We start from the raw sequence: 44,522 nt of genomic DNA, 5'->3' as shown, positions 1-44,522 counted from the left end.
GTGCTGATGCGCTGGCAGCACCATCGTCAGGGGTTGATCCGGCCGGATCTCTTCATCCCGCTGGCGGAGGAGAGCGGCCTCATCATACTGATGACCCAGACCCTGATGCAGCAGGTTCGTCTGGAGTTTGCCCCCCATGTGGCGCAACTGCCGCCCCGCTTTCATTTCGGTTTCAACATCTGTGCCCAGCACTGCCAGGAGATGAGCCTGATCGACGACTGCCGCCGATTCCTGGCTGCCTTCGCCAGCAATCCGATCACGCTAGTGCTGGAGCTGACCGAGCGGGAACTGATCACCCCCTGCCAACTGACTGACCAACTGTTCGGCGAACTGCGCCAGATGGGGGTCAAGATAGGGCTGGACGACTTTGGCACCGGCCACTCCAGCCTCACCTATCTGCAACAGTTTCACGTGGACTACCTCAAGATCGACCAGAGCTTCGTCGCCATGATAGGCACCAATGCTCTCTCTCGTCATATTCTTGACAGCACCATCAGTCTGGCCACCCGGCTGGGACTGGAAACCGTCGCCGAAGGGGTCGAAACCCAGGAGCAGGCTGACTTCCTGACCGAGCGCAACGTCAACTACCTGCAAGGCTACCTCTATGGCCGTCCGCTCACCCCGGCGCAGTTTCTGCGACTGCTGCCCGCCGTCACCACAGAACCGGCGGCCCGGCCCGGTAGTGCCTGATCCCTGATACAGCCAGTCGCAGATGCAGCGATATGAAACTTGTCATTAGTCTGTAGACATGGCGTTGCGCAATCTCGCAAACGTTTGTTCGCTTTATTAATGTGCAGTAGCTCAAAGGAATCAGCTCTCTTTATTTCCAATTATTGCTTTTTGCCTAGAATCGCCACACTCCTGTCATGCAGGAACGATATACAGGACAATAACAACAAGAGGATTATTACCGATGAAGAAGACGCTACTGGCCGTCACCGTCTCTATTACCCTGTTCGGGCTGACCGCCTGCAATTCAGAAAACAGCAGCAAGGAACATATTCCGCTGGATCTGACTATTGCCCACATCAATGATACCCACGCCCACCTGGACCCGACCGAAAATGCGCTGGCCATCCAGCCCACCGGCCAGGAGCTGTTCAAATTCAACGCCAAGCTGGGCGGCTATCCCCGCCTGAAGTTCAAGCTGGACGAGCTGCGCAGCCAGGCTGCCAATGAAGGCCGCAACTTCATGGTGCTCAACGGTGGCGATGCCTTCCAGGGCACCCTCTACTTCACCCAGTTCAAGGGGGAAGAGGAGTCTCGCCTGCTCTCCGACATGGGCATAGATGCCATGGTACTGGGCAATCACGAATTCGATCTGGGCAACCAGGCTATTAAAGATTTCGTCTCACGGGTGAATTTCCCTGTATTGGCTTCCAATATGGTGAAATCCAGTAGCGCCACCCTGAAAGACAGTGAAAATATTCATGAATATGTCATTAAGGAAGTAAATGGCGAGAGCGTAGGTATTTTCGGGCTGGTGCTGGAAAATATGCATGACATCTCTTCACCGGATACCGATACCCAATTCCTGCCGATGATTGAGACCGCCCAGAAAATGGTCGACACCCTCAAGTCAAAAGGCGCCAACAAGATCATCATGGTCACCCATATCGGGCTGCAAAATGACCAGGCCGTCGCCAAGGCGGTCAACGGTATCGACCTGATCGTCGGCGGTCACTCCCAAACCTTCCTCGGCGACATCAACGAGATCAACAGCGTCGGTTACACCGCCCACAACCAGAACCCGGCCGACGACAACACCTATGCCCAGCTGATCAACAATCCGGACGGCGGCAAGACCTGTATCGTGCAGGCCGGCGAATGGGCCAAGGGCTATGGCCTGGTCAACGTCTCCCTGAGCAAGGAAGGCCAGATCACCAAGTGCGAGGGTCGCAACACCCTGATGACGGGCGACGACTTCACCAAGGAAGTGGCCAAGAAGAAGGTGCCTCTGACCGGCAGCGAGCAGACCAACGTGGTCGACTTCATCACCAAGTCACCCGTCATCGAAATCGTGCCGGAGAACACCGCCATGCGCGATGTGATCGACACAGAGTACAAGCCGGCCGTGGCCGAGCTCGAGGCCAAGATCATCGCCGATGTGCCGACCAAGCTGCCCCACGTGCGCGTGCCGCTCACCCCGGATGGCGCGGGTCTGATCGATCCCCTGGTGGCCGAATCCCTGTACTGGAAGCTCAACAAGCTCAACACCAAGGTCGACTTCACCATCCAGAACGCTGGTGGTGTGCGCGCCGATGTGAACGCGGGCCCGCTCTCGGTCGGTTACGTGATGGGCACCTTGCTGCCGTTTGGCAACAAGATCGCCGCCTTCAACCTCAAGGGCAAGGACGTGCGCGCCACCCTGGAGTACGCCGTTGACTACTCCATCGGCCTGGAGACCGGGATCGGCGCCTCCAGCGGTGCCTTCCCCTACGTCGGCCACCTGAGCTACAGCTATGACGGCAAACTGGCCAAGGGCTCCCGCATCACCAAGCTGGAGCTGCTGGATGCCAATGGCCAGTGGCTGCCGCTGGACGACGAGAAGGTGTACCGGGTCGGTGCCAACACCTATATCGCCTCCGGCAAGGATGGCTACAACGGCCTGCTCAAGCGCGAAGAGCTGCCCAACAAGGGTGACTACGTCGACTCGGGCGTCGGTGAGAATGAGATGTTCATGGAGTACGCAGAGTCCCAGGGCACCCTCAATCCGCTGCCCTATGCGACCGTGACCTACAACAAGCCCTGATCCGGCTCACAACCTGCTACAACGGCGCCTGAGGGCGCCGTTTTTATGGCATACTCCCCGCCAATCGATGCCGAGGAGACCCTTTGATGGCGAAGTACGACAAGATATCCCCCGAGACCCAGCAGGATGCGCTGAAGATCGCCCGCGCCAACCAGAAGCCGGGACAGACCAAGGAGCAGACCCAGCTGATCGCCCAGGGGATCCAGAAAGGCATAGACGAGTACAAGAAGCAGATGAAGGCGCGGGCCCGGGAGGTCAGTCGCCAGAAGAAGTTGCAGAGCAAGGCGAAGCAGCAACCGCACACCGAACAGGTAGAGGAGAGCGAGATCGAGCTTGTCGAGGTCTCCCGCCAGCATCCCCTGCCCTGGATCCTTTTGCTGCTGAGCTGGCTGGGCTTTGCCACCGCTTGGTTCTGGTTGCGCTGATCCCCCGATGGCAAGGCGTTGCCCGGGATCGCCTTCAACGTTTAAACCCGTGCCACGGCTCATCGCCGGCCTGGGCTGATCCCATCCCGCCAGCGCTGTGCGATGACTGAACCCGACCCCACTTACCCACCGTCTGGAGAACACCCGCCATGAACCCGGCTCCGCTCTATCTGCTGGCACCTCTGGTGCTGTTTATCGTGACTCTGGTGCTCTATCGCATCTCGCCGCTGCGGGCCGTCGCCGCCGGCAGCGCCCGCTGGTTTATCCTGCCCGCCTTCACCCTGTTTATCCTGCTCGTCATCATCAACGGGGCGGCAGATCCAAGCCTGCGCAACCCGGCCTTTCACTGGCTGATGCCGGGGCTCGGCTTCGCACTCAGCCTGTTTCCGGCCCTGCCCAAGGCACTGGTGCCGCGTCTGGCGATCAAGGAGGGGGCCTTTGCCGCCCTCGGCCTGATGCTGATGAGCCTGGCCATGGTCTACTGACCGGCTGGCCGCTGGTGCGAACATGACTCAAGGGGCACTCTGTGACGGGTGCCCCTTGTACAAACAATGGCCTGCAGGCATCTTGGTGAGAGGATAGCCAGCAAGGAGGCCAAATGGACAATCCGCCCGATTTCATGGCGCAGTGGGATTACAAGGATCCCGCCGCCAGCGCCCTGCGTTTCCATGCTCTGTTGCCCGAGGTGCGTGCCGCCGCCGACCTGCAACTCGAACTGGAGCTGCTCACCCAGATAGCCCGCACCCATTCCCTGCAACGCCAGTTTGCCGAGGCGCACCAGCTGCTCGACGAGATAGAACCCCGCCTCACCGATGCCACCCCGCGAGCCCGCCTTCGCGCCCTGCTGGAGCGCGGCCGTACCTTCAACTCCGCCGGCGACAAGGCCAGTGCCAGAACCCTGTTCGAGCAGGCCTGGCAGTGGGGGCTCAAGAGCAAGGAGCTCTATCTGGCCATCGACGCCGCCCACATGGTGGCCATAGCCGCACCACTGGAGGAGCAGAGCCGCTGGCATCAGCTGGCAATGGAGCTGGCGGAACGCAGTCAGGATGAAAAGGTGCGCGGCTGGCTTCCCAGCCTCTACAACAATCAGGGCTGGACCCTGTTCGAACTGGGCCGCCTGGAAGAGGCCCGCCAGTGTCAGCAAAAATGCCTGGCCTGGCACGAACAGCACAACAACCCGGCCAAAGCCTTCATCGCCCGCTGGAGCCTGGCGCGGCTGACCCGGGCACAAGGCTTGCACGAACAGGCGCTGGCCGAACTGACGCAGTTGCAGGCGGAGATGGTAGAGGCCGGCGAGCCGGAGGATGGCTATCTGTTCGAGGAGTTGGGGGAAAATGCACTGGTACTGGCTGATCCGGCCGCGGCCGAATACTTCGCCCGCGCCTGGTTTCTGCTGTCACAGGATCGCTGGCTCAAGGCCAACGAGGCAGAGCGACTGGCCAGACTCAAGCAGCTGGCCAAGCTCTAGCAAACAGCCTCTAACAAAGCAGCAGGGCGGCCAGTTGGCCGCCCTGCGCACAAGCTCATCTGCCCAAGATGACGGATGCCATCCCGACACCGGCCTCAGACCAGGCTCGCCTCTTCCCAGCTCTGCTTCTTGCGATAGATGGGAGGATTGGGGGCTGATCTCCAGCCGCGCCGACTTGGGGATATTGCCATCACAGCTGGCGATGGCCTGCTCTATGGCGAGGCATTGACCATGCCCCGCCATTCAAACCAGGCTAGCCTCTTCCCAGCTCTGTTTCTTGCGATAGATGGTGGAGGGGCTGATCTCCAGCAACGCCGCCGCCTTGGGGATATTGCCGTCACAGCTGGCGATGGCCTGCTCTATGGTCTCCTTCTCCACCAGCCAGAGCGGACGGATTGGCGTATTGAGCAAAGGCTCGGCGCTGCCGCTGGCCGAACTGACCGGCGCCATGGCCGCCGTCATGCCCCTGCGGCCGCTGAGCGGCGGTGGCAATATGTCCGGGCTCACCAGCTCGCGATCGTTGAGCACCACTATGTTGCGCACCACGTTTTGCAGCTCGCGCACGTTGCCGGGCCAGGGGTAATCGAGCAGCACCCGCACCGCCTCGGCATCGAAATCCTTGAAGCGCTTGTTCTCTTCCCTGGCGTAGTTTTGCAGCAGATTGCGGGCCAGCAGCAGTATATCCTCGCCCCGCTCACGCAGCGGTGGCAGGCTGAGGGGGATCACGTGCAGACGGTAGTAGAGATCCTCCCGAAAACGTCCCGCCTTTACCTCCACCAAGGGATCCCGGTTGGTGGCGCAGACGAAGCGCACGTCCACCGTCTCCAGCTTGCCGCTGCCGACCCGCTGCAAGGTGCCAGTCTGGATGAAGCGCAGCAGCTTGCTCTGCAGGTCGAGATCCATCTCGCAGATCTCGTCCAGAAACAGGGTGCCACCGTCCGCCAGACTGGCCGCCCCCTTGCGATCCCCCTGGGCGCCGGTAAAGGAGCCCTTCACGTGACCGAAGATCTCGCTCTCCATCAGATCGTGGGGAATGGCGGCGCAGTTGAGCGCGATGAAGGGCTGTTCGCTGCGGGGGCTGCACTGGTGAATGGCCTCGGCGCACACCTCCTTGCCGGTGCCGCTCTCCCCCGTGATGAACACGGTCGCCTTGCTCGGCGCCGCGCTCTCTATGATGCGATAGACGGCCTGCATCGGCATGGAGGCACCGATGAAACCGGCGAACGAGCTGCGCTCGAAGTTCTCCCGGTACTGGGCCACCAGCGAACTCAGCTGCTGGTGCTTGAGGGCGTTGCGCGCGGTGGCGCACAGCCGTTTGCCGTCAAACGGCTTGGTCAGGAAGTCGAAGGCGCCGAGGCGCATCGCCTCCACCGCCACGTCCACCGAGCCGTGGGCGGTGATCACCACCACCGAGCAGGGCAATTGCTGCTCGGTGATCTGCTGCAAGATGTCCATGCCGGACATGTCGGGCAGCTCGAGGTCGAGCAGCACCACAGGCGGCGGGCTGGTCAGCAGCTGCGCCAACGCCTGCTGACCACAATCGGCCAGCACTACCTCATAGCCATCCTGGGCCAGATACTGTTCATAGACGACCGCCAGACTGCGGGTATCTTCCACCAACAGGACTCGAGGTTTGCTTTCAGCCACGGGAGCCATCCTTGCAATTGATTTTGTTGTCTATTTCGGGTCTTGTACGCCATCTTAGCACAGTTGGCGACTCTCTCTTTTATCCCGCCATTCGCCGGGAGATACAAGTAAAAACGGCTCCCTAAGGAGCCGTTTTTTCAACGATGAGCGCTTACTTCTTGGCATTGTCGCCATCGGCAGCCGGCTTCTCGATCGCCAGCAGCTCAACATCGAACACCAGCACGGCATTGGCCGGGATGGAGCCTGCACCGTGCTCGCCATAGGCCAGCTTGGACGGCAGGAAGAACTTGAACTTGGAACCCACCGGCATCAGCTGCACGCCTTCGGTCCAGCCCGGGATCACCTGGTTGAGCGGGAAGGTAGCCGGCTCGCCGCGATCGACGGAGCTGTCGAACTTGGTGCCGTCGGTCAGGGTGCCAGTGTAGTGAACCTTGACGATGTCAGTGGCCTTCGGCTTGGCGCCGGTACCCATCTTCTCGACCTGGTATTGCAGACCGGATTCGGTGCTCTTCACGCCTTCTTTCTTGGCGTTGGCAGACAGGTACTCTTCACCCTTCTTCTGGTTATCCACGGCATCCTTGTCAGCCTTGGCCTTGGTCAACTCGTTGATCTTGGCGTCGTACTGCTGGAGAACCTTCTGGATCTCCTCGTCAGTCATCTTGGCTTCTTTGCCCAGGCCATCGGTCACACCCTTGAGGATGACGCCGTTGTCCAGTTTGATGCCGAGTTCCTGCTGACGTTCCAGGGTATTGGCGATATAACGACCCATGGAGAGGCCAATTGCATAGCCGGATTGCTCTTCAAAGCTCTTGGCATCAGCCTTGGGGGCCTCTGCCGGCTTGCTGGCTTCTGCCTTGACCTCTGCGGTATTCGCAGCAGTCTTCTCGTCTTTTTGGCAAGCAGTCAGACTCACGGCAACTGCCGCAGCCAACAGGGACACCTTCAGAAAATTGTTCATCAGTTTCTCCAAAACTCTAAATACCGCTCTCGGTTCCTTCGTGAAATGAGAGGTTTATCGTGATAAGCGCCTTATACTAACGCCGTGATCGCAGGTAACGAAAGCATGAGACAGGAAAAATGATAAAAAGTGCCATTTATCTCATCGGTATTTGCCTGATACTGACAGGTTGCGAACAGAGCTCACTACCGGACCGGCAAATCACCCTAGCCAACCAGGGACTGCTGAGCGCCGATCTCGCCAGCGACGGCAAGCAGGCCATCGTCTCCAGCCTGGGTCAGGGCACAGTGGTGTGGGACCTGGAACAGAGCAAGGAACGCTGGCGCTGGCGCCAGTCCGACAATCAGGACAACTTCGTCATCATCACCCGCTTCTCGGCAGACAACAGCCATGCCGTGACTGCCACCCTGGATACCTTCGCCATCTGGCATCTGCAAGATGGCCAATCCCAAGGCTACTACTCGCTTCCTGAATCCAAGCTGAGGGACATAGCCCTGTCAGCCGATGGCCGTCAGGTACTGATCGGCCGGGAAGATGGCAAGGCGGAGGTGGTCGATACCCGCACCGGCCGCAGGCTGCAGTTCCTCGGTCACACCGAGCAGGTCAATACGGTGGACCTCTCCGCCAATGGCCGCTACGCCCTCACCGGCGGCAACGACTACAGCGCCTATCTGTGGGATACCCGCTCCGGCCAAGTGGTATGGCGTTTCAACCACGCCGGCCGGGTGGTGATGGCGAAGCTGGATCCCCAGGGCCGTTTCGCTTTCACCGCCGACAGCCGCCAGGCCAGCATCTGGGATCTGAAAACCGGCAAGGAGGTGAGCCGGCTGCAGTTTGATCACCGCTTCGAGGTTTACACCACGGCACGCTTCGCCAACGACGGCAACTGGCTCATCACGGGCGCCCCTTCCCGCCAGCTCTCCCTGTGGCGGGTGAGCGATGGCAGCCTGCTGCAAAGCTGGCGCGTCTCGCCCCATCCCAGGGTGAAACCGCCGAGCGCAGTGGTCTACGGCGTGGCTTTGCGCGACAATAGCCACCTTGTCAGCGCCAGCTCCAGTGGCCTGGCCGAAATCTGGACTATCAAGTAAGGACCCAAAGGCCCATGAGTCAGCAACTTAACGATCGCCTCGAAACCCTGGAAAGCCGCCTCGCCTTCGCCGAATACACGGTGGAGCAGCTCAACGACGAGGTCACCACCCAGGGCCGCGAGCTGGATCGACTCAAGCATCAGATCCAGCTGCTGGTGGACAAGCTGCAGAGCGTGCAGCCGAGCCAGATCGCCAGCATGGCCGAAGAGACGCCGCCCCCGCACTACTGAGCCGCAACGCGCCTCGTCACCCGGCCATAAAAAAACCCGCGACAGACGCGGGTTTTTTTATCGGGCTATGCCCAAGGCACAAATCAGTGCTGGTGACCCTTGCCACCGCAGCCGCCGCCACCGCAGCAACCGCCATGACCCTGCTCGTCACCGTGGTCATGACCGTGATCGTGACCATGGCCACCACCGCAGCAACCGCCGTGCTCATGGCCGTGATCGTGGTCATGGTCGTGACCATGATCGTGACCGCAACCACCGGCACCGTGAACGTGGCCGTGAGCCAGTTCTTCGGCTGTGGCGGCACGCACGTCCTTGATCTCGACCTTGAAGCCCAGGGTCACGCCAGCCAGCGGATGGTTGCCATCCACCTTGACGAACTCTTCGGACACTTCGATGACGGTCACCGGGCGGTGACCATCGTCAGTCTCGGCCACAAAAGTATCCCCTTCAGACACTTCCATGCCGTCAAACAGCTCGCCAGGTACTTCTTGCACCAGGCTTTCGTCGTATTCGCCATAGGCCTGGGTCGGTGCCAGCGTGACGTCGAACGCCTCGCCCACGCTACGGCCTTCCAGCTCGGCTTCGAGGCCGGAGACCAGATAACGGGTACCGTGCAGATACACCAGAGGCTCTTTACCGACAGTGGTGTCGATGACTTCACCGTGTTCGTCGGTGACTGTGTATTCCAGCGTAACCACGCTCAGGGGAGCTACTTTCATGTCAGGGATCCTGCGGATAGAAAAAAACGGGCCCAGAATACCTCAAAAAGGCGGCCAAGCATATGGCAGGCCCGGCTCAGTCGTGATGAAAAAGTCATCAATGTGAAGCGGCATGGGCCTGACCCGCACCTCACTCCCGGGTATTGCGGCTGGCCCCTCATTTGGGACGAAACACGCCTATCACCTGTTTGGTCTCCCGGGTCACCTTGTCCGCCTCGGCCTGGCTCATTCGGGACGAAACACCCCAATTACCTGTTCCGTCTCCCGGGTCACCTTGTCCACCTCGGGCTGGGTCTGCACCTGGGTATCACCGCAGTCGACACAGGTCACCTTCTCGACTCCATGCTCCATATACAGCATCATGGTGTCCATTTTGCCGCACGCCGGACAAACCGCACCGGCAATGAAGCGTTTTTTACGTCTGGTTTCCATTCTTGTTACCTCCAGGCAGCATCATATCAGGGTTTTTACATGCATCACGCCATCGAATGCCAGCATTTTTCCTCTCCGTACCTGCAAGTCGGCGGCCGCAAACGCACGCCGGTAGGCCAGTTGCTGCGGATAACCCGGGGCGCGGCACTGCTGCGACTCGGCCAGCATGAATTGCTGCTGACGGCAGGCAACAGCTTCTGGCTCTGCGCCGATGCCCTCGCCGCCTTCAGTCCGCTGGCGGGCTGCCACCATGATCTGCTGACCTGCTCCCTGCGGGTTGCCCAGCCAGCCCAGGCTGGCTGGTTGCAACCGACCCCGCTGCTGGATGCCCTGTTCGACAGCCTGGCCCAGTGGCAGCGCCCCCGCGACTGGCAAGGGGCCTATGGTCATCGCCTGCAGGTGATGCTCGACGAGTTGCAGGCCTGCCCCCTGTCGCAACACGCGGATCAGCTGCTGCAAGGCGCCTGGCGTGCATTGATCGGCCAGCAAGCAGGCAGTGACGCCGCCTGGCAGGCCTGCCTCTCCCAGCGCGGGATCACGGATCCTGGCCTCGCGACCGATGCCCTGAGCGCCCAGTGGCAGTTGCTGCAGGCGGTCCGCCTGCTCAAGAGCGGCAGCAAGCGGGCACAGGTGGTGAGCAAGCTCGGCTACCGGGACGAAGAGGCCCTCGCCCAGGCCTGTCAACGCTGGCTTGGCGCCAGCCTGGATGAACAGCAGCCCACCTGACCCGGCGGCCGAAAACCGGGCTGGCCAGGCGAAAAATGGGGGAAATGAGTCCAGTTTTGCGGCAAACGGCCGCTAATAACGGGAGGGTCATTTCTCCTATAATCCTTTATGCTAGGGGCCTGAATTGACTGATACCGTTTTGACTCACAGGACATCTGCCATGAAAAGCAAAGCCAACCAATCCCAGGGCATGTTGCTGTTTCATCTCTCGGCCAAACAATCCTTCGCCATCGGCACCCTCAAGGTGAAGGAGATAGTGCCTTACACCCAGCTCACGGCCATGCCGCACTCGCACCCGACCGTGCTGGGCGCCGCCAGCATGCGGGGCACCACCATTCCGGTGATCGACATGGCCATGGCGGTGGGCTATCGCCCGATCAGCAAGGAGGAGATGCCGAACTGCTTCATCATCATCACCGACTGCCGCCGCACCCTGGTGGGCTTTCTGGTGCGCGGCATCGACAAGATCACCGAGTGCAACTGGCGCGACATCGAATCCCCGCCCGCCGCGCTCGGCCATAACGTGTTCGTGACCGGGGTGACCCGGGTCAACGACCAGCTGATCCAGCTGCTGGACGTGGAGCTGATACTGTCGCGGGTCTACCCGGACGATCCCAGCCACCTCTACCCTGTGCTGACCGACGTGCAGCGTGAGCGGATCAAGCCGATGCGGATCCTGCTGGTGGACGACTCCTCCGTCGCCCGTCGCCAGCTGATGGCAGCGCTGGACTACATCAATATCCCCTACGAGGTGTGCACCAACGGTAAGGATGCGCTGGCCCTGATGCAGGCTCGCGCCAGCCAGAAGACCCCCATAGATATCCTGGTGAGCGACATAGAGATGCCGGGGCTCGACGGCTACGAGCTGGCCTTCGAGGTACAGAGCGACGCGACGCTGGCGGGGGCCTACATCATATTGCACACCTCGCTCTCCAGCGAGATCAGCGTGGAGCGGGCCCACCAGGTGGGTGCACACGAAGCGCTGACCAAGTTTGAGGCCAACGAACTGATCCAGGCCATGCTGCGCGGTGCCGAGCACCACGACAGCCTGCTGGCCTGACAAGCCGGCGAGAAGCCCCCCTTCTCGCCGCATTTTTTGACTGCCCTGATGCCTGTTTCGGACCCCATCATGCTCATAGAGAGTCACTTCCACGCCCCCTGGTGGGCGCGTAATCCCCATCTGCAAACCATATTGCCAAAGTGGCTGCGACGGGCGCCGGCCCGTTTCGTGGCCGAGCGTTTCGAACTGACGGACGGGGATTTCGTCGATCTCGCCTGGAGCGGCGACATCAGCCAGAACACGCGGCCACTGATGGTGCTGTTCCACGGGCTGGAGGGGAGCATCCACTCCCACTATGCCAAGGGGTTGTTCGCCCATCTGCAACGACAGGGGGACGAAGCGGTGCTGATGCATTTTCGTGGCTGCAGCGGCGAACCCAACCGTCACCTGCAGGCTTATCACTCCGGCGCCATCGAGGATGCACAGGCGCTGATCGCCGAGCTGGGCCGGCGCTTTCCCGGCAAGCCACTGATCGCCATCGGTTATTCGCTGGGGGGCAACATGCTGGTCAATCTGCTGGCGCGGGCCTGCCCGCGTGAGCTGCAGGCGGCCGTGGTGATCTCGGCGCCGCTGCGGCTGGACAGCTGCGCCGATCGGGTCAATCAGGGCTTCTCCCGGGTCTATCAGAGCTATCTGCTGCGCACCATGCGCGACAACCTGCAAAGCAAGATCCGGCATCAAGCCGAGGCTGGCAAACGCTGGCAGCCGCAGCAGGTGCAACAGATTGCCACCCTGCGCGACTTCGACGAGCAGGTCACGGCGCCGCTGCACGGTTTTGCCAGCGCCGACCACTACTACCAGCGCTGTTCCGGCCTGGGGCTGCTGGCCCGCATCCCCATTCCCACCCTGGTGATCCATGCCGCCGACGATCCCTTCATGACAGAGGCCGTGATCCCGCGACCGGAGCAGCTCTCACCCATGGTGCGTTACGAGTTGAGCCGACGGGGCGGCCATGTGGGCTTTCTGCACGGCACGCCCTGGCGCCCCCGCTTCTGGCTGGAGGAGCGCATCAGCCAATGGGTGAAGCAGCAGACTCAGGGCGCGAGCCGGTAGCCGTTGCGTCCCGTCCCCTTGACCCGATAGAGCGCCTCGTCGGCCCGCACCAGCATGTCGGCAACCGACTCCTGCCCCCGCCACAGGGCTATGCCCTGACTCACAGTCACACAGGGAGAAACCTCCGACAGGGCATGGGGAATGGCACGCACGGCCAGAGCGGTGGCGATTCGCCTGGCAATCTGCCCGGCGATCCCATCGTCGGCCCCGGGCAGCAGAATCACGAACTCCTCCCCGCCATAGCGAGCCACTACATCGGCCGGCTGCCGCACTGCCTCCCGCAGGCAATCGGCGACCGTGATCAGGCAGTTGTCCCCCTGCAGATGACCGTAGTGGTCGTTGAAACGTTTGAAGAAATCCACATCCAGCAGCAGGATGGCAAACTCGCCATGCCGCTGCTGCGCCTCGGCCAGGATCTGCTCGCTGACCTTGGCAAAGTGACGCCGGTTGGCCAAGCCGGTCAGGGGATCCTGCTTGGCCATGCCATCGAGCTGACGGGCCAGCGCCAGGTTCTCATGCTCGCGAGACACCGCCAGCACGAACCAGTCGTTCAGCATGCGGCGCCCCGTCTCCAGCATGATGATGAGGCAGCCTACCGCCAGCCAGTGCACCGCAGGGAAAGGGACCTTGACGAACAAGGCCTCCAGCAACAAGAAAAGCAGGGGCGGAACACTGAAACAGTAAAACAGCCGCACCTCGCAATAGAGGGCCACCAGCGCCGTCATCAGCAGCAAGCTGATGAGATCGAAGGCAAGACTGAAGCCTCCCCTCAGCTCGATCAGGGCGATGGCGTAGCCGAGCAGCGCCCAGGCTATCCCCCACAGCAGGGCGCCAGCCCGCAGACAGGGCGGCCAGACGGTCAGCGGTTGATGGGACAGCCAGCGCCAGAACAGCGGAAACAGCAGGCAGAGCAGGCAGAGCAGGGTCATCAGGATAACCTGCACCTCGTAACTCCAGGGCAGCACGCGGGCGATCACCAGATGGGCATCCCGATAGACATAGAAGCGGGCAAGCAGGAACAGGATCGCCAGCTGGTTGACGGCCCAGAACCAGTGCAACCCCTTGCTCAGAGCCAGGCGGCGTGACTCGCACAGGTGCTGATCGAAGTGGGTGGAGAGGCGGCGTTGTTCATCAGACAGCATGTGCACACCCGCTGGCAGCCCCATAAATCCCTTGCGCTTGCTGGCAACAGATAGACAATATCCACTCTCTGGTAACTGAAGATGAACCCATGATTATCCCCTGGCAAGACTTGGACTCCGATACCCTCAACAGCCTGCTAGAACACTTCGTACTGCGGGAAGGCACCGAGTACGGTGAGCATGATGTCAGTCTGGCTGACAAGGTCGACGATGTCAGACAACAGTTGCAACAAGGCCTGGCCGTGATCGTCTACAGCGAGCTGCACGAGAGCGTGAACATAGTGTCAAAGGCCACCCTCAGCAGCGCACCGGTGGACGATATACCGGAATAGCCCTGCCATTTCCATCCCAATCTGGGTCTTGCCAGCACGACCAGCAGGATGGCGCCACGAACCCGACAGTTCCCGCCCGGGGTCCGCGCATTTCCCGGATATAAAAATGGCCCGCCGAATCATCGGAGGGCCATTTGGGGCAAAGCATGTGCCTGCGCGGAGGGATCTATTCAGCGATCAAGGCTCAATTCTGAATGAATAAAGCACCAAGCAGGATCACACCGAATAAAGATAGATGTCGTTCACGCTGATATAAGTGAATGCGCATGTTTCCCGCCGAGACGGAAAGTCCTTAGCGGAAATATAATAAATAAAAAGAGAATCTCATCACAATATTACCGCAATATGACAAGACAATTCGCCCATATCAACACAGGACTCATGTCAACGCACCCATCCCTTATTTCGTTACCGACTCGCCACGACCAATGCCGTAGTAGTGAAAACCATGCTCTTTCATACGACCCGGATCAAACAGGTTGCGACCATCCACGATCAGCGGCCATGTCAGCGCCTGCTTGATGGCGGCGAAATTGGGGGCCTTGAAGTGATTCCACTCGGTGCAGATCACCAGGGCATCCGCACCGAACAGGGCAGCCTCTTTGGTGCCCATCAGCCTCAGGTTGTCACAGTTGCCATAGAGGTGCTGGGCCTCCTGCATCGCTTCGGGATCATAGGCTTGGATTGTTGCACCGGCGCGCCAGAGCGCTTCCATCAGGGCTCTGCTCGGCGCCTCGCGCATGTCATCGGTATTGGGTTTGAACGCCAGCCCCCACAAGGCGATGGTCTTGCCCGCCAACGAGTCACCCTGGGCGCAGAAGAAGCCGGACAGCAGCTCGTAGAGCCGTGATTTTTGCTGCTCATTGACCCGCTCCACCGCCCGGATCAGCGGCGTGTCGTATTGCAGTTCCTGGGCCGTTGCCAGCAAGGCTTTGACATCCTTGGGAAAACAGGAGCCGCCATAACCACAGCCAGGGTAGATGAACTGATAGCCGATACGCTGATCCGAGCCTATGCCCTGGCGCACCATCTCGATGTCGGCACCGACTCGCTCGGCCAGCCCGGCCATCTCGTTGATGAAGCTTATTTTGGTAGCCAGCATGCAGTTGGCGGCGTACTTGGTCAGCTCGGCGCTGCGCACATCCATGAACAGGATACGATCATGGTTACGGTTGAACGGTTCGTAAAGCTCGCGCATCAGCTGGCGGGAGGACTCGTTGCTGGTGCCGACCACGATGCGATCCGGCCGCAGACAATCCTGAATGGCGGAACCCTCTTTCAGGAACTCGGGGTTGGAGACCACATCGAAGAAAAAAGAGGCCTCCCGCTGCTGCAAGATGGCTTTCACTCTGGCCGTTACCTTGTCGGCAGTGCCCACAGGGACGGTCGACTTGTTGACTATGATGACGGGGGCATCGCGATGCAAGGCTATGGTTTCGGCCACAGCCAGCACATGGCGCAGATCGGCGGAGCCATCGTCCCCCGGCGGCGTGCCGACCGCCAGAAATTGCACCTCGCCATGTTTGACTGCCAGCACGGCATCCGTGGTAAACACTAGGGCACCGCTCTTGATATTGCGCTGAAGCAGGGCTTCCAGCCCGGGTTCATAGATGGGAACCTGACCAGCCATCAAGTCAGCCACCTTCTGTTCATCGACATCGACACAGATAACCTGGTGGCCGACATCGGCCAGTACTGTGGCTTGGACCAAGCCCACGTAGCCACTTCCAAATACAGTAATATTCATATTGATACAACCAAAGTGTCAGAGATGATGTAATTTGGAGAAACAACAATCTGGGGGTTATAAATATTTACCACACTACTTAAGATGACAGCATGAGTTAATTGTTACCAGCTGTTTCTGGCCCATTGCAGGCCCGCTTTTATATACGATATGTTGAACATCATTTTTAGGGCTGCCCCGCCTGCTGGGCACTGATTAATATTCATTGTTGGATCGCTTATGCAAGATTTTCTGCCATTTTCAAAGCCCGCCATCGGCGACGCTGAGATAAGTGCTGTCTGTGAGGTGCTGAAATCGGGCTGGATCACTACCGGCCCGAAGAATCACGAGCTGGAGCAGCAATTCTGTGACACATTCGGCTGCCAGCATGCGGTCGCGCTCTGCTCCGCCACCGCCGGCATGCACGTCACCCTGATGGCGCTGGGGATAGGTCCTGGGGATGAGGTGATCACCCCCTCCCAGACCTGGGTCTCCACCATCAACATCATCACCCTGCTCGGCGCAGAGCCCGTCTTCGTCGACGTGGACAGGGACACCCTGATGACCAGCGCCGAACTGATAGCGCCGCTCATCACCGCCAGGACCAAAGCCATCATACCGGTCCACTACGCCGGTGCCCCCGTCGATCTGGACCCTATCCTCGACCTGGCACGCCAGCACGGCATCCCCGTCATCGAGGATGCGGCCCACGCGGTCGGCACCCGCTACCGGGAGCGCTGGATTGGCGCCACCGGCACCGCCATCTTCTCCTTCCATGCCATCAAGAACCTGACCTGCGCCGAAGGGGGCATGCTGGTGACCGATGACAAGGAATTGGCGGACAAGGCCCGCATGCTGAAGTTTCACGGGCTGGGGGTGGATGCCTTCGATCGCATGAGCCTGGGCCGCAAGCCGCAGGCGGAAGTGATCACTCCGGGCTTCAAGTACAACCTGGCCGACATCAACGCCGCCATCGCCCTGGTGCAGCTGGCGCGCCTGCCCGAGCTCAATGCCAGGCGAGCCGAGCTGGTGGCCCGCTATCAGGAAAAACTGACCGGCCTGCCGCTGATGCCGCTCGCCGTGCCCGCCTATTCCCATCTGCACGCCTGGCACCTGTTCATGGTACGGGTCGACCCCGAACGCTGTGGTCTGGACCGGGATCGGCTGATGCAGGCGCTACAGGAGCGCGGCATCGGCACAGGGCTGCACTTTAGGGCCGCCCATACCCAGAAATACTACCGCGAGCGCTACCCGACGCTCAGCCTGCCTCATACCGAGTGGAACTCATCGCGCCTGTGCACCCTGCCACTCTTCCCGGACATGACGCTGGCCGACGTTGACCGTGTGGTCGCGGCACTCATCGACATATTGGAGTAACGACACGTGAACAACACAGACATCAAGCTGGTTTCGGTGATCATCCCCGTCTACAACGAGGAGGCCAGCCTGCCCGTGCTGCTGAGCCGGGTCACGGCCGCCTGCGAACTCCTGCCCCAGGATTACGAGGTGATCCTCATCGATGACGGCAGCCACGACGGCTCCACCGAGATCATCAGCGAGGCCGCCGCCAAAGATGGCAGCAAGCTGGTCGGGGTGCTGCTCAATCGCAACTATGGTCAGCATGCCGCCATCATGGCCGGCTTCGAGACCGCCAAAGGGGATCTGGTGATCACCCTGGATGCGGATCTGCAGAACCCGCCGGAGGAGATCCCCCGTCTGGTGGAGGCCGCCATGCAGGGCTATGACGTGGTAGGCACTGTTCGTCGCAACCGCCAGGACTCCTGGTTTCGCAAGACCGCCTCCCGCCTCATCAACAAGTCGGTGCAGAAGGCTACCGGCGTGCACATGAGCGACTACGGCTGCATGCTGCGGGCCTACCGCCGCCACATCATAGACGCCATGCTCTGCTGCCAGGAGCGCAGCACCTTCATCCCCATCCTGGCCAACAGCTTCGCCCGCCGCACCATAGAACTGGAAGTCGGCCATGCCGAGCGGGCCCACGGGGAATCCAAATACGGCCTGATGCACCTCATCAACCTGATGTATGACCTGGTCACCTGCATGACCACCACCCCCCTGCGGCTGCTCAGCATAGTCGGCAGCGTGGTGGCGGGCATCGGCTTTACCTTCTCCATCCTGCTGATCCTGATGCGCCTCATTCTGGGCGCAGACTGGGCCGCCGATGGCGTCTTCACCCTCTTTGCCATTCTCTTCACCTTCGTCGGCGTACAGCTGCTGGGCATGGGGCTGCTGGGGGAATACATAGGCCGCATGTACACAGACGTGCGCGCCCGTCCCCGCTACTTCATCCATCAGGTCGTGCGTACCGCCTCCACTCCTTCGCAACAGGAAGCTGAATAATGAAAGTTGTCGTCTTTGCTTATCACGATATCGGTTGTACCGGTATCGAGGCCCTGCTCGAGGCAGGCTACGAGATCCAGGCCGTCTTCACCCACGCCGATGATCCCGGCGAGAACCGCTTCTTCGGCTCGGTAGCCCAGCTCTGCGCCGAGCACGATCTGCCGGTCTACTCCCCCGAGGATGTCAACCATCCGCTCTGGGTCGAGCGCATCAAGGAGCTGGCGCCCCAGGCCCTCTTCTCCTTCTACTATCGCAACATGCTCAAGCAGGCGATTCTGGACATCCCCTCGGCCGGGGCCTTCAACCTGCATGGCTCCCTGCTGCCCGCCTACCGCGGCCGCGCGCCCATCAACTGGTGCCTGGTCAATGGCGAAACCCAGACCGGCATCACGCTGCACCAGATGACGGCGCGGCCCGATGCCGGCGCCATCGTCGCTCAGCAGGCCGTCGAGATAAAAGACGCCGACACGGCGCTGACCCTGCATGGCAAAGTGCGCCTCGCCGCCAGGACCTTGCTGGAGGCCGAACTGCCGAAACTGCGCGCCGGCGACATCTCGCTCACCCCGCAGGATGAGAGCAAGGCCAGCTACTATGGCCGCCGCACTCCGGCCGACGGCGAGCTGCACTGGGATAACCCGGCCCGGGCGCTCTACAACCTGGTGCGCGCCGTCACCCAGCCCTATCCGGGCGCGTTCAGTTTCGCTGGCGATCGCAAGCTGACGGTGTGGAAGGCAAATCATCTCGAGCAGACCAGTGACAAGCTGCCCGGCACCATCCTCAGCCAGGATCCGCTGCGCATCGCCTGCGGTGAAGGGGTGCTGGAAATCGTGGCCGGCCAGGCAGAAGGTGGTCTCTATGTGCGTGGCGCCCAGCTCGCCCGTGAACTGGGTCTGGTGGCAGGCATGCGGCTCGGCCCCAAGGCCAGCAATGCCCTGCGCAAGGAGCGCCTGACCCGGGTGTTGATCCTCGGGGTCAACGGCTTCATCGGCAACCACCTGACCGAGCGCCTGCTCAAGGATGGCCGTTACGAGGTCTATGGGCTGGATATTGGCGCCAGCGCACTGGAGCGCTTCATCGGCCACCCCAACTTCCATTTCGTGGAAGGGGACATCAGCATCCACACCGAGTGGATCGAGTATCACATCAAGAAGTGCGACGTGATCCTGCCGCTGGTGGCCATTGCCACCCCCATCGAATACACCCGCAACCCGCTGCGCGTGTTCGAGCTCGATTTTGAAGAGAACCTCAAGATCGTCCGCTACTGCGTGAAGTACAACAAGCGCATCATCTTCCCCTCCACCTCCGAGGTGTACGGAATGTGCGACGATCACAGCTTCGATGAAGATGAATCCCGCCTCATCGTCGGCCCCATCAACAAGCAGCGCTGGATCTACTCCGTCTCCAAGCAGCTGCTGGATCGGGTGATCTGGGCCTATGGCAAGAAAGAGGGGCTCAGCTTCACACTGTTCCGTCCCTTCAACTGGATGGGGCCGCGCCTCGACAGCCTGGACTCCGCGCGCATCGGCAGCTCCCGCGCCATCACCCAGCTGATCCTGAACCTGGTGGACGGCACCCCGATCCAGCTGGTGGATGGTGGCGCCCAGAAGCGCTGCTTCACCGACATCGAGGACGGCATCGAGGCCCTGTTCCGCATCATAGAGAACAAGGGCAACCGCTGTGATGGCCAGATCATCAACATCGGCAGCCCGGACAACGAGGCCAGCATCCAGCAGATGGCCGAGGTGTTGCTCACCAAGTTCGAGGCCCACCCGCTGCGCCACCACTTCCCGCCGTTTGCTGGATTCAAGATGGTGGAGAGCAAGTCCTTCTACGGCGATGGCTATCAGGATGTCTCCCACCGCCGTCCGAGCATCAAGAATGCCCGCCGCCTGATCGACTGGGAACCGACCATCGAAATGGAAGAGACCATAGGCAAGACCCTGGACTTCTTCCTGCAAGGGGCGGTCATCACGGGAGTCGAGCATGATTGATGTGGGTCTGCGGATCGACGTTGATACCTTCAGGGGGACCCGTGACGGGGTTCCCCGCTTGCTGCAACTGCTCGACCAGCATCAGGTCAAGGCCAGCTTCTTCTTCTCGGTCGGCCCCGACAACATGGGGCGCCACCTGTGGCGCCTGCTCAAACCCCGCTTCATGCTCAAGATGCTGCGCTCCAACGCAGCATCCCTCTATGGGCTGGACATACTGCTGGCCGGCACCGCCTGGCCCGGCAAGTCCATCGGCAAACAGCTGGGCTCCCTGATGCGCGACACCGACAGCGCCCGTCACGAGGTGGGGCTGCACGCCTGGGATCACCACGGCTGGCAGGCCAACACAGGACGCTGGGGCGAGGTCGAACTGATCCGCCAGACCCGGCTCGGGGTGGATGCGCTCAACCAGATCCTGGGACGGGAGGTAGACTGCTCCGCCGCCGCCGGCTGGCGGGCAGACCCGCTCACCACCCAGGCCAAGGAGCAGTTCGGCTTTCGCTACAACAGCGACTGTCGCGGCAGCGGCCTGTTTCGGCCCCTGTTGCAGGATGGGCAGCTCGGTACGCCGCAAATCCCGGTCAATCTGCCCACCTTCGATGAAGTGGTCGGCCCTGAGGTGACGGCGGCGCAGTTCAACGCTTTCATCCTGGGCAGGCTCTGCACACCGCCGCAGGTGGCGCCTCACGTCTACACCATTCACGCCGAGGTGGAAGGCATCGTCATGGCCGAACAGTTCGATGCCCTGCTGAGCGAAGCCAGGGAGCGCGGCATACGCTTTGTTCCACTGGGGGATCTGTTACCATCCGACCCCGGTCAGCTGGACGCCGGGCGGCTGGTACGCGGCACCCTGCCAGGGCGAGAGGGATGGCTTGGCTGCAAGGCCGACGCATAGACAATGACGCAACACATCGGGCCACCGGAAAGTGGCAGGATGAACCATGACGCAGCACATCGGGCCCCTGAGGGCGGCATGATGAATCATTGCGCTCACCACACAATGTTACAGAGGATGTCATGAAGTTGACCAAGTGGGCCCTGCCCCTGTTCTTTCTCTTGTTTTACCTGTTGCCGCTCGACCAGCGGCCGCTATGGAGCCCCGACGAGAACCGCTACGCCGAGATAAGCCGGGAGATGGTGAGCACCGGAGACTGGGTCGTGCCCCACTTCCTGGGCTTGCGCTACTTCGAGAAGCCCATCGCCGGCTACTGGTTCAACAGCATCAGCCAGCAGCTGTTCGGTGACACCAACTTCGCCGTGCGCTTCGCCTCGGCCGCCGCCACTGGCCTGAGCGCCGTGCTGATCTTCTGGTTCGCGCTGCAGCTGTGGCAGTGCCGGCGCAAGGCCTTCCTCGCCGGGCTCATCTATCTGTCGCTGTTGATTGTCTACGGCATAGGCACCTACAGCGTGCTCGATGCCATGGTCACCCTCTGGCTCAACGCGGCCATGGTCAGCTTCTACATCATCCGCAAGGAGGGATCGCTACGCAGCCGGATCGGCGGCTATCTGCTGTTCGGCCTCGCCTGCGGCATGGGCTTTCTCACCAAGGGCTTCATCGCCCTGGCGGTACCCGTCATCGTCATAGTGCCCTACGTCCTCTATCAGCGCCGTCTGCTCGAGCTGGTGCGCTTCGGGCCGCTGGCCATCCTGAGCGCGGTCCTGCTGACCGCCCCCTGGGCCATCGCCGTGCACCTGCGCGAGCCCGATTACTGGCACTACTTCTTCTGGATTGAGCATATACAGCGCTTCGCGGCGGACAACGCCCAGCACAAGGCGCCGTTCTGGTACTACCTGCCCATGGGGCTGCTCGGCACCCTGCCCTGGCTCGGCCTGTTGCCAGGCGCTCTGCGCAAGGGCTGGCAGGATCGCAAGATAAGCCCGGAGACCCTCTATCTGCTGGCCTGGGTGGTACTGCCATTGCTGTTCTTCAGCATCGCCAAGGGCAAGCTGCTCACCTACATTCTGCCCTGCTTCGCCCCGCTGGCCATGCTGATGGCCGCCAGCGCCATGGACAAGCTCAAGGAGGGCAAAGAGCAGGCATTCAGGCTCAACGCCTGGTTGAACGGACTGTTCGGCCTCATCTGCCTGGCGGTGCTCGCCGTGCTGGCCTTCTCCCCCAGCCACGCCGTCTACGGCGAAGAGGATCATGGTGCGCTGGCGGTTGCCATGATCATCTTCGCCGGCTGGGCCCTGCTCGGTTTCATCCAGTTGAAGGAGGTCAGCCGCCGCTGGACCCTGAGCGCGCTCTGCCCCATGGTGCTGGCCATAGGCCTGCCCTGGGCGCTGCCGCAATCCCTGATCGACTCCAAGCTGCCGGAGCGCTTCATCGAGGCCAACCAGGCCGTGCTGATACAGTCCACCACCCTGCTGGCCAACGATGTGGGGCTGGCCTCCTCCCTCGCCTGGGAAACCCGGCGCAGCGAGATCACCCTGTTCGACAGCAAGGGAGAAGTGCATTACGGGCTGGGCTATCCGGATGCCAAGGGGCGCTACGTGGCGCGCGCCGACTTCCCTGCCTTGCTGGCAGAAGCGCGTAAAAAAGGTCAGGTGGCCCTGTTGATGAAGACGGATAGGGACGGCAACACGGGCCCTGTGCCCCCCGCTGACGAGACGATCGTGAGTCATCGGCTGACCCTGCTGATCTACCACGGGGTCCAGTGATGGACATACTGCTGCTCCTGCTGGTGTGCCTGCTGACCTGCAGCGGCCAGATGCTGCAAAAGCAGGCGGTCATCAGCTGGCAGCGTCAGCCCTGCAGCCACTGGCAGAAGCTGTTGTCACCCTGGCTCATCGCCAGCGTGGCGGCCCTCGGCAGCGGCATGCTGCTCTGGATCTACCTGTTGCAGCGGCTGCCGCTGAGCATGGCCTACCCCATGCTCAGCATCAATCTGGTGCTGGTGCTGATAGGCTCGCGGCTGTTCTTTCATGAGCAGATCACCTATCACAACTGGCTGGGGGCTGGCGCCATCATCATTGGCGCCCTCTTGCTGGGAGGCTTGCTATGAGTGGGGTTGGCAAAGAACCTGCGGTAATGGGTAAGCCCGCGCACAAGGGGTATCTCTATGTGCTCGGCAGCATAGTGCTGGTAACACTGGCCCAGCTCGGCATGAAGTGGGGGGTGATCCAGTTGCCCGTCTGGCAGGCGGATCTCGCCGTCATGCTGGCCCACCCGCTGCCGCTGCTGGTCATCCTCGCCGGGGTGGGCTGCTATGCCCTGTCGCTGCTCTGCTGGCTGGCGGCGCTGCACTCCACCCCGCTCAACATCGCCTATCCCCTGCTCAGTACCAGCTATGCGCTGGTCTATCTGCTGGCGGTCAGCATACCGAGCTTTGCCGAATCGCTGGAGCCGGGCAAGGCGGTGGGGGTGATCTTCATCCTGCTGGGGGCCGTGATGGTGGGGATAAAACCGACGAGCAAGCAAGGCGCCAGCTAGCCCTGGCTACACGAAACGACGGCGCGTCTGCGCCATCTCAATCAGGGCTGCATCGTCAGCCCTTTTTTTGTGGCGCGACTCCCCCTTCATCACTGATTACCCGGTAACAAGTGTCACGCCAGGCTGCCTGTTGCAAGACAGTACCGACAAGCGGCGCACTTGACCGCACTCGGAACATGCCTTTATAACGGAACTCCCAAGGAAGAGAGAATTCTATGTCGGCCAAGCATCCCATCATTGCGGTTACCGGTTCGTCCGGTGCCGGCACCTCCACCTCCACCAACGCCTTTCGCTCCATGTTTCATCAGCTGGGTTACAAAGCGGCGGTGGTGGAAGGGGACAGCTTTCATCGCTACACCCGACCGGAAATGGACGTGGCGATCCGCAAGGCGCGCGAACAGGGGCGCCACATCAGCTATTTCGGCCCCGAGGCCAACGATTTCGGCCTGCTGGAGAGCTTCTTTCAGGAGTACGGCCAGAACGGCAGCGGTCAGTATCGGCGCTACCTGCACAGTTTTGACGAGGCAGTGCCCTTCAACCAGATGCCGGGCACCTTCACTCCCTGGCAAAACCTGTCAGCCGACACCGACCTGCTGTTCTATGAGGGGCTGCACGGCGGCGTGGTCACCGAGGATCACAACGTGGCCCGCCACGTGGACTTTCTCATCGGCGTGGTGCCCATCGTCAACCTGGAGTGGATCCAGAAGCTCATTCGCGACACCTCGGAGCGGGGTCACTCGCGCGAGGCGGTGACCGATTCGATCGTCCGTTCCATGGACGACTACATCAACTTCATCACACCGCAGTTTTCCCGCACCCACATCAACTTCCAGCGGGTGCCGACCGTGGATACCTCGAACCCCTTCAGTGCCAAGGTGATCCCGAGTCTGGACGAGAGTATGCTGGTGATACGGTTTCGTGGCATCAAGCAGGTGGACTTCCCCTACCTGCTGTCGATGATAGATGGCGCCTTCATGTCACGGATGAACACCATAGTGGTGCCGGGTGGCAAGATGGGCTTCGCGATGGAGCTGATCCTGCGCCCGCTGATCCAGCAACTGCTCGAAACCGGCAAGATCACCTGAGCCAAGGAGTTTATGATGCGGTTAGCGTTTCTCTCTGTGGTATTGGCCGCCCTGCTGGGCGGTTGCAGCAGCGGCCCAGCAGCCCCGACCGTCGAGTCGGGCACCATGGTGGTGCGACCGGCGGCCAGCTGGCCGTTCGGGGCGACGCCGCGCTACGCGCTGGCCGAGCAGTTCCAGTATGCGGGTGACAGTGCCGAGGGCTGGCTGGAGCCGGTGCAGCAGGCGGTCAACCAGGAGCTGGGCAGCAAGGGCTGGCAGAGCGTGCCGCTCGCCGAGGCCGATGTCTGGGTCGCCATCGGCGTCGCGGGCAGCAAGGATCTGAGCGATGGCGAGATCTTCGCCCGCCTCGGCATGACGCCCGGGCTGCAGGCCAAGGCCGGCGATCGCAAAGGTACCCTTGCCATAGTGCTGCTCGACCGGCGTACCCAGCAGGCGGTGTGGAGCAGCGCCATCTCCCTCGCCAGCGACGTGGCCATCCCGGAGGCGTCACGCCGCCAGCTGAGCCAGCAACTAGCCAGCCAGATGCTGAGCGCCCTGCCGACCCGCTGATACAGATCCCTTCCCCATAAAACAAAACGGCCTGCGAGAGCAGGCCGTTGTGATCATGCCATGACGATCACTTGCGCTGACAGGTCAGCAGGGTCACCCCTTTCTGCGTGAGGAGGGCCTGCTTTTCCTGATTCCAGAAGGTGGTGACGCCGTCGGAATACTTGGCACCGGACTCCGCTTCTACCCTGCCCAGCTTGTGATACACGCCGGCATAGGGGAACTGCACCATGTCAGCCTGGGCATCATAGGTCACGGCCAACAGCTCTTCCCCGCACTGATACTGGCTGTACTGGTACTGGGTCGGTTGCGGCATGCTGCAGGCCGCCAGCCCCAGCAGGGGAAGTAACACGATCATGTTTTTCATTGCACTTTCCTTATGTCATGGTGTTATTCAATCGGAAGAGTCACGGCTATCAGGCTTCAAGAATTTGATAACTATGGGTAATTTCTACCGCTTTTTCCAACATCAGGGAAACGGAACAGTACTTTTCCATCGACAGATCCACGGCGCGGGCCACCTGTTTCTCCGCCAGCCCCTTGCCGGTCACGACGAAGTTGAGGTGGATCTTCTCGAATACCCGCGGCACCGACTCCACTCGCTGCCCTTCCAGCTCCACATGGCAAGCGGTCACGGATTGACGCGCCTTCTCCAGGATGGAGACCACGTCGATCGAGCTGCAACCGCCCACCGCCAGCAGGATCATCTCCATCGGGCTGGCACCTTCGCCGGGGTTGGCGCCGTCCAGGGTCACCTGATGACCGGACTCACTCTCGCCGACAAACTTCATGCCTTCCACCCAGCTGACCTTGGCTTTCATCTCACATTTCCTCTTAATGACGACAGATCTGACTGACATAGCATACCCCAGACGGTGCGGCAGCGGCACATGTCCGCCATTTTCGCGAACTTGCAGGCGAACTAGATCAAAATCAACATCTGATGCCGCTATCTTCCCTAAAATGGGCGGGATAGCGCAGCAGGCCACAAGGGGATCTGGCAAAAGCCCTCAAAGCCTTGTCAGCACAGACAAAGGCTCTTATCCTACTGCGACTAATACAAGGAATGGCAAGGTTGGCAGCTTGCCCGGACGCACGAGTCCATAAAAAGACACTACAGAGGAATTCTCATGGTCATTGGCAAACCGCAAAGCGATCCCACCCTGGAATGGTTCTTGTCGCACTGCCACATTCATAAGTATCCCGCCAAGAGCACCCTGATCCATGCGGGTGAGAAAGCGGAAACCCTCTACTACATCGTCAAGGGCACTGTGGCCGTCTTGATCAAGGACGATGAAGGCAAGGAGATGATCCTCTCCTATCTGAACCAGGGCGACTTCCTGGGCGAGATGGGCATGTTCGAGGAGAGCGAGAATCCGGAGCGTTCCGCCTGGGTGCGCGCCAAGGGCTCCTGTGAAGTAGCCGAGATCTCCTACAAGAAGTTCCGTCAGCTGATCCAGGTCAATCCGGAAATACTGATGCGTCTCTCCGGTCAGATGGCGACCCGACTGCAGCACACCAGTCAGAAAGTCGGCAACCTGGCCTTCCTGGACGTCACAGGCCGGATCGCCCAGACCCTGCTCAATCTGGCCAAACAGCCGGATGCCATGACCCACCCGGATGGCATGCAGATCAAGATCACCCGTCAGGAGATAGGCCAGATCGTTGGCTGCTCCCGCGAAACCGTCGGCCGGATCCTCAAGATGCTCGAAGAGCAGGAGCTGATCTCCGCCCACGGCAAGACAATAGTGGTGTTTGGCACCCGCTGACAGGGTTCCCTGACGGCTCAGCACAGAGCCGTTGGATAAAAAAGGCTGCCACGGCAGCCTTTTCTGATCGTCTCCCCTATAATCCTGCACGCCCTTCCCCGGCCTCAACCAAGCGAGTGTGTATGCATCTTCAATGTCCCCTTTGCCGCAGTCCCCTGCATCTTCACGAAGCATCCCGCGGGGTCTATTGCGACAACAAGCACCATTTCGATCCGGCTCCGGAAGGCTATCTGGATCTCATTCCCGGCAAGAAGAACCCCAAGGACAGTGACAGCCGCGCCCTGATGCGCGCCAAGCGCAACTTCCTGGAACAGGGTCACCAGGCGCCGCTGGTGGATGCCATCGCGGCCCTGCTCGCCCCGCTCGGCCCCCGCGAGCTGATCCACCTGGGTTGCGGCGAAGGCTACTACTGCCGCGCCCTGGCCGAGCGCCTGCCGGGCTGGCAATTTGCCGGCGTCGACATCGCCAAAAACACCATCTTTGCCGCCAACAAGGCGCAGCCGGAAGCTCAGTTCGTCATCGCCGATCCGGCCCGCGCCCCGATCCTGCCGGGTACGGCCCAGGTGCTGCTGGTCAACGATCTCAAGGTCAAGACAGAGCAACTGGTCAGCTGGCTGGCACCGGGCGGTTACCTGCTTTACCTGCAACCGGGCCCGCGCCACCAGTGGCAGCTGAGGGTCAGCCTCAACCCGGTGAGCATGGAACACCCCCTTAGCTGGCCCACCCTCGGTGGTCTCACCTCCCTGGGCCAGGAGCGTTGCCAGTTCGCCATGACCATGGATCAGTCCCTGCGCAGCTTCATTCTGGAAACCAGCCGCCTCGGCTGGCGCGCCAGCGGTGAACAGCGCCACGCCTTTACCCAGCAGGGACCGGACGAGCTGGAACAGGATCTGCTGCTGAGCCTGTGGCAAAAGCCGCTCTGATAGCGCATCCCTCCATGAAAAAAAGGCCCTGACGGGCCTTTTTTATTGAACGAATACAGTCGTCACAGCTTGATCCAGGCATCCCCCCAGGCCGTGCCCTTGCCCGGCTCATAGGCCCAGGCCGCGCCCGCGCACCAGCCGGTGTAGGGGTGGGGTTTGCACTGGTAGTTGCCCCCCATATTGCTCACCTTGTCACCGGCCTTGTAGGCCGTACCTGCTTTGTAGGGCGGGTTGCCATCCGGCGGCGTGGTGCCGCCGCTGCCCTTGATCAGGATCTCGTGGGTCGCACTGCGGCTGAGCCCCTTCTCGTCGGTCACCTTGAGCACGAAGCCGTAGCGGGTGTCGCTGACCGGAGTCGGCGGCAGGGTGGCGCTCAGGGTGGACTGAGTCAGATCCGAGGCGCTGGCCCCGGCAGGCAGAGTCCAGGCGTAGCCGAGCGGCTTGCCTTCCGGGTCGCTCGAACCCTGGCCGGAGAGCAGCACGGTCGCACCGCCCAGCGCCTCGCTCGGGCCGCTGATGTTGGCCACCGGCGGCAGGTTGGTGCCACCGCCGTTGTCCTCGATCACCACCTCGGGGAAGAAGTGCTGTACGCACTGGCTGTAGTCCCGCGCCTTGAAGGCACTGAAGCGGGTCTGGTAGCCCACCAGCTTGCAGGCGTAGCTCTTGCCGCCATTGGGGTTGCCCGGCACATAGCTCCAGTCATTCTCCCAATAGATGGGCAGGGCGCCGGCACCCGCCTCGTCAAAGTACTTCATGTTCTTGCAACCGAGCACCTCGTCTGCCGGCACAGGCACCCCCAGATACTGGGCCTGGGCCTGGTAGTAGGTGATGCGGTTCTGGGACTGGGCGTGCTCGGCCGCGCCACCGCACTCCACCCCGCCGTTGATGATCTGGGTGGTCACCCCAAAGCCCGGCACCAGGCCGTTCTGCCTGTCGTGGTCATTGGGCTGCCAGGTGCCATCGATCACGTGCAGCATGGAGGGCTTGGGCGGCTGCGGATAGACGAAGAAGAAGACGGCGCTGGCCAGGTTGAGCCAGGTGTCCGCCACTTTCTCCGGGTTGTCCAGCAGGGTACGCACTGTGCCGAACATGGCCTCGGAGAAGGGACCGTAGTTGTAGTTGTACGACAACTGCTTGGCGCCACGGCCGAAGTAGCTCTTGAACTCGCCGTTCTCGAACTTTCCGCACGGCCACTGCTGGCCCTGCCACACATCCGGTCGACACTCGGCGTTGTAACCGCCGCGCATCTGCTCGGTCCAGCCCATCTCCCGCACCCAGACCAGGCCCTGGCGCCACTCGGGCTCGGGTCGCCAGCTCTCGTGACCGCCGGTTTCCTGGGCGAAGTGGGCAAACATGGTGGCCAGCGACTTGCGGCAGATGGCCTCGGCATTGCGTCCGTCGCTGTAGTCGCCGCAGAAGGCCGGGAACTTGGCCACCGCCTGCAGGAAGCCGCGATAGGTGTATTCCGGGGCCCGCAGCGGGAACAGGAAGTTGAACTGCGACTCGCTGATCAACCCCTCGACCCGCTTGACGTTGGCGGGATTGAGCGGCAGCCCGGGGGCCACCGCCTCGACCACGGCGTTGTCGCGGGTCGCGATAGAGGCCTTGACTGCCGCCATGGCCGGGAAGTCGGTGAGCGCTTTCTCCTTGGCATCCAGCTCGCTCTGGCTCAGGTAGACGGGCGAGCCTTCGGTCGTGCCGCTGCCCCCCTCCACCGGAGGCGTGATGCCAGCGCCGCCGTCGGGCGGGGTCGCCTCATCGTCACCCATCAGGGCCCATGGAGAGTCCCACTCGTTGGCGACCTGCAGCCCAGGGCTCTGGCCCGGATTGGCATACCATTTGGCCTCATAGATCTGGCCGTTGAAACTGACCTGGCTGCCGCCGCTGTATCCCTGATTGATGTCATACAGGGCGGCGGCCCACAGCTGACCGCTCAGACAGAGTCCGGCCAGCAGCAGGGTTAGTGGGTGTTTTTTCATCTCATACCTCTTGGCATACACGCGGGAAAAAATGGGGGCGCATGATGCGCCCCCCGAACAGGTTCAAACATCAGGGGCAGCTGGCGGCGCCTATATCCTGCCAGACGTCGTGCTTGCCGGGCTCATTGCCCTTGGTCCAGTACTGGGCCTTCCACTTGCGGCCGTTATGGGTGGTCAGGTCACCGGCGTTGTAGGCCACACCGGCATCCCAGCCCAGCTGCACCTGGCTTGTCAGCTTCCACTGATCGGCGCTGCGGCTCGGCTCATTGCCCTGGGTCCAGTACTTGGCCTGCCACACCAGCTGGTTATGGCTCACCTTCTCGCCACCGTTGTAGGTGGTCGCGGCCTTCCAGGCCGGCCAGTTGACCGCATCAGGATCCGTGGCACCACAGTCGCCGCCACCGCTGACCGGGGTCACGGTGAGACGGGTCTTGCCCTGGGCATCCAGCGCGCCGTCGGTCACCGTGACCGTGAGGTCATAGCCGGTCTCCACTGTCACGTTGGGGCCAGTCACCACCAGGGTCTTGCTGTTCTGACCGCTGGCGCTGAGCCCTGCCGGCACGCTCCACTGATAGCTCAGGGTGTCACCGTTGGGATCGGTGGCGTTGGCAGTGATGCTCACCTGCTTGCCAGCCAGGACCGAGACCTTGTCCTGCACCGTCACCACCGGTGGCAGGTTGGGTTGCGGCGCCTTGTTGGTCACGACAACCTGATCCTTGGCACTGAGGTTGTGATCGTCGGTCACCGTCAGTTCGAACACCAGATTCACGTCCTGGCTGACCGCATCAACGCTCACCTTGGCCTTGGCCTGGTTGGCATCGCTCAGGGTCGCCTTGGGACCGGAAACTTGGGTCCAGCTGTAGTTCAGTACGGCCCCTTCCGGATCGCGGGATGAGGAACCATCCAGCACCAGCTGGGCCGGCCCGGTCACCGCGAGATCATTGCCTGCGTTGGCCACCGGCGGCTTGTTGACCGGCGGTGTTGTGCCTTCGCCGTTGCCCAGCCCCTCGTGCATGGCATTGAGGATGTCGCCGTTGTCGGCGTCGATTTCCCAGGCGAACATGCCGCCGAGCTGGTTGGCCAGTACGTACTGCCCCTTGGCCTTGACCGAGCGATCGTCATCGAAGGTGATGAGCTCGCCGGTGGAGGCCTTGAACACATAGGGCGCCTCGGCCACTTCGTCGTAGCTGTACTGCCAGTCACCGGCCATCTTGCCCTTGGCGATGCCACGGTAGTCGATGACCCCCTTCTCCCAGATCCCTTCCGCTTCGCTGCCCGCGATGGGGCCGGTGGCGGTGCCGGTGAAGGGGTTGTTGCCCTGATAACCGCTGACGCCGGTCCAGCCACGGCCATACATGGCCGCGCCCACCACCACCTTGCCCGGATCCACGCCCTGGCCCAGCAGCGCCTTCACCCCCTTGTCGGTGGTGTACTTGGTGTTGGGATCCCAGCTCGCTTCATAGAGCGCGGTCTGGTGACCCAGCCCTGTGTTGGTCCAGGCGCCGTTGAAGTCATAGCTCATCAGGAAGATGTGATTCATGTATTGCTGGGCGGCGCGATAGTCCACCTTGGCAATCTTGTCACCGCCGGCGCTGATGGCGGAGGTGAGCTCATAGGTACGGCCCGTCTCTGCGCTCAGCTCGTCGAGCATGGCGCGCAGCTCCTTCATCAGGAGCACATAGGTCTCGCCATCGGAGGCGCTGCCCAGGTTGGGGTTGGCTCCCAGACCACCCGGGAACTCCCAGTCGATATCCACCCCGTCGAAGAATTTCCAGGTCTGCAGGTACTCCTTCACCGAGGCGACGAAAGTGTCGCGCTTGGTCTTGTCACCAAAGAAGAAGAAGGGGTCGGAGAGGGTCCAGCCGCCGATGGAGGGGAGAATTTTCAGGTCCGGATAGGCCTTCTTGAGCGCCATCAGGTTGCCGAAGTTGCCCTTGTAGGGCTCGTCATAAGCGGTGAGATTGCCCTGCCCCATCTGGATGGCGGCCCAGGGATCGTGGATGGAGACCTTGAAGTCCTCGCGCCCGGCGCAGGAGCGTTGCAGCGCCTCGAAACTGCCCGCGATCTCTTTCAGGCTGTCATTGATGCCATTGCCCCCGCAGATGGGAGTAAAGCCGTAGAGGATGTGGGTCAGGTTCTGGGCCGGGACCTTGTCCACGGTGAACTTGCGACCATAGACGCCCCACTCCACATAGTAGGCCCCCACCACCTTGCCGGACTTGTTGGCGTAAGGCTTGTTGTTCTCCTGCAGTGGCGCCTTCAGCGGCACCAGGTGGCTACCGTCGGTGTCGGCCACCAGGATCTCTTTCTTGTCGGAGAGGGTGCAACCATCGGCGTTGCACAGGGCTACCTGCATCTGGTAGCGACCCCCCTTGGTCACCTTGAAGTTGGCTGTGCCGGCGGCGGAGGCAGCGCCTGACCACACCTCCTTGCCATCGAGCAGCACCTTGGCGGTCTGGCCGACATCACCGGACCAGAGGTTCCAGCTCACGCTGACCGGCGCGCCATCGGCGTGCACCTTGAACAGTTTGTTGTAGGAGGTGGCGGCTTGATCCACTTCGACGATGGCGAACTTGGTTTCACCCCAGCCGATGGTGGGTTTGCCGGGGGCGGCAGCGAACGCGGAGGAGGCACACAGACCCCCGACCAACAACGCCAGTACTGAGGGTTTTGGACTTAACATAGTTGAATATCCTTATTTCGTTCTTGGAATTAACAACGAAAAAGGCAACGCCAACCAGACAGGTAACGCAGACAACATCGCGCCATGGCTTGGCCCATGGACGAAACAACCTGTGGTGGCCCCGCTATCCTAGGTACTGCTGACCCTTAGACCGGAAGCTTTGCGTCCCGGACTTTCGTCCGGTTTGCCTTTTGCACAACTTGATTTGCGACAAAAAATAATCGCAAGTTGAATATAAGGAGTTAAACGAGGAAGGGCAAACCCCTGACAGGTTATTAATAAGCCACTTTTTATCGGAAAATAGCCCCAAACGAGCAAAAAGGACGCTTTGTTGTGTAAGAAAGCGCCTATCTTGACACCTCGGGGCTGAGATTAAAAATCAGACGAATTACTTGTTTCGTGATCATCATCAAGTTTGGCCGGCCGCAATATGCTGTTCATCAGCGCTCGCAACTTGAGCGGCTTGACCGGTTTGCTGATGTAGCCGTAGCCGTGTTCACGGATCTGCGCCTGCAACTCGCTCTTGCGATCCGCACTGATGATGATGCCGCCTATGTCGTTGCCATGGGCGAGGCGCAGCATGTGCAATGCCTGCAAGCCTGTCTTGCCGTCATCCAGGTGGTAATCGGACAGCACCAGCTGCGGCAGGAAGCCGCCGGCGATGAGATCCTCCGCCTGAACCAGACTCTGGGCGCAGACCACCTCGCAACCCCAGCGACCCAGCAGGGAGTGCATGGCGATGAGAATGTCGCTCTCGTTGTCGATGCAGAGCACCCGGATCCCCTCCAGCTGGCTGTCCCGCTGGGCGGGCGCCGCCACCTGCGTCGTTGCGACAGGACGGGTCGCCAGATTGAGGGTGATGGCAAACACGGATCCCGCCCCCGGCCAGCTGCGCAGGGTCAGGTTGTGCCCCAGCACCAGGGCAATGCCGCGGGCGATCGCGAGCCCCAGCCCCAACCCCTGCTCCTTGGCGGTGCGGGAGTGATCGAGGCGGGAGAACTCGTCGAAGATGGCCTCCTGCTTGTCGGCCGGGATGCCGGGGCCGTTGTCCCACACCTCGATGCGCACCTTGTCCCCCAGCCGGCGGCAACCGAGCAGCACACGGCCACCCGGGTTGTAGCGAAACGCATTGGTGAGGAAGTTTTGCAGCACCCGACGCAGCAGGCGCACGTCGCTGTACACGGCCAGCTTGCTCTCCACCACCGAGAACTGTATGCCCCCCGCCTGAGCCAGCACCCCGAACTCCGCCTTGAGGTTGTCGAACACGTCGTGCAGGGCGAAATCGAGCTTTTTAGCCTTGAACTTGCCCGCCTCGAGCCGCGAGATGTCGAGCAGATCCGTGATCAGATCCTCGGTCGCCCCCAGCGCATCGTCGATGTGACGGGCGATGCGGGCCGTCTCATCCCGGGGTGGCAGCATCTCAAGCAGGGAAGAGGTAAACAGCTTGGCCGCATTGAGGGGTTGGGTCAGATCGTGGCTCACCGCCGCCAGGAAGCGGCTCTTGGAGTGGTTGGCCCGCTCCACCTGCTGGTTCACCAGCAGCAGCTGGCGGTTGAGCTCAGACAGCTCGTGGGTGCGTTCGGCCACCCGTGCCTCCAGGTGTTCGTTGGCTTCCCGCAGCACCCGCTCGGCGTCGCGAAACGGGGTGATGTCGGTAAAGGTCATGACGAAACCGCCGGCCGGCATGGGGTTGCCCTGCATCTCGATCACCCGGCCATCGGGTCGCTCCCGCGCCGAGATATGGGGGCTGCCGCGCAGCATGAAAGCGACCCGCCGCGCCACATGGGCCTCGATATCGCCCGGGCCGCACAGCCCCTGCTCAGCGTTGTAACGGATGATCTCCTCGATGGATCGCCCCATCTGGATGAGGCCCGGCGGGTAGTGGAACAGCTCTATGTAGCGCCGGTTCCAGGCCACCAGCTTGAGCTCCCGATCCACCACGGAAATCCCCTGCCCCATGTGCTCTATGGCCCCCTGCAGCAGGCCGCGGTTGAAGCGAAACACGTCGGAGGCCTCGTCCACTATGGTGGCAATCTCCTCGAGCTGCATGTTGCGCCCTTGCAGTGCCGACGCCAGCACCAACCGGGCGGACGAAGTGCCAAACACCCCGGCCAGCAGCCGCTCGGTATGGGCGATAAGCTCAGCCGAAGCCTGCATCTGGGGCGCCAGGGTGCCGCCCCGCTCGCCGGCGAAACGACCGAAGGCCCGCTTGACCCGGCTCGAGCCGACGAAACGGGCCGCCAGCATCTCCAGCTCCTTGACCGAGACCCGCGCCTGATAGAGGGCCGTGGTATCGCGGCTCGGCTTGCCGACAAAGTTGGCCGCCTGCAGCCGCTCGCTCACCGCCGCCCGCGACAGCAGGGAGCCCGCCACATAGCCGAGCAGGTTGAGCAAGAGGCTCAGGAAGATGCACCAGGCCCCCAGGCTCAGATCGCGAAATGCGGGCCAGTCGGGTGGCGCCAGCAGGGATTCCAGCGGCGAGCCGGCCAGCAGGCCACTCTCAGCCAGCAGGGTGACAAACCAGAGGCTGACCCCGAGTGCGAGGCCAAGATAGACCCCCTTGCGGTTGCCGTGCCGCCAGTAGAGGCCGAGCAACAGGGCGGGGGCAAACTGGGCCACGGCGCCAAACGACAGATAGCCGATGCGCGACAGACTGGTGAGATCCCCAAGCCAGAGGTAGAGCCCCCAGGCCGCCAGCAGGATCAGCAGGATGGCGCCCCGGCGCACCTGCAGCAGCAGCCGCACCAGCCGCTCGTCGCGCCCCTGCTGCCAGAAGCGGCGCAGCAGCACAGGCAGCACCAGATCGTTGCTGACCATGATGGCCAGGGCAATGGTACAGACGATCACCATACCGGTGGCCGCCGAGGTGCCGCCGAGAAACGCCAGCATCGCCATGCCGTCGAAACCGAGCGACATGGGCAGGCTGATCACATAGGTATCCGAGGCCATGCCGGCCCCCACCCACTGCTTGCCCGCCAGCGTCAGCGGCCAGATGAAGAGCCCCATCACGAACAGGTAGAGCGGGAACAGCCAGCGCGCCCAGTGCAGATCCTGGCCCTGATTGTTCTCCACCACGGTCACGTGGAACTGGCGCGGCAGGCAGATGACGGCGCACATGGCGACCAGAGTGTAGATGGCGAGCTCCAGCAGACCGCCCGGCGTCACCGCCACCACGGCATCGAGAAAGTCGCTGGCCACCAGGGTGCGGGCCTGGCTCGGCTTGCTCAGGATCAGCCAGAGCGCGAAGCCCCCCACGGTCACGAAGGCGAGCAGCTTGACCACGGATTCGAAGGCAATGGCTACCACCATGCCTCTGTGGTGCTCGGTGGCATCCAGGTTGCGGGTGCCGAACAGTATGCTGAACAGCGCCAGCAGCAGAGCCACGCCGAGGGCCAGTCCGGCGGTATTGCCAGTGGGGCCGGCAGACACAGAGTTGGCCATCAGCAGATCCAGTCCGGTCACTATGGCTTTCAGTTGCAAGACCAGATACGGGAGTATGCCCATGATGGCGATCAGCGCTATGACCATGGCCAGACGCTGGGACTTGCCGTAGCGGGCGGCGATGAAGTCGGCAATGGAGGTGATGTGCTCACGCTTGGCCACCAGGATGAGGCGGGCCAGCAGTCGCCAGCCAAACAGAAAGACCAGCATGGGGCCAAGGTAGATGGGCACTGGCGACCAGGGGGATTCACTCGCCTGACCGACGGTGCCGAAGAAGGTCCAGGAGGTGCAGTAGACCGCCAGCGACAGGCTGTAGAGCAGGGGTTGCCCCTTGAGGCGGCGGCGCTTGTTCTTGTCCGCCACATAAGCGATCAGAAACAGCAGCCCCAGATAGGCGAGCGACAACCCGATCAGCAGCCATCCCTGGTGCATCTGTAACCTCTTGTCCATGTTGAATATTTAAGCGCGGCAGCTGCCAGTCTAGAGAGGTGCCCGGAAAATGTCATCTCCTTCTTGTGCATCAAGCCTTATCGTTTTTCAATAAAAACCCCTTGACTGAATATCGAAAAACGATAAACATTGGCGCCAGATTATCGATAAACAGTAAGCATATGCCGCACTGTGCGGCCCATGGCATCTATCACGAGGTATAGGATGAAATACAACAAGCTCGAACGCATGAGCAGCCTGATCGAATGGATCCTGCTGTTCGCCCTGCTGGCCACCCCGATCATGACGGTGCTGGGCACCTGGTCCCACCTGCTCGGCGGCAGCGACTACCTGCAGGACGAGCTGATCAGTGCGCTGGCTCAGGAGGGTGACAAGGTGCTCAATGGCGTGCCACTCACCATGGGGGAGGCTACCGCCGCCCAGCAGGCCGCCCCCACCACCTCGGTCAGCGACTATCCGCTTGGCCTTGGTACTCGCCTGCTGGCTACCCTGGTCATGCTGCTGCCGGACCTGGTGTTCATGCTGATCCTGTGGCAACTGCACCAGCTGTTTCGCGGCTATCGGCACGCCATGCTGTTCACTTTCAGCCAGATCCGCCGCTACCGGCTGATAGGCTTGCTGCTGTGTGCCAGCTTCGTCACCAAGATCATCACGACCCCGCTACTGGACACAGTGCTCACCCTGCCAGGCCCCGAGCTGCACGGCACTATCAACATCAGCTCGTCGGACTTCCAGTTGCTGCTGGCCGGCTTGATTGTCTCGGCACTGGCACTGGTGATGCGCGAGGCCAAACAGCTGGCCGACGAACAACAACTGACGGTGTAAGGATCCCATGCCCATCATAATCCGGCTCGACGCCCTGCTGGCCGAGCGCAAGATGACAGCCCGTGAACTGGCCCAGCGGGTCGACATCACAGAGGCCAACCTCTCCATCCTCAAGAACGGTCATGCCAAAGCGGTCCGCTTCTCCACCCTTGAAGCCATCTGCCGCGAGCTGGGCTGCCAGCCGGGTGACCTGCTGGGCTATGAGCAAGAACGCTAACCCGCAGGAACGACACCATGACCCTTCCACCCATCATCCAAAGCCTGTTGCTGCTCCCCTTCTGGGGAGCAGCCGTCCAGGCCCCGCCCGGCCCAAGCTATCAGCTCATGGCCAGCGCCAAACCCGACACCCTGCTGATCCGCTTCACCCCGGAAGGGACACAGCCTTTCACTCTTCTGCCCGCCCGTACCTTGCGCGGCACACCACAACAGGGGTTACCTGCTCTTACCTGTCTGGAGAGCGGCGCCAGGGTCAAGCCAGGCCAGCCCATCCGGTGCCGCGAGCTGAGCTGGCAGGTGACGCTCAAGCCAGTACCTGCAACCGGGGCCGATGCCTCGGCCCAGCAGAACCTCTACTTTCCACAAGGCGGCTGGCTGGTCACCGAATGGGGGAATTTCCCACGCCAGCAGGGTGCACAACCGGGTCAGGTGTGCCTGCCGGATGGCCAGTGCCACCCCATGCCCCGCATGGACGAGCCGCCACTGATCCTGCCCTTCGCCCTGCCAGCGACAACCCAGCCTCGGCAGGGAGCACGTCTGCAGATCCATCACGATCAGATGGCCAGGGCGCTGAATATCGCCAGCTTGCAAAAGAAGCTGGAAGCCATCATCGATTACCTCGCCTTCCAGCTCGATGCCCAGCCCCCACGCAAGCCCTGGCAACTGGTTTGGCTGGCGCGCGACATCAGTACCCACTCGCTGGGAGGCGCCGCTGGTGCCGGGGCCTTTGTCGCCAACTATCCGGTCAGCGATAACCAGCCCACCGCCGATGCCCCACTGCGCCTGCTGCGCACCAGTGCCCACGAGGCGGTACACATGCTCGACACCCGGGCCAGACCGACCTGGGTCGCCGAGAGCCTGGCGGAGTACCTTGCCATCAAGTCGCTGCACCGCTTCCGTCTGGACACCACCACGGCCGCCGACGAGCTGGCGCAGCGCAAAGACCACCTGCCCCATGCCAAGGCAGGCCTCTATCGGGCCAGTGATGCGGTCAAGGCGGGAGATCTCTCCTACTATCCCCTTTTCTACGTGAAAGGAAGCGCCTTCTGGGAGGCGCTGGATCTGGCCCTGCAACACCATCACCGTACCCTGTCGGCACTCTTGCCACACCTCTCCTGGCAAGAGGATGGTCGCTTCGATGCGGCCTCCAGTACCTTGCTGGCGGGCACCCTGGGCGCCGAGGTCTGGCACGCCCTGATCCGCCGCTATCTGAGCGAGCAAGCGTGAGGCGAGCGCCATGCAAAAAGGGGAGCACATGCTCCCCTTTTCTCTGGCTGGCGCCTTCATCTTCGGCCAGGACATTTTTGGCCAAGACATTGTCGGCCAAGATCAGGCGGAAGCCGCCTCGCCAGGGCGCAGCCGCAGGAAGAAAACGGGCACCACCACCAGCACCATGATGAAGAAGATGCCGCCACCCAGCGGCTCGAACAGCAGGCCGCACAGCGTCATCAGGGCGGCCACCGTCATGCCGAGCCCGAGCGCCGCGTAGAGCGCCTGGGTGGGGATCAGCTGCTCGGCCGGCAGCTGGCGGGTCATGAAGCGCACGGCGCCGAGGTGGCTGACGCAGAAGGTGACCGCATGGAGCAGCTGGCCCGCCACCAGCACCAGGAGCTCGGTGGATGCACCGAGCAGGATCCAGCGCACCACGCACCCGATCGCCCCCACCAGAAACAGGCTCTGGGCGCCGAACCGGTTGAGGAAGCGCTTGTCGGCAGCGAACATGCCTATCTCCGCCACCACCCCCAACGCCCACAGATAGCCTATGGTGGTGCCGCTGTAACCCGCCGCCTTCCAGTGCATGGCGCTGAAACCGTAGTAGGCGGCATGGCTGCCCTGCAGCAGGGCAGAAATCAACAAGAAACGGCGCACCGAGGGGGACTTGAGGGTATCGAGCAGGGAGGCTTTCGCCCGCTCCCCCTGAATGTCCCGCGGCGCCGGATGCAGCGGCAGCCAGCTGAGCAGCAACATCAGCACCAGCCCCGCCACCATGGTGTGCAGCACCCAGTCGCTGCCAAAATTCCCCACCAGGGCCCCGACCAGGGTCGACGCGACTATGAAGGCAAAGGATCCGCACAGCCGCACCTTGCCGTAGTCGAGGTGCGCCTGCACCACCATGCGGGTGGCAAGTGCCTCCCCCACCGGCATCAGGGTCGGGTAGATGAAGTTCGCCACCAGGGTCAGCCCCACCAACCACCAGAGGCTGTGACTCAGATAAAAGCCGAGGAAGGCCAGCAGGCTCAGCAGACAGAGCAGCCGGGTAACGGGCAGCAGGTGCCCGGCCCCCTTGATCTGCCCCATCACCAGCAGGTTGCCGGCGAAGCGGATTGCCATCCCGGCTCCCAGCAACAGACCTATCATCTCGGCGCTCACGCCGATCCCCTCCAGCCAGAGCGACCAGAACGGCAGATAGGCACCATAGACGAAGTAGAAGGCGCCAAAGAACAGGGCTAACCAGGAGAAGGCGGGCATAGATCCTCGACAGCGGGAAGAAGGGGCACAAATGATAACCGATTTGCAGGGGAGGATCCTGCGATCCCGAGGGGAAGCAAAAATGAAAAACATCAATAAAATTGAACTATTGCCACAAGAGCGGAGTCTATTGAGTAACACCACCTCCTGGTTAGTGTTGCAATCTTTCCACCCGCTTCTGGCGGGTTTCTTTTTTTAGCGGCCGTGGGCCGGTTTCAGTCCATAGAAAAGGGGCCTCGCGGCCCCTGAGTCATAAGATGTGCGTGCTGCTCACCGACATTAGAAGACGTACTTGACCCGTGCACTCAGGTTGCGGCCCGGCTCTGTCTTGTTGCTGGTGTTGGTCGTGGCACTCAGCCCCGTGATGCTCTCGTAGCTGACGTACTCCTTGTCAAACAGGTTGAAGACACCGACGTTGAGCTGCAGATCCTGCATCGGCTTGAACTGGGCATAGAGATCCACCACGCCCCAGCCCGCGCTCTTGATATTGTCATTGCCCCTGGCATCCTTGCCCACCTTGTTCATGTCGTCGGCAAAGCGCAGCGCCGTGTTGATGTTCCAGTTGGGCTGCTCCAGCCGCACACCCAGGCTGCCGTTGAGCGGGCTCAGGCTGTTGATGTAGTTGCCATCGCCATCCTTGCCTTCGATGTAGGCCAGGTTGCCCCAGACGTTGACCAGATCATTTAACCAGTAATCCGCCTTGGCCTCGGCCCCCTTGGTGGTCGCCTTGTCCAGGTTCTGGTACTGGTAGACGGTGGTACGCCCTTCGGTGCTCACCTGACCCAGCTCGATGAAGTCGTCAAACTTGTTGTAGAAGGTCGCCACTTCGTAGCTGAAACCGCCGGCACTACCGCGCACCCCCAGATCGATGCCGTCGCTGCTTTCGGGCTTGAGGTTGGTGTTGGGCTCGATGCGATAGCCGTACGCCTGATGGTTCAGGGTGGAGAAGGCGTTGTCATACATGGGCGCCTTGAAACCATGGCTGTACTGGGCAAACAGGTTGGCCGCCTCGTGAGCCTTGAATACCAGCCCCAGCTTGGGCGAGAACTCCCCTTCGGAGAAGCGCTTGAGCTTCTCGCCCGTGTAGGCGGGGTCCTCATCCGGCGTCATCTGGTAGTAGTCGTAACGGGCACCCGGGGTCAGCACCCAGCGCTCACCAAACTTGATCTCGTCAAAGGCCCACAGGGCACCGTGCTCGCTGGTGGTAGAGGGGAAGCTCAGCTCGCTGTAGCCGACGAAATCCCCCGGTACGGTCGGCGCCTTGAAGCGGGTCCGCTCGTTGTCGGTGTGCTCATACTCCAGACCCCAGGCCAGACGCTGGCTGGCCAGCGCCTTGCTGAACTTCACTTGGGCCCCCAGGCTCTTCTGCTCGAAGCCGTTGCTGTCCAGCGAGTTCTTGGTCACATAGGGGTTGGTCGGCTTGACCGGGTACTTGGACGAGGCGTACTGATCCAGGGTCTGTTTGGTGCGAGCGTAGTAGATCTTGCTGTCGATGCGATCGACCCAGGGCGCGTTCAGGGCGATGCCGTGATCCAGCACCAGCGAGAGGTTGTCCGTGTCCTTGTCGGTGATCGGCTGATTGAAGACGGAGGCGGCCTTGGTGAGATCAACGGCATCCGGATCCTGCCCTTCGCTGAAGTAGTCGACGGTCAGCTTGAGGAACTGATCCTCGCTCAGGTTCCACTTGCTCTTGAACAGCACGGCCTGGCTGGCGATGTCGAATTCGTTCTTGTCGCCGTCGTAGTTCTGGGTCACACCGCCGTCACGCCAGGTGTAGCGCAGCAGGTTCTCGAACTCGCCGCTGCGCAGGGCACCGGTGAAGCCAGCCATCTTCTGGTGACTGCTGGAGGCATAGCCGGTGGTGGCGTCCAGATAGCTGTCGCGGCCCTTCAGGAAGTCGCCGGCGTCCTTGGTGGTGATGGCGATGACGCCTCCCAGCGCATCTGAGCCGTAGGCCGCAGAGGCGGGTCCCTTGACCACCTCGATCTGCTTGATCATGTCGGTATCAAAATAGCTCTGGCCCACCCCGCCGTTCTTGTAGGCGTCGTTCTGGCGCACGCCGTCGCGCACTATCTTGACCCGGTTCTCACCCATGCCGCGGATGATGAAGGTCTGGGCATCGCCGGCGCCGCCGAGGGCGGTGACGCCCGGCTCGTAACGGAACAGGTCGGCGACATTGCTCACCACCTGCTCTTCAATCTGTTCGGCCGTGATCACCGAGATGGGGCCGGAGACATCCTCCAGTTTTTGCTCCATCCGTGAGCCGCTGACGACCATGACTTCATCTGCTTTCTTGTCCGCCGCGAAGACCGGGGAAGCGAGACCAGCTGCCACAGCAAGGGCAACCAGCGATAGGGTGTTGTTATGGGCCACTGCAAATCCTTATTGAGAACTGTTATCAAACAGCTGGCATATTACTCAGCCCGCAACAAAGATCAATAATAAACGGAATCATTCTCATTTTCTTTTGTCGTAATTAGGTTCTACACTATTCCCCTCTGTTTTCCGGCCCGCCATGCTGCCATTGTATGGCTCTGGCTCTGCTTCGTTGTGAGATACCATGACTCGATTACTGCCCCTGTTCACCCTTCCCCTGCTGCTGGCCGCCTGCACGACAGTGCCCGATGACGATGCCGGCACCCTCTACCACTATCGGCTCAGCGCGGGTCAGAGCGATACCAGCCAAGGTGAGCTGACGCTGACCCAGGCGGTGGATCAGGTGGCGGACGCCGACATAGTAGTGGTGGGCGAGCTGCATACCCACCCGGCCGTGCACCTGCTGCAGGCCCGCCTGCTGGCGGGGCTGGAAGAAGCATCCCGAGCCGATGGTCGTGCCCTTGTGCTCTCCATGGAGCAGTTCAGCCGTGCCGATCAAGCCGTGGTGGATGCCTATCTGGCCGGGCGCATAGGTGAGGCGGCCCTCATTCGCGATGGCAACGCCTGGCCCAACTACCAGAGCGACTATCGCCCGCTGGTGGAGTTCGCCAAACAGCACCATCTGCCGGTCATCGCCGCCAACGCCCCCAAACCACTGGTGAGCTGTGTCGGTCAGGAAGGGTCCGCCTGGCTGGACAAGCTCCCCGCCAGTCGTCGCAGCCAGCTCGCCCGCGAACTCACGCTCACCGATGATCCTTACCGCCAGAAATTCATGGCCTCGCTCCACCACGGTGATGCCGACGGCAATGCCCGCCGCTTCGCCGCCCAGACCAGCTGGGATGACACCATGGCCGAGAGCATGGTCGATTATCTCAAGCAGCATCCCGGCCGGCGCATCATGCACATCGCCGGCAACTTCCACGTCGAGGGAGGGCTGGGGCTCGCCAGCCGCATCGCCAGCCGCAACCCGGCACTCAAGGTGGCACTGGTCGTGCCAGAGACAGAACCGCAGAACGATGCGCACGCCCCCACCGGGCGGACCGCCGACATCCGGGTGCGGATCAGCCCCCTGCCAGAACGCTGGCTAAATGCCGATGAAATGAAGCAAGATATGGGCGCACTGCATCAATCCCGAAGCCGTGACTGCAGCCAGTGGCTGCAACCCTGAAAATTGCCTAAGGATTTCATATGGATGTGTTACTGGTTATCGACATGCAACAGGGGTTGTTTACCAATCCCCGCCATCAGGACGCGCAGGTCATCGCCAACATCAACCGCTTGGCAGACAACGTGCGGGCCAATCAGGGGCGTGTCATCTATGTGCAACACGACGCACCGGGTTCTGAACTGGAACCCGGCAGTGCAGGCTGGCAGCTTCACGCCGATCTCACCCCGGGCCGCGGCGACAGCCGGGTACGCAAGACCGCCTGTGACAGCTTCCTCGATACCGAGCTCGGCTTCCTGCTGGCGGAGCAGGCAGTGGACAGGCTGCTGATCAGCGGCTGTGCCACCGATTTTTGCGTCGACACCACGCTGCGCAGCGCCGCAGCGCAAGGGTTTGACGTATTTGCGGTGACGGATGCCCACACCACGGCGGATCGCCCTCACCTGAGCGCGGAGAAGATCATCGAGCACCACCACTGGATGTGGCAACATCTGAGCCTGCCAAAGGGCAGAACCGTGACCCTGCTCACCACGGATCAGCTGCTCGAGGCCATCCAGCCCGAGCTGGCGTGTTAATCTGCCGCTCTTGAAGTGATCACCCGATTGGAGTCTTGTGTGCGTCTACTGTCTGCCGTTGCATTCATGCTGTTGTTACCGGCAATCACTGCCTGCTCCGGTTTGCCGGGGCAGCAGCCGGATGGCCCGGCCCCCCTGTTTCGAACCCATATCAACGAAGAGGGGAGCAAGCGCTTCACCTTTGAAGCCGCGCCACTCGACACCCTGCCCACCCGGCTGCAGGAGAACGACGGCAGTCGCCTCAGCCGCAGCAAGAGTCTGCTGGAACGGCGTGATGCGCTGCAGGATGCACAGTTGACCCAGACCCTGGCCGAGCGGAAGTATTGCCGCGATGGCTATATCGTCCTCAGCCAGACCTCCTGGAAGATCCGGGGCGAATGCAACGAGACGGCCAATCAGGCCGATCGCGATGCCTTCCCCAACAAGGCCTCCTGGCAGGACTAGCGCTCAGAGGTGACACGCAATAAAAAAACGGGCAGC

At 61.7% G+C, this 44,522-nt stretch carries 41 protein-coding genes and 1 riboswitch; of the genes, 28 read left to right on the top strand and 13 right to left on the bottom strand.

The window, feature by feature from the left end; translation table 11 throughout:
• The 5 genes from BN1128_RS14930 to BN1128_RS14910 all read left to right on the top strand — a co-directional run.
• The coding region (locus tag BN1128_RS14930; protein ID WP_042870133.1) for an EAL domain-containing protein at positions 1-690 on the top strand (690 nt) is incomplete at its 5' end.
• A gap of 223 nt (positions 691-913) precedes the next feature.
• Positions 914-2,752, top strand: a complete 1,839-nt coding sequence (locus tag BN1128_RS14925) for a bifunctional metallophosphatase/5'-nucleotidase (protein WP_042870131.1) — start codon at positions 914-916, stop codon at positions 2,750-2,752.
• A gap of 86 nt (positions 2,753-2,838) precedes the next feature.
• Complete coding sequence (locus tag BN1128_RS14920) at positions 2,839-3,177, top strand: DUF2956 domain-containing protein (RefSeq protein WP_042870129.1); 339 nt, start codon at positions 2,839-2,841, stop codon at positions 3,175-3,177.
• 149 nt (positions 3,178-3,326) lie between these two features.
• Positions 3,327-3,662: a hypothetical protein gene (locus tag BN1128_RS14915; protein WP_042870127.1), complete on the top strand. Its 336-nt coding sequence runs from the start codon at positions 3,327-3,329 to the stop codon at positions 3,660-3,662.
• A gap of 113 nt (positions 3,663-3,775) precedes the next feature.
• Positions 3,776-4,645: a tetratricopeptide repeat protein gene (locus tag BN1128_RS14910; protein ID WP_042870125.1), complete on the top strand. Its 870-nt coding sequence runs from the start codon at positions 3,776-3,778 to the stop codon at positions 4,643-4,645.
• A 243-nt stretch (positions 4,646-4,888) separates the two neighbouring features.
• Here BN1128_RS14910 and BN1128_RS14905 read toward each other — a convergent pair whose 3' ends face one another.
• Positions 4,889-6,292: a sigma-54-dependent transcriptional regulator gene (locus tag BN1128_RS14905; RefSeq protein WP_042870123.1), complete on the bottom strand. Its 1,404-nt coding sequence runs from the start codon at positions 6,290-6,292 to the stop codon at positions 4,889-4,891.
• A 151-nt stretch (positions 6,293-6,443) separates the two neighbouring features.
• Positions 6,444-7,250 carry an FKBP-type peptidyl-prolyl cis-trans isomerase gene (fkpA, locus tag BN1128_RS14900; protein WP_042870122.1) on the bottom strand — a complete coding sequence of 269 codons (807 nt, stop codon included), beginning with the start codon at positions 7,248-7,250 and terminating at the stop codon, positions 6,444-6,446.
• Positions 7,251-7,369: 119 nt separating this feature from the next.
• On the opposite strand from fkpA, the gene BN1128_RS14895 reads away from it, so the two are divergent.
• Entirely contained in the window at positions 7,370-8,338 is a 969-nt protein-coding gene (locus tag BN1128_RS14895; RefSeq protein ID WP_042870120.1) for a WD40 repeat domain-containing protein, read from the top strand.
• Between the two features lie 14 nt (positions 8,339-8,352).
• On the top strand, positions 8,353-8,568 hold the full coding sequence (locus BN1128_RS14890; protein WP_011704936.1) for a SlyX family protein: 216 nt from the start codon (positions 8,353-8,355) through the stop codon (positions 8,566-8,568).
• A gap of 83 nt (positions 8,569-8,651) precedes the next feature.
• On the opposite strand, the gene BN1128_RS14885 is transcribed toward BN1128_RS14890, so the two are convergent.
• The gene (locus tag BN1128_RS14885) at positions 8,652-9,287 is read right to left on the bottom strand and encodes an FKBP-type peptidyl-prolyl cis-trans isomerase (protein ID WP_042870118.1); all 636 of its coding nucleotides are present in this window, start codon (positions 9,285-9,287) and stop codon (positions 8,652-8,654) included.
• A gap of 225 nt (positions 9,288-9,512) precedes the next feature.
• Complete coding sequence (locus BN1128_RS14880) at positions 9,513-9,719, bottom strand: YheV family putative zinc ribbon protein (RefSeq protein ID WP_042870116.1); 207 nt, start codon at positions 9,717-9,719, stop codon at positions 9,513-9,515.
• Between the two features lie 39 nt (positions 9,720-9,758).
• Here BN1128_RS14880 and BN1128_RS14875 point away from each other — a divergent pair, with 39 nt between their 5' ends.
• The 3 genes from BN1128_RS14875 (at position 9,759) to BN1128_RS14865 (ending at position 12,558) form a co-directional block, all read left to right on the top strand.
• On the top strand, positions 9,759-10,445 hold the full coding sequence (locus BN1128_RS14875) for a hypothetical protein (RefSeq protein ID WP_042870114.1): 687 nt from the start codon (positions 9,759-9,761) through the stop codon (positions 10,443-10,445).
• 160 nt (positions 10,446-10,605) lie between these two features.
• The gene (locus BN1128_RS14870) at positions 10,606-11,505 is read left to right on the top strand and encodes a chemotaxis protein (protein ID WP_042870112.1); all 900 of its coding nucleotides are present in this window, start codon (positions 10,606-10,608) and stop codon (positions 11,503-11,505) included.
• Positions 11,506-11,574: 69 nt separating this feature from the next.
• Positions 11,575-12,558, top strand: coding sequence for a hydrolase (locus BN1128_RS14865; RefSeq protein ID WP_042870110.1), 984 nt, complete (start codon positions 11,575-11,577; stop codon positions 12,556-12,558).
• Here the strand turns inward: BN1128_RS14865 and BN1128_RS14860 are convergent.
• On the bottom strand, positions 12,540-13,700 hold the full coding sequence (locus tag BN1128_RS14860; protein ID WP_042870144.1) for a sensor domain-containing diguanylate cyclase: 1,161 nt from the start codon (positions 13,698-13,700) through the stop codon (positions 12,540-12,542). The two genes, BN1128_RS14865 and BN1128_RS14860, sit on opposite strands and share 19 nt — an antisense overlap.
• Positions 13,701-13,789: 89 nt before the next feature.
• On the opposite strand from BN1128_RS14860, the gene BN1128_RS14855 reads away from it, so the two are divergent.
• Positions 13,790-14,032 (top strand): YheU family protein, encoded by a 243-nt coding sequence (locus BN1128_RS14855; RefSeq protein WP_042870108.1) that lies wholly within the window; start codon positions 13,790-13,792, stop codon positions 14,030-14,032.
• Between the two features lie 400 nt (positions 14,033-14,432).
• Here the strand turns inward: BN1128_RS14855 and BN1128_RS14850 are convergent, their stop codons facing one another.
• Complete coding sequence (locus BN1128_RS14850) at positions 14,433-15,779, bottom strand: UDP-glucose dehydrogenase family protein (protein WP_042870106.1); 1,347 nt, start codon at positions 15,777-15,779, stop codon at positions 14,433-14,435.
• 219 nt (positions 15,780-15,998) lie between these two features.
• Here BN1128_RS14850 and arnB point away from each other — a divergent pair, with 219 nt between their 5' ends.
• The 9 genes from arnB to BN1128_RS14805 all read left to right on the top strand — a co-directional run bounded on the left by arnB (position 15,999) and on the right by BN1128_RS14805 (position 25,174).
• Positions 15,999-17,135, top strand: a complete 1,137-nt coding sequence (gene arnB, locus BN1128_RS14845; protein ID WP_042870104.1) for a UDP-4-amino-4-deoxy-L-arabinose aminotransferase — start codon at positions 15,999-16,001, stop codon at positions 17,133-17,135.
• Between the two features lie 6 nt (positions 17,136-17,141).
• Complete coding sequence (arnC, locus tag BN1128_RS14840; protein WP_042870103.1) at positions 17,142-18,119, top strand: undecaprenyl-phosphate 4-deoxy-4-formamido-L-arabinose transferase; 978 nt, start codon at positions 17,142-17,144, stop codon at positions 18,117-18,119.
• Positions 18,119-20,110, top strand: a complete 1,992-nt coding sequence (gene arnA / locus BN1128_RS14835; RefSeq protein ID WP_042870101.1) for a bifunctional UDP-4-amino-4-deoxy-L-arabinose formyltransferase/UDP-glucuronic acid oxidase ArnA — start codon at positions 18,119-18,121, stop codon at positions 20,108-20,110. Before arnC ends, arnA begins: the two co-directional genes overlap by 1 nt.
• A complete protein-coding gene (gene arnD / locus BN1128_RS14830) occupies positions 20,103-21,002 on the top strand; it encodes a 4-deoxy-4-formamido-L-arabinose-phosphoundecaprenol deformylase (RefSeq protein WP_042870098.1) in 900 nt (299 codons plus the stop codon). Before arnA ends, arnD begins: the two co-directional genes overlap by 8 nt.
• 122 nt (positions 21,003-21,124) lie before the next feature.
• Positions 21,125-22,768: a lipid IV(A) 4-amino-4-deoxy-L-arabinosyltransferase gene (gene arnT, locus BN1128_RS14825; protein ID WP_042870096.1), complete on the top strand. Its 1,644-nt coding sequence runs from the start codon at positions 21,125-21,127 to the stop codon at positions 22,766-22,768.
• Positions 22,768-23,112, top strand: coding sequence for an EamA family transporter (locus tag BN1128_RS14820; RefSeq protein ID WP_042870094.1), 345 nt, complete (start codon positions 22,768-22,770; stop codon positions 23,110-23,112). The genes arnT and BN1128_RS14820 overlap by 1 nt, the downstream gene beginning before the upstream one ends.
• Positions 23,109-23,540, top strand: a complete 432-nt coding sequence (gene arnF / locus BN1128_RS14815; RefSeq protein ID WP_042870092.1) for a 4-amino-4-deoxy-L-arabinose-phosphoundecaprenol flippase subunit ArnF — start codon at positions 23,109-23,111, stop codon at positions 23,538-23,540. The genes BN1128_RS14820 and arnF overlap by 4 nt, the downstream gene beginning before the upstream one ends.
• A gap of 215 nt (positions 23,541-23,755) precedes the next feature.
• The gene (locus BN1128_RS14810) at positions 23,756-24,625 is read left to right on the top strand and encodes a phosphoribulokinase (protein WP_042870090.1); all 870 of its coding nucleotides are present in this window, start codon (positions 23,756-23,758) and stop codon (positions 24,623-24,625) included.
• Positions 24,626-24,640: 15 nt separating this feature from the next.
• A complete protein-coding gene (locus BN1128_RS14805) occupies positions 24,641-25,174 on the top strand; it encodes a DUF4136 domain-containing protein (RefSeq protein ID WP_042870089.1) in 534 nt (177 codons plus the stop codon).
• A 67-nt stretch (positions 25,175-25,241) separates the two neighbouring features.
• Here the strand turns inward: BN1128_RS14805 and BN1128_RS14800 are convergent, their stop codons facing one another.
• A complete protein-coding gene (locus BN1128_RS14800) occupies positions 25,242-25,538 on the bottom strand; it encodes an MliC family protein (protein WP_042870087.1) in 297 nt (98 codons plus the stop codon).
• Between the two features lie 49 nt (positions 25,539-25,587).
• The gene (locus BN1128_RS14795) at positions 25,588-25,992 is read right to left on the bottom strand and encodes an OsmC family protein (protein ID WP_005311765.1); all 405 of its coding nucleotides are present in this window, start codon (positions 25,990-25,992) and stop codon (positions 25,588-25,590) included.
• Positions 25,993-26,301: 309 nt separating this feature from the next.
• On the opposite strand from BN1128_RS14795, the gene crp reads away from it, so the two are divergent.
• Positions 26,302-26,940, top strand: coding sequence for a cAMP-activated global transcriptional regulator CRP (gene crp, locus BN1128_RS14790; RefSeq protein ID WP_042870085.1), 639 nt, complete (start codon positions 26,302-26,304; stop codon positions 26,938-26,940).
• Positions 26,941-27,062: 122 nt separating this feature from the next.
• Positions 27,063-27,863 carry a putative RNA methyltransferase gene (locus tag BN1128_RS14785; RefSeq protein WP_042870083.1) on the top strand — a complete coding sequence of 267 codons (801 nt, stop codon included), beginning with the start codon at positions 27,063-27,065 and terminating at the stop codon, positions 27,861-27,863.
• 62 nt (positions 27,864-27,925) lie between these two features.
• On the opposite strand, the gene BN1128_RS14780 is transcribed toward BN1128_RS14785, so the two are convergent.
• From BN1128_RS14780 to BN1128_RS14770, 3 genes are all read right to left on the bottom strand, one after another.
• Positions 27,926-29,842: a glycoside hydrolase family 19 protein gene (locus BN1128_RS14780; RefSeq protein ID WP_042870081.1), complete on the bottom strand. Its 1,917-nt coding sequence runs from the start codon at positions 29,840-29,842 to the stop codon at positions 27,926-27,928.
• 70 nt (positions 29,843-29,912) lie between these two features.
• Positions 29,913-32,525 carry a glycosyl hydrolase family 18 protein gene (locus BN1128_RS14775; RefSeq protein WP_042870079.1) on the bottom strand — a complete coding sequence of 871 codons (2,613 nt, stop codon included), beginning with the start codon at positions 32,523-32,525 and terminating at the stop codon, positions 29,913-29,915.
• Between the two features lie 111 nt (positions 32,526-32,636).
• Positions 32,637-32,724: riboswitch (cyclic di-GMP riboswitch) on the bottom strand.
• A gap of 173 nt (positions 32,725-32,897) precedes the next feature.
• Positions 32,898-36,398 (bottom strand): hybrid sensor histidine kinase/response regulator, encoded by a 3,501-nt coding sequence (locus tag BN1128_RS14770; RefSeq protein ID WP_042870078.1) that lies wholly within the window; start codon positions 36,396-36,398, stop codon positions 32,898-32,900.
• A 222-nt stretch (positions 36,399-36,620) separates the two neighbouring features.
• On the opposite strand from BN1128_RS14770, the gene BN1128_RS14765 reads away from it, so the two are divergent.
• From BN1128_RS14765 to BN1128_RS14755, 3 genes are read left to right on the top strand one after another with little or no spacing between them, the layout of a single operon-like run.
• Entirely contained in the window at positions 36,621-37,241 is a 621-nt protein-coding gene (locus BN1128_RS14765) for a DUF2975 domain-containing protein (protein ID WP_042870075.1), read from the top strand.
• Positions 37,242-37,248: 7 nt separating this feature from the next.
• Entirely contained in the window at positions 37,249-37,458 is a 210-nt protein-coding gene (locus tag BN1128_RS14760) for a helix-turn-helix domain-containing protein (RefSeq protein WP_005311752.1), read from the top strand.
• A 17-nt stretch (positions 37,459-37,475) separates the two neighbouring features.
• On the top strand, positions 37,476-38,684 hold the full coding sequence (locus tag BN1128_RS14755; RefSeq protein ID WP_042870074.1) for a hypothetical protein: 1,209 nt from the start codon (positions 37,476-37,478) through the stop codon (positions 38,682-38,684).
• 102 nt (positions 38,685-38,786) lie between these two features.
• On the opposite strand, the gene BN1128_RS14750 is transcribed toward BN1128_RS14755, so the two are convergent.
• Both BN1128_RS14750 and BN1128_RS14745 read right to left on the bottom strand, forming a co-directional pair.
• Positions 38,787-39,926, bottom strand: a complete 1,140-nt coding sequence (locus BN1128_RS14750) for a 3-phenylpropionate MFS transporter (RefSeq protein ID WP_042870071.1) — start codon at positions 39,924-39,926, stop codon at positions 38,787-38,789.
• A 279-nt stretch (positions 39,927-40,205) separates the two neighbouring features.
• The gene (locus BN1128_RS14745; RefSeq protein WP_042870068.1) at positions 40,206-42,299 is read right to left on the bottom strand and encodes a TonB-dependent hemoglobin/transferrin/lactoferrin family receptor; all 2,094 of its coding nucleotides are present in this window, start codon (positions 42,297-42,299) and stop codon (positions 40,206-40,208) included.
• 187 nt (positions 42,300-42,486) lie between these two features.
• On the opposite strand from BN1128_RS14745, the gene BN1128_RS14740 reads away from it, so the two are divergent.
• Genes BN1128_RS14740 through BN1128_RS14730 form a run of 3 tightly spaced genes read left to right on the top strand, consistent with a single transcriptional unit; the run spans position 42,487 to position 44,486 of the window.
• The gene (locus BN1128_RS14740; protein ID WP_042870064.1) at positions 42,487-43,470 is read left to right on the top strand and encodes a ChaN family lipoprotein; all 984 of its coding nucleotides are present in this window, start codon (positions 42,487-42,489) and stop codon (positions 43,468-43,470) included.
• Positions 43,471-43,490: 20 nt separating this feature from the next.
• On the top strand, positions 43,491-44,042 hold the full coding sequence (locus tag BN1128_RS14735) for a cysteine hydrolase family protein (protein WP_042870062.1): 552 nt from the start codon (positions 43,491-43,493) through the stop codon (positions 44,040-44,042).
• 39 nt (positions 44,043-44,081) lie between these two features.
• Positions 44,082-44,486 carry a hypothetical protein gene (locus tag BN1128_RS14730; protein ID WP_042870059.1) on the top strand — a complete coding sequence of 135 codons (405 nt, stop codon included), beginning with the start codon at positions 44,082-44,084 and terminating at the stop codon, positions 44,484-44,486.
• Positions 44,487-44,522: the final 36 nt, after the last annotated feature.

Source organism: Aeromonas piscicola, from assembly GCF_000820005.1.
GTDB lineage: Bacteria > Pseudomonadota > Gammaproteobacteria > Enterobacterales > Aeromonadaceae > Aeromonas > Aeromonas piscicola.
Note: the sequence above shows the minus strand (reverse complement) of the source record. Positions and strands in the feature narration are given on the sequence as shown.

Bases quoted from the DNA above. Each gene is read 5' to 3' on its own strand.
- BN1128_RS14805 (WP_042870089.1), top strand. From the start codon at position 24,641: ATGCGGTTAGCGTTTCTCTCTGTGGTATTGGCCGCCCTGCTGGGCGGT.
- crp (WP_042870085.1), top strand. From the start codon at position 26,302: ATGGTCATTGGCAAACCGCAAAGCGATCCCACCCTGGAATGGTTCTTG.
- BN1128_RS14915 (WP_042870127.1), top strand. From the start codon at position 3,327: ATGAACCCGGCTCCGCTCTATCTGCTGGCACCTCTGGTGCTGTTTATC.
- BN1128_RS14855 (WP_042870108.1), top strand. From the start codon at position 13,790: ATGATTATCCCCTGGCAAGACTTGGACTCCGATACCCTCAACAGCCTG.
- BN1128_RS14910 (WP_042870125.1), top strand. From the start codon at position 3,776: ATGGACAATCCGCCCGATTTCATGGCGCAGTGGGATTACAAGGATCCC.
- arnT (WP_042870096.1), top strand. From the start codon at position 21,125: ATGAAGTTGACCAAGTGGGCCCTGCCCCTGTTCTTTCTCTTGTTTTAC.
- BN1128_RS14865 (WP_042870110.1), top strand. From the start codon at position 11,575: ATGCTCATAGAGAGTCACTTCCACGCCCCCTGGTGGGCGCGTAATCCC.
- BN1128_RS14880 (WP_042870116.1), bottom strand. From the start codon at position 9,719: ATGGAAACCAGACGTAAAAAACGCTTCATTGCCGGTGCGGTTTGTCCG.
- BN1128_RS14775 (WP_042870079.1), bottom strand. From the start codon at position 32,525: ATGTTAAGTCCAAAACCCTCAGTACTGGCGTTGTTGGTCGGGGGTCTG.
- BN1128_RS14890 (WP_011704936.1), top strand. From the start codon at position 8,353: ATGAGTCAGCAACTTAACGATCGCCTCGAAACCCTGGAAAGCCGCCTC.
- BN1128_RS14820 (WP_042870094.1), top strand. From the start codon at position 22,768: ATGGACATACTGCTGCTCCTGCTGGTGTGCCTGCTGACCTGCAGCGGC.
- arnB (WP_042870104.1), top strand. From the start codon at position 15,999: ATGCAAGATTTTCTGCCATTTTCAAAGCCCGCCATCGGCGACGCTGAG.
- BN1128_RS14800 (WP_042870087.1), bottom strand. From the start codon at position 25,538: ATGAAAAACATGATCGTGTTACTTCCCCTGCTGGGGCTGGCGGCCTGC.
- BN1128_RS14850 (WP_042870106.1), bottom strand. From the start codon at position 15,779: ATGAATATTACTGTATTTGGAAGTGGCTACGTGGGCTTGGTCCAAGCC.
- arnA (WP_042870101.1), top strand. From the start codon at position 18,119: ATGAAAGTTGTCGTCTTTGCTTATCACGATATCGGTTGTACCGGTATC.
- BN1128_RS14870 (WP_042870112.1), top strand. From the start codon at position 10,606: ATGAAAAGCAAAGCCAACCAATCCCAGGGCATGTTGCTGTTTCATCTC.
- BN1128_RS14770 (WP_042870078.1), bottom strand. From the start codon at position 36,398: ATGCACCAGGGATGGCTGCTGATCGGGTTGTCGCTCGCCTATCTGGGG.
- BN1128_RS14810 (WP_042870090.1), top strand. From the start codon at position 23,756: ATGTCGGCCAAGCATCCCATCATTGCGGTTACCGGTTCGTCCGGTGCC.
- BN1128_RS14895 (WP_042870120.1), top strand. From the start codon at position 7,370: ATGATAAAAAGTGCCATTTATCTCATCGGTATTTGCCTGATACTGACA.
- BN1128_RS14925 (WP_042870131.1), top strand. From the start codon at position 914: ATGAAGAAGACGCTACTGGCCGTCACCGTCTCTATTACCCTGTTCGGG.
- BN1128_RS14760 (WP_005311752.1), top strand. From the start codon at position 37,249: ATGCCCATCATAATCCGGCTCGACGCCCTGCTGGCCGAGCGCAAGATG.
- BN1128_RS14735 (WP_042870062.1), top strand. From the start codon at position 43,491: ATGGATGTGTTACTGGTTATCGACATGCAACAGGGGTTGTTTACCAAT.
- fkpA (WP_042870122.1), bottom strand. From the start codon at position 7,250: ATGAACAATTTTCTGAAGGTGTCCCTGTTGGCTGCGGCAGTTGCCGTG.
- BN1128_RS14750 (WP_042870071.1), bottom strand. From the start codon at position 39,926: ATGCCCGCCTTCTCCTGGTTAGCCCTGTTCTTTGGCGCCTTCTACTTC.
- arnD (WP_042870098.1), top strand. From the start codon at position 20,103: ATGATTGATGTGGGTCTGCGGATCGACGTTGATACCTTCAGGGGGACC.
- BN1128_RS14875 (WP_042870114.1), top strand. From the start codon at position 9,759: ATGCATCACGCCATCGAATGCCAGCATTTTTCCTCTCCGTACCTGCAA.
- BN1128_RS14920 (WP_042870129.1), top strand. From the start codon at position 2,839: ATGGCGAAGTACGACAAGATATCCCCCGAGACCCAGCAGGATGCGCTG.
- BN1128_RS14885 (WP_042870118.1), bottom strand. From the start codon at position 9,287: ATGAAAGTAGCTCCCCTGAGCGTGGTTACGCTGGAATACACAGTCACC.
- BN1128_RS14780 (WP_042870081.1), bottom strand. From the start codon at position 29,842: ATGAAAAAACACCCACTAACCCTGCTGCTGGCCGGACTCTGTCTGAGC.
- BN1128_RS14860 (WP_042870144.1), bottom strand. From the start codon at position 13,700: ATGCTGTCTGATGAACAACGCCGCCTCTCCACCCACTTCGATCAGCAC.
- BN1128_RS14765 (WP_042870075.1), top strand. From the start codon at position 36,621: ATGAAATACAACAAGCTCGAACGCATGAGCAGCCTGATCGAATGGATC.
- BN1128_RS14795 (WP_005311765.1), bottom strand. From the start codon at position 25,992: ATGAAAGCCAAGGTCAGCTGGGTGGAAGGCATGAAGTTTGTCGGCGAG.
- BN1128_RS14755 (WP_042870074.1), top strand. From the start codon at position 37,476: ATGACCCTTCCACCCATCATCCAAAGCCTGTTGCTGCTCCCCTTCTGG.
- BN1128_RS14785 (WP_042870083.1), top strand. From the start codon at position 27,063: ATGCATCTTCAATGTCCCCTTTGCCGCAGTCCCCTGCATCTTCACGAA.
- arnF (WP_042870092.1), top strand. From the start codon at position 23,109: ATGAGTGGGGTTGGCAAAGAACCTGCGGTAATGGGTAAGCCCGCGCAC.
- BN1128_RS14740 (WP_042870064.1), top strand. From the start codon at position 42,487: ATGACTCGATTACTGCCCCTGTTCACCCTTCCCCTGCTGCTGGCCGCC.